47 protein-coding genes, 2 tRNA genes, 1 other RNA gene and 1 pseudogene (2 of these 51 cut by a window edge) are annotated in these 56701 nt (G+C 62.4%); 30 read left to right on the top strand and 21 right to left on the bottom strand.

Annotation, left to right across the window (positions count from 1 at the left end; genetic code table 11):
* A protein-coding gene (locus tag QMK33_RS10710; RefSeq protein WP_283564579.1) for a glutathione peroxidase crosses the window boundary here: on the top strand, window positions 1-157 show its end. The gene continues 416 nt to the left of window position 1, outside the view; only the last 157 of its 573 coding nucleotides appear in the window; its start codon lies beyond the left edge, outside the window; its stop codon occupies window positions 155-157.
* A 162-nt stretch (window positions 158-319) separates the two neighbouring features.
* Window positions 320-1213, top strand: a complete 894-nt coding sequence (locus QMK33_RS10705; protein ID WP_283564578.1) for a 1,4-dihydroxy-2-naphthoate polyprenyltransferase — start codon at window positions 320-322, stop codon at window positions 1211-1213.
* 49 nt (window positions 1214-1262) lie between these two features.
* On the opposite strand, the gene QMK33_RS10700 is transcribed toward QMK33_RS10705, so the two are convergent.
* The 3 genes from QMK33_RS10700 to QMK33_RS10690 form a co-directional block, all read right to left on the bottom strand.
* Window positions 1263-3824 (bottom strand): DUF3160 domain-containing protein, encoded by a 2562-nt coding sequence (locus QMK33_RS10700; RefSeq protein WP_283564577.1) that lies wholly within the window; start codon window positions 3822-3824, stop codon window positions 1263-1265.
* A gap of 121 nt (window positions 3825-3945) precedes the next feature.
* Window positions 3946-5454 (bottom strand): CapA family protein, encoded by a 1509-nt coding sequence (locus QMK33_RS10695; RefSeq protein WP_283564576.1) that lies wholly within the window; start codon window positions 5452-5454, stop codon window positions 3946-3948.
* A 117-nt stretch (window positions 5455-5571) separates the two neighbouring features.
* The gene (locus tag QMK33_RS10690; RefSeq protein WP_283564575.1) at window positions 5572-7605 is read right to left on the bottom strand and encodes a DNA polymerase III subunit gamma/tau; all 2034 of its coding nucleotides are present in this window, start codon (window positions 7603-7605) and stop codon (window positions 5572-5574) included.
* Window positions 7606-7834: 229 nt separating this feature from the next.
* On the opposite strand from QMK33_RS10690, the gene ssrA reads away from it, so the two are divergent.
* Window positions 7835-8206, top strand: a transfer-messenger RNA (tmRNA) gene (gene ssrA / locus QMK33_RS10685).
* A 61-nt stretch (window positions 8207-8267) separates the two neighbouring features.
* Here ssrA and QMK33_RS10680 read toward each other — a convergent pair.
* Window positions 8268-8738 carry a DUF6624 domain-containing protein gene (locus QMK33_RS10680; RefSeq protein WP_283564574.1) on the bottom strand — a complete coding sequence of 157 codons (471 nt, stop codon included), beginning with the start codon at window positions 8736-8738 and terminating at the stop codon, window positions 8268-8270.
* Between the two features lie 248 nt (window positions 8739-8986).
* Here QMK33_RS10680 and QMK33_RS10675 point away from each other — a divergent pair, with 248 nt between their 5' ends.
* On the top strand, window positions 8987-9457 hold the full coding sequence (locus QMK33_RS10675; protein WP_283564573.1) for a helix-turn-helix domain-containing protein: 471 nt from the start codon (window positions 8987-8989) through the stop codon (window positions 9455-9457).
* Window positions 9454-10152, top strand: coding sequence for an IS630 family transposase (locus QMK33_RS10670; protein WP_283564572.1), 699 nt, complete (start codon window positions 9454-9456; stop codon window positions 10150-10152). The genes QMK33_RS10675 and QMK33_RS10670 overlap by 4 nt, the downstream gene beginning before the upstream one ends.
* A 397-nt stretch (window positions 10153-10549) precedes the next feature.
* On the opposite strand, the gene QMK33_RS10665 is transcribed toward QMK33_RS10670, so the two are convergent.
* Entirely contained in the window at window positions 10550-13180 is a 2631-nt protein-coding gene (locus QMK33_RS10665; protein WP_283564571.1) for an ATP-dependent Clp protease ATP-binding subunit, read from the bottom strand.
* A gap of 154 nt (window positions 13181-13334) precedes the next feature.
* A complete protein-coding gene (locus QMK33_RS10660) occupies window positions 13335-13970 on the bottom strand; it encodes a WbqC family protein (protein ID WP_283564570.1) in 636 nt (211 codons plus the stop codon).
* 72 nt (window positions 13971-14042) lie between these two features.
* On the opposite strand from QMK33_RS10660, the gene QMK33_RS10655 reads away from it, so the two are divergent.
* Genes QMK33_RS10655 through QMK33_RS10645 form a run of 3 tightly spaced genes read left to right on the top strand, consistent with a single transcriptional unit; the run spans window position 14043 to window position 16429 of the window.
* A complete protein-coding gene (locus QMK33_RS10655; RefSeq protein WP_283564569.1) occupies window positions 14043-14612 on the top strand; it encodes a DUF6891 domain-containing protein in 570 nt (189 codons plus the stop codon).
* Window positions 14613-14645: 33 nt separating this feature from the next.
* Window positions 14646-15512: a hypothetical protein gene (locus tag QMK33_RS10650; RefSeq protein ID WP_283564568.1), complete on the top strand. Its 867-nt coding sequence runs from the start codon at window positions 14646-14648 to the stop codon at window positions 15510-15512.
* Complete coding sequence (locus QMK33_RS10645; protein ID WP_283564567.1) at window positions 15509-16429, top strand: lysophospholipid acyltransferase family protein; 921 nt, start codon at window positions 15509-15511, stop codon at window positions 16427-16429. The genes QMK33_RS10650 and QMK33_RS10645 overlap by 4 nt, the downstream gene beginning before the upstream one ends.
* Window positions 16430-16569: 140 nt before the next feature.
* Here QMK33_RS10645 and QMK33_RS10640 read toward each other — a convergent pair whose 3' ends face one another.
* Entirely contained in the window at window positions 16570-17202 is a 633-nt protein-coding gene (locus QMK33_RS10640; RefSeq protein ID WP_283564566.1) for an L-threonylcarbamoyladenylate synthase, read from the bottom strand.
* A gap of 203 nt (window positions 17203-17405) precedes the next feature.
* Here QMK33_RS10640 and mltG point away from each other — a divergent pair, with 203 nt between their 5' ends.
* The 6 genes from mltG (at window position 17406) to QMK33_RS10610 (ending at window position 20755) form a co-directional block, all read left to right on the top strand.
* Window positions 17406-18494, top strand: a complete 1089-nt coding sequence (gene mltG, locus QMK33_RS10635; RefSeq protein WP_283564565.1) for an endolytic transglycosylase MltG — start codon at window positions 17406-17408, stop codon at window positions 18492-18494.
* A 23-nt stretch (window positions 18495-18517) separates the two neighbouring features.
* A complete protein-coding gene (locus QMK33_RS10630) occupies window positions 18518-18844 on the top strand; it encodes a hypothetical protein (RefSeq protein ID WP_283564564.1) in 327 nt (108 codons plus the stop codon).
* Between the two features lie 3 nt (window positions 18845-18847).
* Window positions 18848-19336, top strand: a complete 489-nt coding sequence (locus QMK33_RS10625) for an acyl-CoA thioesterase (RefSeq protein WP_283564563.1) — start codon at window positions 18848-18850, stop codon at window positions 19334-19336.
* 96 nt (window positions 19337-19432) lie between these two features.
* Complete coding sequence (locus QMK33_RS10620; protein WP_283564562.1) at window positions 19433-20389, top strand: YihY/virulence factor BrkB family protein; 957 nt, start codon at window positions 19433-19435, stop codon at window positions 20387-20389.
* Between the two features lie 119 nt (window positions 20390-20508).
* Window positions 20509-20595, top strand: a tRNA-Ser gene (locus tag QMK33_RS10615).
* Window positions 20596-20670: 75 nt separating this feature from the next.
* Window positions 20671-20755: transfer RNA gene (locus QMK33_RS10610), tRNA-Ser, on the top strand.
* A gap of 89 nt (window positions 20756-20844) precedes the next feature.
* Here QMK33_RS10610 and QMK33_RS10605 read toward each other — a convergent pair.
* Window positions 20845-24054 carry a M43 family zinc metalloprotease gene (locus tag QMK33_RS10605; protein WP_283564561.1) on the bottom strand — a complete coding sequence of 1070 codons (3210 nt, stop codon included), beginning with the start codon at window positions 24052-24054 and terminating at the stop codon, window positions 20845-20847.
* A 288-nt stretch (window positions 24055-24342) separates the two neighbouring features.
* Window positions 24343-25032 carry a deoxyribonuclease V gene (nfi, locus tag QMK33_RS10600; RefSeq protein ID WP_283564560.1) on the bottom strand — a complete coding sequence of 230 codons (690 nt, stop codon included), beginning with the start codon at window positions 25030-25032 and terminating at the stop codon, window positions 24343-24345.
* 206 nt (window positions 25033-25238) lie between these two features.
* Here nfi and QMK33_RS10595 point away from each other — a divergent pair, with 206 nt between their 5' ends.
* From QMK33_RS10595 to QMK33_RS10580, 4 genes are all read left to right on the top strand, one after another.
* Window positions 25239-25817, top strand: coding sequence for a DUF1990 family protein (locus tag QMK33_RS10595; protein WP_283564559.1), 579 nt, complete (start codon window positions 25239-25241; stop codon window positions 25815-25817).
* Window positions 25810-26502, top strand: a complete 693-nt coding sequence (locus QMK33_RS10590) for a DUF1990 family protein (RefSeq protein ID WP_283564558.1) — start codon at window positions 25810-25812, stop codon at window positions 26500-26502. Before QMK33_RS10595 ends, QMK33_RS10590 begins: the two co-directional genes overlap by 8 nt.
* 94 nt (window positions 26503-26596) lie before the next feature.
* Entirely contained in the window at window positions 26597-27646 is a 1050-nt protein-coding gene (locus QMK33_RS10585) for an NAD(P)-dependent alcohol dehydrogenase (protein WP_283564557.1), read from the top strand.
* 133 nt (window positions 27647-27779) lie between these two features.
* On the top strand, window positions 27780-28370 hold the full coding sequence (locus tag QMK33_RS10580; protein ID WP_283564556.1) for a DUF4468 domain-containing protein: 591 nt from the start codon (window positions 27780-27782) through the stop codon (window positions 28368-28370).
* Window positions 28371-28480: 110 nt separating this feature from the next.
* Here the strand turns inward: QMK33_RS10580 and QMK33_RS10575 are convergent, their stop codons facing one another.
* Window positions 28481-30808, bottom strand: a complete 2328-nt coding sequence (locus QMK33_RS10575; RefSeq protein ID WP_283564555.1) for a M20/M25/M40 family metallo-hydrolase — start codon at window positions 30806-30808, stop codon at window positions 28481-28483.
* Window positions 30809-31105: 297 nt separating this feature from the next.
* The gene (locus tag QMK33_RS10570) at window positions 31106-31957 is read right to left on the bottom strand and encodes a ribonuclease H-like domain-containing protein (RefSeq protein WP_283564554.1); all 852 of its coding nucleotides are present in this window, start codon (window positions 31955-31957) and stop codon (window positions 31106-31108) included.
* 54 nt (window positions 31958-32011) lie between these two features.
* On the opposite strand from QMK33_RS10570, the gene QMK33_RS10565 reads away from it, so the two are divergent.
* The 4 genes from QMK33_RS10565 to QMK33_RS10550 all read left to right on the top strand — a co-directional run bounded on the left by QMK33_RS10565 (window position 32012) and on the right by QMK33_RS10550 (window position 37305).
* Window positions 32012-33328 carry a helix-turn-helix domain-containing protein gene (locus QMK33_RS10565; protein ID WP_283564553.1) on the top strand — a complete coding sequence of 439 codons (1317 nt, stop codon included), beginning with the start codon at window positions 32012-32014 and terminating at the stop codon, window positions 33326-33328.
* Window positions 33329-33579: 251 nt separating this feature from the next.
* Window positions 33580-36096, top strand: coding sequence for a TonB-dependent receptor (locus QMK33_RS10560; RefSeq protein WP_283564552.1), 2517 nt, complete (start codon window positions 33580-33582; stop codon window positions 36094-36096).
* 390 nt (window positions 36097-36486) lie between these two features.
* The gene (locus tag QMK33_RS10555; RefSeq protein ID WP_283564551.1) at window positions 36487-36822 is read left to right on the top strand and encodes a hypothetical protein; all 336 of its coding nucleotides are present in this window, start codon (window positions 36487-36489) and stop codon (window positions 36820-36822) included.
* Window positions 36823-36918: 96 nt separating this feature from the next.
* Window positions 36919-37305, top strand: a complete 387-nt coding sequence (locus tag QMK33_RS10550) for a hypothetical protein (protein ID WP_283564550.1) — start codon at window positions 36919-36921, stop codon at window positions 37303-37305.
* 95 nt (window positions 37306-37400) lie between these two features.
* On the opposite strand, the gene QMK33_RS10545 is transcribed toward QMK33_RS10550, so the two are convergent.
* From QMK33_RS10545 to QMK33_RS10530, 4 genes are all read right to left on the bottom strand, one after another.
* Window positions 37401-37742, bottom strand: coding sequence for a hypothetical protein (locus QMK33_RS10545; RefSeq protein ID WP_283564549.1), 342 nt, complete (start codon window positions 37740-37742; stop codon window positions 37401-37403).
* 42 nt (window positions 37743-37784) lie between these two features.
* Window positions 37785-38774: a UV DNA damage repair endonuclease UvsE gene (uvsE, locus tag QMK33_RS10540; protein WP_283564548.1), complete on the bottom strand. Its 990-nt coding sequence runs from the start codon at window positions 38772-38774 to the stop codon at window positions 37785-37787.
* Window positions 38775-39021: 247 nt separating this feature from the next.
* Window positions 39022-39699 carry a carboxypeptidase-like regulatory domain-containing protein gene (locus QMK33_RS10535; RefSeq protein WP_283564547.1) on the bottom strand — a complete coding sequence of 226 codons (678 nt, stop codon included), beginning with the start codon at window positions 39697-39699 and terminating at the stop codon, window positions 39022-39024.
* A gap of 243 nt (window positions 39700-39942) precedes the next feature.
* Window positions 39943-41190 (bottom strand): metallophosphoesterase, encoded by a 1248-nt coding sequence (locus QMK33_RS10530; protein WP_283564546.1) that lies wholly within the window; start codon window positions 41188-41190, stop codon window positions 39943-39945.
* A 114-nt stretch (window positions 41191-41304) separates the two neighbouring features.
* Here QMK33_RS10530 and radC point away from each other — a divergent pair, with 114 nt between their 5' ends.
* On the top strand, window positions 41305-42060 hold the full coding sequence (gene radC, locus QMK33_RS10525; protein WP_283564545.1) for a RadC family protein: 756 nt from the start codon (window positions 41305-41307) through the stop codon (window positions 42058-42060).
* Between the two features lie 184 nt (window positions 42061-42244).
* Complete coding sequence (locus tag QMK33_RS10520) at window positions 42245-42880, top strand: DUF1684 domain-containing protein (protein ID WP_283564544.1); 636 nt, start codon at window positions 42245-42247, stop codon at window positions 42878-42880.
* Window positions 42881-42919: 39 nt separating this feature from the next.
* On the opposite strand, the gene QMK33_RS10515 is transcribed toward QMK33_RS10520, so the two are convergent.
* Both QMK33_RS10515 and QMK33_RS10510 read right to left on the bottom strand, forming a co-directional pair.
* Window positions 42920-43243 carry a prolyl oligopeptidase family serine peptidase gene (locus QMK33_RS10515; RefSeq protein ID WP_283564543.1) on the bottom strand — a complete coding sequence of 108 codons (324 nt, stop codon included), beginning with the start codon at window positions 43241-43243 and terminating at the stop codon, window positions 42920-42922.
* A gap of 288 nt (window positions 43244-43531) precedes the next feature.
* Window positions 43532-44011, bottom strand: a complete 480-nt coding sequence (locus QMK33_RS10510) for a nuclear transport factor 2 family protein (RefSeq protein ID WP_283564542.1) — start codon at window positions 44009-44011, stop codon at window positions 43532-43534.
* Window positions 44012-44181: 170 nt separating this feature from the next.
* Here QMK33_RS10510 and QMK33_RS10505 point away from each other — a divergent pair, with 170 nt between their 5' ends.
* Window positions 44182-46230, top strand: coding sequence for a HelD family protein (locus QMK33_RS10505; RefSeq protein WP_283564541.1), 2049 nt, complete (start codon window positions 44182-44184; stop codon window positions 46228-46230).
* A gap of 139 nt (window positions 46231-46369) precedes the next feature.
* Window positions 46370-48847 carry a DUF4132 domain-containing protein gene (locus tag QMK33_RS10500; RefSeq protein ID WP_283564540.1) on the top strand — a complete coding sequence of 826 codons (2478 nt, stop codon included), beginning with the start codon at window positions 46370-46372 and terminating at the stop codon, window positions 48845-48847.
* Window positions 48848-49058: 211 nt separating this feature from the next.
* Here the strand turns inward: QMK33_RS10500 and QMK33_RS10495 are convergent, their stop codons facing one another.
* Both QMK33_RS10495 and QMK33_RS10490 read right to left on the bottom strand, forming a co-directional pair.
* The gene (locus QMK33_RS10495; protein WP_283564539.1) at window positions 49059-49283 is read right to left on the bottom strand and encodes a hypothetical protein; all 225 of its coding nucleotides are present in this window, start codon (window positions 49281-49283) and stop codon (window positions 49059-49061) included.
* Entirely contained in the window at window positions 49284-49742 is a 459-nt protein-coding gene (locus QMK33_RS10490) for a DUF6882 domain-containing protein (RefSeq protein WP_283564538.1), read from the bottom strand. It abuts the gene before it with no gap.
* Window positions 49743-49916: 174 nt separating this feature from the next.
* Here QMK33_RS10490 and QMK33_RS10485 point away from each other — a divergent pair, with 174 nt between their 5' ends.
* Window positions 49917-50702 carry a hypothetical protein gene (locus tag QMK33_RS10485; protein WP_283564537.1) on the top strand — a complete coding sequence of 262 codons (786 nt, stop codon included), beginning with the start codon at window positions 49917-49919 and terminating at the stop codon, window positions 50700-50702.
* Between the two features lie 161 nt (window positions 50703-50863).
* Entirely contained in the window at window positions 50864-51421 is a 558-nt protein-coding gene (locus QMK33_RS10480; protein WP_283564536.1) for a hypothetical protein, read from the top strand.
* Between the two features lie 173 nt (window positions 51422-51594).
* On the opposite strand, the gene QMK33_RS10475 is transcribed toward QMK33_RS10480, so the two are convergent.
* Window positions 51595-52437 (bottom strand): helix-turn-helix domain-containing protein, encoded by an 843-nt coding sequence (locus tag QMK33_RS10475; RefSeq protein ID WP_283564535.1) that lies wholly within the window; start codon window positions 52435-52437, stop codon window positions 51595-51597.
* 222 nt (window positions 52438-52659) lie between these two features.
* Between QMK33_RS10475 and pheT the strand changes: the two genes are divergently transcribed.
* Together pheT and QMK33_RS10460 are read left to right on the top strand one after the other, a co-directional pair.
* Window positions 52660-55089 carry a phenylalanine--tRNA ligase subunit beta gene (pheT, locus tag QMK33_RS10470; protein WP_283564534.1) on the top strand — a complete coding sequence of 810 codons (2430 nt, stop codon included), beginning with the start codon at window positions 52660-52662 and terminating at the stop codon, window positions 55087-55089.
* Between the two features lie 114 nt (window positions 55090-55203).
* Window positions 55204-55925: pseudogene (locus QMK33_RS10460) on the top strand (IS5 family transposase); the annotation flags it as partial.
* Between the two features lie 216 nt (window positions 55926-56141).
* Here QMK33_RS10460 and QMK33_RS10455 read toward each other — a convergent pair.
* Window positions 56142-56701, bottom strand: partial view of an SDR family oxidoreductase gene (locus tag QMK33_RS10455; RefSeq protein ID WP_283564533.1) — the 3' portion only. Its footprint extends 184 nt past the window's final position; 560 of the gene's 744 nt are visible here — the last part of the coding sequence; its start codon lies off the right edge, out of view; the stop codon is at window positions 56142-56144.

The following is a 56701-nucleotide window of genomic DNA, read 5'->3' as shown; positions in this document are numbered from 1 at the left end:
GTTTCTGGCCGACAAGGCTAAGAACGGCGCAGTAGCCGAGGCTCCGAGCTGGAATTTCTGCAAATACCTAGTTGATGAGCAGGGCCACGTCGTGGCATTCTACCCCTCGAAAGTGAAGCCCAGCGACCCCGAGCTGGTGTCGGCCATTACGAAGTAATTCACTCGCTGAATCGCCTGTCATTGCGAGCGTAGCAACGCGGAGCGCGGCAATTTTTCCTTCACGCTAGGGTTACTAACCCAACGGAAAGGAAAGATTGCCGCGCTTCACTGCGTTGCGCTCGCAATGAAAGCCGCTTTTTAACTATCACACATCTTTTTTATGTCACCCTGGATTTCGGCGTTTCGTCCTCGCACGCTGCCGTTGGCGTTGGCCAGCATTCTTACGGCGGGCTTTTTGGCCAAGGCGGCCGGGCAATTTAATGGCCCGGTGGTGGCGCTGGCCGCATTTACCACCATTTTGCTGCAAATTCTGAGCAACCTCGCCAACGACTACGGCGACTCGCAGAACGGGGCCGACAGTGTGCACCGCCAGGGCCCGCTGCGCGCCGTACAGAGAGGGGCCATCACGCCGGCCGAGATGAAGCGCGCTATGTGGGGCTTTGGAGTGGCGGCGCTGGTGAGCGGCATCGGGTTGCTGCTGCTGGCCCTGGGGCTGGCGGGTGCATGGGTGCTGCTGGCGTTTTTGGGGCTGGGGCTGGCCGCCATTTGGGCGGCCGTGAACTACACGGCGGGCAGCAACCCGTATGGCTACGCGGGGCTGGGCGACATTTCGGTGTTCCTGTTTTTTGGACTAGTAGGCGTATGCGGCACCTACTTTTTGCAGGCCCGTAGCCTGCCGCTGGCCGTGCTACTGCCCGCCGCCGCGCTGGGCTGCTTTGCCACGGCGGTGCTCAACGTCAACAACATCCGCGACATTGCCTCGGATGAGCTGGCGGGTAAAATCACGGTGCCGGTGCGGCTGGGGCCGCGCCATGCGCGCCGCTACCACTGGCTGCTGCTGCTGCTGGGCATCGGGGGGGCGGTGATATACGTGGCGCTCACCTACCACTCGCCCTGGCAGTGGCTATTCGTGCTCAGTCTGCCGCTATTTGCCTTCAACGGCTATCAGGTGTGGGCGCGCCAAGAGTCGATGCGGCTCGACCCGCTGCTGAAGCAAATGGCGTTGAGCACGCTGGTGTTCACGGTGCTGTTTGGAGTAGGGCAGGTGGTGTAGGCTAGGTAGCGCAGATTTGCAAAGTCCGCGCTACTTACAAAAAATTGATTTACTGATTCTTACCAACGCCCTTATTTAAAGCGGGCACCGGCACAATGAGGTCGCGCAACCAAGTGGGGCGGGGTTGCGGCTGCTTGGTCAGCTGGGCGCGCCACTCCTCGTCGGTGAGGCGGGTTTTGCTGGCAAACTCGTAGTAGCTGAGCGTGGCTCCGCGCGCCAGCACGGGCAGGTCGTTGATTTCAACCACCACGTAGAGCGCGTCGGCCGCGCCGACGGCCTCTTCCAGTACCTCCTCATTGAAGGCATATACGTCGGCTACCAGGCCGATGTGGCGCTCGCGGTCGGGCAGCGGGTCATAGTCAGCCATCTTTAGCGCCCGCAGCGTAAGGCCTTCTACCTCACCGCCCACCGATGATAGACTGTTCATTTCATCGGTGGTCAGCTTTTCGTGGGCTACCTCCTTGCGGGCCAGGCGGTGCAGCTTGGTCACCAGCTGGCGGATGCCGCTATTGAGGCTGTCGAGGTGGGGCGTGCTGGCGTTGAGGCGGTGCAGCGCTTGGTTTTGAAAGGCAAGCAGCGCCAGTGCCCGGTTCCAGAAGGGCAGGTTGGGCTCTACGTAGCCAAGGTGGTCGGGCGGGGGCGGGCCGCCCCCGCCGCCGCCCTCCTCGGCCCCCATGGGCTGCTCGGAGTACAGCAGCAAATCGTGCTTGAGCTCGGCCCAGCCAGCGAGGGCGGTGCTGAGGTTGCGCCGCTGCCAGGCCGGCGTGCGGGCAAAGTAGGGTGGGTTGGTATCGGGGCTGGGCGCGTTCAGGCCCATAAGCACCTGCATGGTTTTGGTGTACAGGTTCTGGTCCCAGCTCTTATAGGTCGAAAACTGTTTTTGCACGGCCCGCAGCGTGTCGGGGTAGGCCGGCCAATGCGTGGCTTCTTTGTAATGATTGAGCAAAATATCCTCGGCCGTGCGGTTGCCGAAGGCAGCAAATGCATCGAGGCCCTTCGGGAAGGGGCGCAGGGGCTTGGGGCTGCGCATGACTTCGGTGAGGCGCGAAAGTATCTCGGCATCAAATGTATAGCGCCCGGCCGTGAACAGCAGCGTGGGCCGCGCCAGGGCTGCCACGGCTTTGTCGGTAGCCCCCTTGGGCCGGATGCGGTCGGTGCCGGCGGCCACTAGCTGCCGGCGCAGGCCGGCCAGCGTGGCGGGCGCGACCAGTTGGTCGAGCGACTGCCCGGCGTAGTTCGTTTTCAGCAGCAGCAGCAGGTTGGTGAGCGAGCGGTTGTCTTCGTCGCCCACCAGCACATTGAGCACGTGGGTAAGATTGGCGAAGCCCTTGGCAGCTTCCGCATTGCTGGCCAAGGCCTTAGCCAGCGCCACGGCGTGCAGCAGCCCGGCATCCGAATCCAGAAAAATGGGGGCCGTATTCAGCCACTTCACCGTACGGAAGTAGCGCCGCGTAGTGTCGTTGCGGGTGTACTGGCCGCGCGGCTTCATGGCCTGATACTCAAAGAGCGAGTCTTGCAGAAAATTGGAACCCTTGGCCTCGGCGCCGGTGCTGCGGCTTACCTCGGTGGCCACTTGAGCGGCGTAGGCCCCGGCAACGGGCGCGTTGCCGCCCATGAGCAGGCGGTGGCCAACGGCGTAGTAGGCGGCGGCCCACTCGGCCGCGTCGCGGGCCTGGGGGTTCTGGCTTTGGGTGGCCAGCGCCTGGGCCTGGGTGCCACCCTGGCGCAGCATCTGGGCCACTACGGGCACGAGGCGGGTTTCCTCTACATCGCTCAAAATACCGTTCAGGTACTTGTGCAACAGCTGGAGAATGAGGTCGGTAGTGACGAAATTTGGCGTGTAGCTATACTCGTTCTGGTCGTAGAGATAAAATAGCTGCTCCTCTTTGGTGGGCACGAGAACGAAGTTGTTGCGGGCCAGCACCGGGCGCATGGCCGGCGTCAGCGGCTCCTCGCGCTGGTTCACCACGAAGTCGAGTCCCAGCATGGGGAAGCCGCCCTGCGGGGCCACGCGGTGCACCAGCAGCTGCACTTCCTGGGTATGAATTTTCTCCACAAATGCCGCTTCCTGCTTGTTGAGCGGCACCGGAATGACGACGGCCTTGGCCACTACCGTGCCTTTATCGTCGTAGGTGTCGCCCATCCACACCGGCCGGTACCATTTTTTGGTATCGAAATACGAGCGGGCCGTGCTGTTCATGAAGCAGTAGCCGTTGCGGGCGTACAGCTCGTTGCGCAGCAGCAGTAGGTCGAGGTACGACTTGCCGGCCAGGGGTTGGTTGAAATCAAACGGCGGCGGCGGGGCGTGGTGCGAGCCTTCCTCCTGCGAAAAGGAGTCGGCCCCTTCGCCGTCTTTATAAAATTCCGCAATATCGGGCCGTTGGTAAAGCTCGTTCAGCTGGGCCTTGTCCTCCGTCAGCACCACGGGCACCACTTCTCCAAAGCCATTGTCTTGGCCGGTGCCCAAATTCTTGGGCGCGGGCGTGGCTGCTAGCCCCGTGGTGGCTGGCACGGCCGCTTTATCAGTCTTGCGCTGCCATTGATACACGCCCAGGCTGACCAGCACAAAGGCCAGCACGCCCAGCACAAGAAGTAAGGGTCTGTTTGTCATGAAGAAAGGAGAACGGTGAGTAAGTAATGAACTACTAGCTTTTAGCTTTCGTGTTGATTGACAGTGGAATGCAGAGAAGGTACTGTTAACCTGACTTCTCCCCAACAAATCAGCAGCCCGGCTAATAAGCCCGCACGAACGCCCGGTAGGCCCCGGCCCGCGCCAGCCCGCGCGCCAAAAACCGGTCGAGCACCAGCCCAAAGCCCTGCCAATGATACAGCGCAATGCAGTAGCGGCCACTCGGCTCCTGCTCAATGGTTTGCACGTAGGTACGGCCTTGTTTAGATAGCGCTTTGAAATACAAGATGTTGAACATCAGGCGTGAGCCGCGCCAGCGCGGCCGTAAGTACCCGCTGCTGTCGAGGCGGTACACAAAAAGCCGCCGCCGCACCACTTTGTCCAGCGGCGTGCGCTTGACGGGCCCCACCAGCAAATCGGGCCGGCCGTCGTTGTCCACGTCGCCCTGCGCCAGCCGATACACCGGAAAGCCCAGCGCCAGCATCGTTTCGCTGCTGCCAGTGCGGGCGCGCACCTGGTACTGGCGCATGTGGGGCAGGTAGCGCAGCCGCACGGTTGTGCGTGCGCCGGCCGGGCCGCTTAGCACGAGGTGCGGCACCAGGTAGGCGGGCAGCGAGTCGGCGGCGGTGGCTGGCGCGGTAGCTCGCAGTAGCCAGCTATTATCATTATTAGTAAGTAGTTGTGTACTGCCATCGCTGGGTTGCAGGCGCTGGGCCAGGGCTGCGCAGGCCACTGCGTCGGCGGCCTGGGGCACGGCTCTCGCCAGGTGCAGCGGGCGCAGGTAGGTGGCGGCCACACGGCCGGCTTCGAGGTCGAAATCTACTTGCGCGGCCAGCGCAGCAGGGCCGCCACGCTGGTCAAACAGGAAATTGCCCAGGCTATACACAATAGGCCGGCCCCGGTAAAATTCCACCGGCTGCACCACGTGCGGATGGGCGCCCACCACGGCCGCCGCGCCTGCCTCCACGAGGTCGTGGGCCTGCTGGCGCTGCTCAGCGCTGGGCTGCGCCGCGTACTCGGTGCCCCAATGCAGGTACACCAGCACGGCCCGCTCAGGGAAAAGGGTTTTGTAGGTCGCCACCCGCTCGCAGAGCGCCGCAAAGTCGCGGCCGCACACGCAGCCTTCACCCATACTGTTTTGAGTAAGAGCTGAATAGGCAAAAATGGCCACGCTGCTATCGGCCCCCAGCACCGTGGACAGGCAGCCGGCCAGCGAGTCGGGCTGGTAGCCCAGCAGGCCCAGCCGGGCGGCGCGCCCCGCGCGGGCGGTGGCGCGCAAGCCGGGCAGGCGCTGGTCGAGGGTATGGTTATTAGCCAGCGAAACGTGCGTGAGCCCCAGGCTACGCAGCCACCCCGCCCAGCGCGGGTTAGCCTGAAAAACAATCGGTTTAGCCGCTGGGTGGGCAGTGTCGGCCAGCGGGCATTCGAGGTTGCCGATTACGTAGCGGCTGCCGGCCCATAGTGCCCGCGTGGTGCGGCGTAGGGCGGCGCTGTCGCGGGCCAGGGCGGCGGGCACGGTGCGGGCCAGCAGCACGTCGCCCACCACGCTCACGCGCAATAGTGGCGGCGGGGTAGGGCGGCAGGCGTTGAAAGCCAGCAAAAAGAACGTCATGCTGAACGCAGAGAAGCATCTCGCTCGCGTCATTCGGGTTTGTTCGACGATGCGAACGTCATGCTGAATGCAGGGAGGCATGACGTTCTATAGTAATACCTGCTTCCTGATGGTTCTCTAAAAATCCGCATCCAGCCCGAGCCGTTGCTTCATTTCCTGCAAGGCAGGATACTTCTCGGCCAGGTAGGCAAACTTATCATTGGAAGTATACAGCTTGCGGCCAGTGGGGGCGGCCGTGGCTACCTCCGCCTGCACCGTGAGGCCAGGGTAGCCGGTGCGCCGCCGCAGCTCAGTCATAAACTCGGCCTTAAAATCATTGAACTGCGTGATTTGCACTGGGTTATCCACTGTAAGCGTAATCACGTGGCCAGCATCGGCCGACACGGCGCGGTTGAGCACCGTGTACTCGCTCATCTTGTCCTGAGCCCGGCGCTCATCGGCCAGTTGCTGCCAGACTTTTTGCAGTAGCTCGGGCGCGATGGGTGGCATGGGGCCGGTGGGCGCGGCGACTGGCTCGGCTACCGTGGCCGCCGGACGGGCTGCTGGGGCGGCGGGCGTACTCACATCGCGCAGGCCGGGCAGGCGGTTGGCCAGGCTGGGTAGCTTGGGCAGGGCCGGGATGCTGGGGGCGGCAACCGTGCCGGGCCGCACATCGGTGGGGCGCTGGGTAGGCTCCAGGCCCTGCATGCTGGGCCGGCCGGTTTCGACGTGCGGTAGGGTATCGCGCACTTGGTAGCGCGTCGTCGGTACGGGCTCGCTGGCTTCGGCCTCTATGCTGGGCGTAGGGTGCAGTTCGGTTACGCCGTTTTCCACGGGCAGCGGCTCGGGGCCATCGGCCGGAGCGGGGGCGTGCACCAAGGCTGGTGCCTGGGGTGGGGTGGGGGCCGGCGCATAAGCTACTGGCTGGTCCTGCGCCGCGGCCGGGGCTTGTGGGGCGGGGGCCGCGTGGCTGGTACTACCCGTAGCCGCCGGGGCCACGGCCAGCTGGCTTAGGCTGTTAGTTTTTTTTTTAGCCTCGCCGTTGGAGCTAGGGGTTAAGTCGCGCACAAACTGCACGGCACCGTTGAGATACGCCAGCTTCATGAGCGTCAGCTCCACGTGCAGGCGCGGGTTCTTGGCCTGCTTGAACTCACGGTCGCACTGGCTCACCAGGTTCAGGGCCGAGAGCAGGAAGGGCAGCGGCGCGGCCTGCGCCTGCCGCACGTACTGCTGCCGAATATTGTCGCTCACCTCCAGTAGCTGCACCGTTACGGGGTCTTTGCACACCAGCAGGCCGCGCAAATGCTCGGCCGTGCCTACCACAAAGTTGTGTAAATCAAATCCTTGCTGCATCACCGAATCGAGCAGCAGCAGCGCGGCCGACAGGTTTTCGCTCAGCAGGGCATCTACCAGCCGGAAATAGTAGTCGTAGTCGAGGATGTGCAGGTTTTGCACTACCTCCTTGTACGTCAGGTTGTTGCCGGCAAACGTCACCTGCTGGTCAAACATGGAGAGCGCGTCGCGTAAGCCGCCGTCGGCCTTTTGGGCCAGCAGGTGCAGGGCGTCGTCGTCGGCGGTTACACCCTCGCTCGTGGCCACGTAGCGCAGGTGCTCCCGAATGTCATCAACCTTAATTCGGTTGAAATCAAAAATCTGGCAGCGCGACAAGATGGTAGGGATAATCTTGTGGCGCTCGGTGGTGGCCAGAATAAAGATGGCGTAGCTCGGCGGCTCCTCCAGCGTCTTCAAAAAGGCGTTGAAGGCCGCATTCGAGAGCATATGCACCTCATCAATAATATAAATCTTGTAGCGCCCCTGCTGCGGCGCGTAGCGCACCTGCTCCACCAGCGAGCGAATGTCCTCCACCGAATTGTTGGAGGCCGCGTCCAACTCGTGCACGTTGAAGGAGGCGTTTTCCTGAAACGCCACGCACGAAGTGCACACGCCGCAAGCCTCCGCCTCGGGCGTGAGGTTAGTGCAGTTGATGGTTTTGGCCAGGATGCGGGCGCAGGTGGTTTTACCCACGCCCCGCGGCCCGCAAAACAGGAACGCCTGCGCTAAGTGCTGGCTCTGAATGGCGTTTTGCAGGGTAGTAGTGACGTGCTGCTGCCCCACCACGCTCCGAAAAGTGGCCGGACGATATTTCCGGGCCGAAACAACGAAATTTTCCATAGTCGATACGCTGGCAAAGATACCCCTGATGCCGATGTAGGGTAAGCTTTAGCTTGCCGGCCGCTAGGTCTTTCGGCGCGGCTGGCGGCAAACTAAAGCTTACCGCACACCAGCAACAAAACCCGCCCACAAAACATTTTCTTGATAATCCCGTATATTTATGCCCCGCTGCACGCGTCGGCAAGCTAACGCTTACCCTACGTGCAGCAGGACTCGTTCTTTCTAAATTGGGGATGACCGGAATTGACAGCTTGCGCAAGTCGCGGGTAAGCGTGTCGGGAGTTGATGGAAGCTCTCCCGCCAAAAAATCTATCAAACAACAATCGGCGACTATTCGTACGCCATGGCTGCCTAGTTTAGAACTAAGCATTGCCATCGTGCCGCCCGGGTAAGTTTTTACACCTGGGAGTTCGGCGCGTCGTAAGTAGAAACTAGCCCTCGAAGAGCTGTGATTCGGAGGCGAAAATCAACTGCAGCTAAGGGAGTTTCAAGGGCCTGATGTGCGCCTGGAACGCTTCGAAAATTCAAGCATAGATACACACGTAGAAAGCACGTTGGCTTCCTTGTCTGGACCAGGGTTCGAATCCCTGCATCTCCACTGAAAACCCGCTTAGAAGCATTCTAGGCGGGTTTTTTCTTTTAGCACCCAAAAATGTACCATCTCAAAAGGGACTATAACCAGACATCGCCCTTACTTGCTCCATCTTCAGCACGCGGTGATTGGTTCCCAAGCCCAAGGCGTTTTGTTCCACCGTTTGGCTGAAACCGGCCTTTTTGCGGCGCTCATTAACGCGGGCTGGGTCTTGAATGGGCCAGATAATATTGTGTTGTTCCGGCTTGCCGGTTTTCGGGTTAATGCCTCCAAAATTGTAGCCCTGTGTTCCGTATACCTGCGCTTTGTTGTGCTGCATGAGGTCGCGGTCAAGCATCATGGCATACAACCGAAAGGATAGTTCATCCTCTGCGTCAGCCTGCTTAATCAGTGGCAGGTATTGCGGAATTTGATTGGAATGCTGGATGACGTAGAATGCCGCCTCGTTTGTGGTCGCGCCTACAAGCTTCTGCCCAGGATATCCGTAGCTTTTAAGGATTACTTGCATCCGCTTGATATTAGCCGAGTCGGTTTGCCTCATCAACCCAAATAATGCTTCTTCCTCTTTCCCTTTTGGGAAGTGATATCTGGCAGCTAGCGAATCTACCAGATAATGTTTTTCAGGCGCTAAAATAGCTTTGCGGTAAAGCTGGTCAACGTGGTAGATGGTATCGATTCGTGTTTGAGGTGCAAGTTGACTGGCTGCTGGGCAGACGCTTTTAATGCTGCTGCTACTGCTGAGTAAGAGAAGTTGACTAACAGAACGGAGTCCGTTTAGGTTAGGCTGTTATGGCCCGACCCCTCACTCCTTTTGCCCTGCCAGCCGCCGACCAGGCTGCCCTGGAAAACTTCACCCACACAGGCTGCCGCCCGGTGCGGGCCGTGCGCCGCGCCCAGGCCCTGCTGGCCTTGGCTACGGGCATCGGCCAACAGGCGGCCGGCAAGGCCGTGGGCCTGAGCCGGCAGACCGTCAGTGAGCTGCGCCGCCGCTACGAAGCGGGCGGCTGGCAGTTCGCCCTGACCGAGGCCCCGCGCAGCGGCACGCCCCCGCGCTTCGACGGCTCCCAGCGAGCGGCCCTGACGGCGCTGGCCTGCACGCCGGCCCCGGTGGGCCACAGCCGCTGGACCCTGCGCCTGCTGGCTGACAAAGCCGTAGAACTGGCGCTGGTAGAAACCATTTCCCACGAAACAGTGGCGCAGGTGCTCAAAAAAACGAACTGCAGCCTCACCGCCAGCAACACTGGTGCCTGGGGGCAGTGAACGCGGCCTTCGTGGCCCGGATGGAAGACGTGCTGGCCGTGTACGAGCGGCCCTACCACCCGCTTTTTCCCGTCGTCTGCTTCGAGGAGCGGCCCTGCGTGCTGCACGGCCAACCCACGGAGCCCCTGCCGCCGGTGCCGGCCCAACCCGCCGTGGGCGCGCAGCCGGCCAAAGCCGGGCGGCCCCGCCGGGAAAGCAGCACCTACGTGCGCCAGGGCACGGCCTGCCTGCTGGCCGCCTTCGAGCCGGGCCTCGGCCAGCGCCTGGTCGAGGTCTCGGCCCGCCGCACCGGGGCCGATTATTGCCGCTTTATGCAGGCCCTGGCCGCTCACTATCCGCAGGCCGAGAAAATCGTGTTGGTGCAGGACAACCTAAATACCCACACCGACGCCGTCTTCTACCAGCACCTGCCCGCTGCCGAAGCCCGGGCGCTGGCCGCCCGCTTTGAGGTGCACTACACGCCCAAAAACGCTTCCTGGCTCAACCTGGTCGAACTCGAGCTCTCGGCCATCGCCCGCCAGTGTTTGCACCAGCGCATCTCCACCCTGGACGAACTCACGGCCCACGTCGCCGCGTGCGTGGCCGAGCGCAATGCGGCGCGGGCCACCGTAAAATGGCAGTTTACCCTCGAAAAAGCGCGCGTCAAACTCGACCGCCACTATCAGAAAATTAAGGCAGTTAATTTGCCTGACTGAGCACTAGTAAGCCGTAAAGTAGCTAGAGCTTCATAAAATTAAGGTATTATATATTATTTGGCTAAGTACGTACTTGTAATTTGCCCGGATAGGGGCGGGTTGCCGGGGTTGAGGTGGATGTTCGCCCATTCATTGGTCTAATAGCTACTTACTGATTTTATTATCTGTGACTTACGCAGAAGCCATTTGCCATTGCGAGCGCAACGCAGTAAAGCGCGGCAATCGCCCCAGCACGATTGGCGAATGACTGGCGCGGGTGTCGTTCTGGGGCGATTGCCGCGCTCCACTGCGTTCCGCTCGCAATGACAAACGATTGTGTGAATCCTGCTATCAATTAAAAGCAAAAAGGCCAGCCCCGCACTGCGGGACCGGCCTTTTTCTTTACAACTAAGCTAACTTACTTCGACTCACCAGCCTCGGGCTCCGAAGGGGCTTCCTCTGGCCGCTCATCGCTGGCCAGGTTGGGCGCTTCGTCGCTTTTGGCGATGGTGAAGCTAAGCTCCTCGGCACCCTCTACATAGTCGGCGGTGATGACGTCGCCGTGCAACAGCTGGGCTTTGAGGATTTCCTCGGCAATTGGGTCTTCGATGTACTTCTGGATGGCTCGGTTCAGCGGGCGGGCGCCGTACTTGGGGTCATAGCCTTTATCGGCTACGAAGTCCTTGGCTTTCTCCGTCAACTCCACTTTGTAGCCCAGCGACAGCACGCGGCTCAGCAGCTTGCCGAGGCTGATGTCGATGATTTTGTGGATATCCTTCTTCTCCAGCGAGTTGAAGACAATCACGTCATCCAAACGGTTGAGGAACTCGGGCGAGAACGTCTTCTTCAGGGCGTTGGTAATCGTGCCCTTCGTCAACTCGTCCATGTTGTCGTTGCGCGACTTCGTGCCGAAGCCAATGCCCGCACCGAAGTCCTGCAAGTCACGCGCCCCAATGTTGGAGGTCATGATGATGATGGTGTTTCGGAAGTCCACCTTGCGGCCGAGGCCGTCGGTCAGGATACCATCGTCCAGCACTTGCAGCAGCAGGTTGTACACGTCGGGGTGCGCCTTCTCAATCTCGTCGAGCAGGATAACCGAGTACGGCTTGCGGCGGATTTTCTCCGTCAGCTGGCCGCCCTCTTCGTAGCCCACGTAGCCGGGAGGCGCGCCCACTAGGCGCGATACGCTGAATTTCTCCATGTACTCCGACATATCCACGCGAATCAGCGCGTCTTCCTTGTCGAAGAGGTAGGTAGCCAGCACCTTGGCCAGCTCCGTCTTACCTACGCCCGTTGGGCCTAGGAATACGAACGAGCCAATCGGCTTCTTGGGGTCTTTCAAGCCCACGCGGGTGCGCTGAATGGCTTTCACCAACTGCTTGATAGCCTTTTCCTGGCCAATAACCTTGCCTTGCAGCTCCTCACCCATGTTGAGCAGCTTCTGGCTTTCGTTCTGGGCCACGCGGTTCACGGGGATGCCGGTCATCATGGCGATTACCTCGGCCACGTTTTCCTCTTTCACCGTGTAGCGCTTCTTCTTGGTCTCATCCTCCCAGCTCTTCTTCGCCGATTCGAGCTGCTCCAAGAGCTTCTTCTCGGTGTCGCGGAGCTTGGCAGCTTCCTCGTATTTTTGCGATTTCACCACGCGGTTCTTCTCGCCTTTGATGTTCTCAATCTGCTCTTCAAGCTTAAGAATATCCTCGGGCACCACGATGTTGTTGATATGCACGCGGGCACCGGCCTCGTCCAAGATGTCGATGGCTTTGTCCGGCAGGAAGCGGTCGCTCATGTAGCGGTCGCTCAGCTTCACGCACTGCTCAATGGCCTTGTCCGTGTACACCACGTGGTGGTGGTCCTGGTACTTATCCTTGATATTGTGCAGAATTTCAATAGTTTCCTCAGGCGTGGTGGGGTCCACCATTACCATCTGAAAACGACGGGCCAGGGCACCATCCTTCTCGATGTACTGGCGGTACTCGTCCAGCGTGGTAGCGCCAATGCACTGAATTTCGCCGCGGGCCAAAGCTGGCTTGAACATATTGCTGGCATCGAGCGAGCCCGAAGCCCCGCCGGCCCCCACAATCGTATGCAGCTCGTCAATGAACAGAATCACGTCGGGCGACTTTTCCAACTCGTTCATCACGGCCTTCATGCGCTCCTCAAACTGGCCGCGGTACTTGGTGCCAGCCACCAGCGAAGCTAAATCGAGGGTCACTACGCGCTTGTTGAACAGCACGCGGCTCACCTTCTTCTGGATGATGCGTAGGGCAAGGCCCTCGGCGATGGCCGTTTTGCCCACGCCTGGCTCGCCAATGAGAATCGGGTTGTTCTTTTTGCGGCGGCTCAGTACCTGGGCCACGCGCTCAATTTCTTTTTCACGGCCTACGATGGGGTCGAGCTTGTCATCTTCTGCCATCTTGGTGAGGTCGCGGCCGAAGTTATCGAGCACTGGAGTGCGCGATTTTTCGCCGGCGCGCTTGGCCCCGGCACCAGCGGCACCGCCCTGGGCACCCTGGCCGCGGCCGCTGGCACCCTGGCCTTGCCCAAAGAGGCGGTCATCATCGTCGTCAGCCTCCGGGCCGGCCTTGGGACCGGTCGTGTTCGGGGCGCCGCCGTGGTAGTCGAGCGAGTCGCGCACGGTTTCGTAGTTCACGTTGAATTTGGAAAGAATTTGAGAAGAAATGTTATCCTCATCGCGTAGAATCGAGAGGAGCAGGTGCTCGGTACCAATGATTTCCGATTTGAAAATCTTGGCTTCGAGATAAGTGATTTTTAGCACCTTCTCGGTCTGCTTGGTCAGCGGAATCGAGCCCGTGATGCTGGTGCCCTGGGTGGAGGCCGTGTTGCGCGTGGCTTGCTCAAGGGCAAACTTCAGCTCATCGGTAGCCACGGCCAGCTTCTTAAGCAGGCTCAGGGCAATGCCTTCGCCTTCGCGAATCATGCCCAGCAGCAAATGCTCGGTGCCGATGTAGTCGTGGCCCAGCCGGATGGCCTCCTCCCGGCTCAAGGAAATAACCTCCTTGACGCGGTTTGAAAATTTAGCTTCCATGCAAGCAAGATAAAAATAAAACGCAGATAGTAGTTCTACCGAAATAGGAACGAATAGTTGCGCGACGCGAATAAGTGAAGGAAAGCGGAATAAGAGAAAAACAAGCGCCTGCGGGCTAAGGTTCGGGCGAAAGTAAATTAGCTAACTGCTTGCCCTACAAAAACTGCCCCGCTGCCGGCCCCTGCATAAATAGCAGGTCCAGCATGCTCATACCTGGTACAAATGCGGTACCAAATACCTGCGGATAGGGCCGGTACGACGGACTGTCAGGCCCAGCCCCATTCGCGTCTCCTTTGGGTGTCAGGAAGTCCCTTTTATCAAGGAGTGAATTGGTGAAGGGGTGACTGAGTGAGGGGGTGAGGTACTCGGTGGTGAGCTCGATGGGCAGGGGCCAGTGCAGGCAGCGCAGCAGCAGGTGCAGCAGGGCCAGGTTGAGGTCCCAGAGGCGGGCGGGTTTCTGGCCGTAGATATCCTGCAAATAATCAACGTAATAGCTAAAGTACGGCGAAGCGCCGTAGGCAGTTTGCATGGTGCGCAGGTGGCGGTGCCGCCAGTTCTGGCGGTAGTCGATTTCGATGTCGCTGGTGCACACTTTGGCAGCGCGCGCCCCGTCGAGCACCGGCACCGTGAGCGGCTGTGGGCCCTGCGCCGTGAGAAGGAGGGCGCGGTTACGATACGTCTGCTTGTGGTAGTGTTCGTGGGCATCGAGCAGGAGCGCATCGGCGGTTAAAAGCTGCTGGAAATAGGCGATGGAAGGCAGGTAGTGCAGTTCAGTAAGGACAACGGACATGCGTGCAAGGTAAATGTAGGACGTTACTTTGCAGCCGTGCCAACAGCGAACAGCCGCGCAACCACCACCCCCATGGACGAAACAACGGAAGAATACGCCGCCGCTATCCACCTGTGGGTGTGGTCGGGATTTTATTTGGCAGAGGAGGTAGTCGATATGCTCTCCGAGCAGTTGAAAGACGAAGAGGAAGCAGCAGATGAACCATTGCTGCAACGTCTTATTGCACAGGAGTTTGCGGCCAAGCAGCAGGCTGAAGCTACCTGGCCCGCCTCAACCGATTGCGACCGGCTCGACCAAGCCTTTGCCACGCTTAAGGACGCCGGCATCGTCTGCCTACATAATGCCGGTTATACCATGTCCGATGGGCTCGATGATGTAGCCGAAGCGTTGGATGAACACCAGTCGGCGGCAACGAAGGGGTACTGCTTTTACCACGCCCAAGACCTGGAGCGGGCAGCAGCAGGCAGTGGGCTATGGCTAGCCTACGGCAGCCTCGACGATGAAGCGGCTACTAAGAAGCTGGTAGGCCAGCATATACAGGCTGCTATGCAGGAAAGTGGATTGGTTGTTGAATGGGATGGTGACTCTAAATCACGGATTCAACTGCCGCATATCGATTGGAAACGCCGATACGCGGAGTAAGTGAGGTCAAAACAGCCTAAATAAAATTGCCCTATGCGTGCTTTACTCTTTCCCCTGGCTTTCACAATAACCGCTGCCCAGGCCGGGCCGCCGCAACTGCTGCTGCGCGTAGCCAGCTTTCGCAGCCTCGACCAGATTAAGAAGGGCGGGGAAATTGAGATTTCCGTTACCGTGCCCACCCAGCCGCTCACCTACCGGCAGCGCGCGCCCAAGTCGTTTCAGTCGTCGGCGGTGGTCGAGTTGACGATTCTGAAGGCCGACGGCACCACTGCCTGGCAGGAAACCGTGACCCTGAAGCCGCCCGTGCTCAGCGACACCACCATTGCCATCAAAAATCCGCTCAGCTTCCTCAAGCGCGTGAGCCTGCCCGACGGCAGCTACACGCTGCGCGGCCACATCCGCGACCAGTACAACAGCGCCAACGGCGAGGCCACCGTGGAGCTGCCCCTGGCGGTGGAAGCGCCCAAAGGCCCGGCGTTCAGCGACATCGTGTTTCTGGCGCGGCCGGCGGCCAAGGCTACCGGCGAAAGCGTATTTAACCGGGGCGGCTACCTGCTTACGCGGGCGGCCAGCGGCTACTACGGCCGCGGGGCCGACAACATTTTCTTTTACACCGAGTTGAACCAGGTGGCGGCCGGCCGGGCCGTGCGCGTGCACTACCACCTGGCCGCCCCCGACGGCACCGCCGCCGATGCCGACGCGCCCGCCGTAACCGTGCAAGGCGGCCGGCCCACCGCCCTTGTGGGCCAGTTGCCGCTGGGCCCCATTCCGGCCGGCTCGTTCACGCTCACCATCGAGGCCCGCGACGCGGCTACCAACAAGGTGCTGGCTACCCAGAGCCAGCACGGCCAGCGCAGCCTCACCGACTACGCCCCCGCCGGGGCCGCCGTGCCCCGATGAGTGCGCCCCCCGCTGCGCCCTGGTACTACCGGCCCCTGGCCTGGCCGCTGCTGGCGCTGGCCCACCTGCCGCTGGTGGTGCTGCACGGGCTGGCCGGGGTTATCTACCTACTGCTGAGCTATGTAGTGCGCTACCGCTGGGGCGTGGTGCTCGAAAACCTGCGTAATTCCTTTCCCGAAAAAAGCGAGGCCGAGGTGCAGCGCATTGGCCGGCAGTTCTACTGGCACTTTGCGCAGGTGGTGGTTGAGATTCTCAAGCTGGGGGCCATTTCGCCAGCCGAATTGCGGCGGCGGATGCGCTTCGTGAACCCCGAATTGATGACGCGCCACTTTGCCGAAAACCGGCTGGTGCTCTCGCTGGGCTCGCACCGCGGCAACTGGGAGTGGATACTCTCGGGCGCGGCGCTGGAGTTTCCGGGCCGGGCGGCGGGCGTGTATAAGCCCCTCACCAACAAGTTTTTCGAGTATTTTATGCGGCGGCTGCGCACCCGCTTGGGGGCTGATGCCGTGCCCATGCTGGCCACCTTGCGCTACCTGGTGCAGCACCGCGGCCAGGGCCGCACCCTCAGCCTGCTCACCGACCAAGCCGCTAGCAAAGACGACCGCCCGTACTGGACCGATTTTCTGCACCAGGATGCGGGCTTTTACACTAGCGCCGACCGCCTGGCCCAGCAACTCGATTGCGCCGTGCTCTACGTGGGCATCCGGCGCGTGCGGCGCGGCTATTACGAGGTGAAATTCACCGAGTTGCCCGACGGGAGGGCCGTGGCCGCCGGAGCCAATTCGCCTGATGAGGCGCAGCGTTTCCCGGTTACGGAGTCTTTTATCCGGCACCTGGAAGCTGATATTCGGGCTACGCCCGAACAGTACTTATGGACGCATCGCCGCTGGAAGCACAAGCGGCCAGCTACTCAATAGTACAAAGCCCGCCTGTCATTGCGAGCGCAACGAAGTGGAGCGCGGCAATCCTTCCTTTACCCTCCGGATTACTACCCCGACGATTAGAAAAGATTGCCGCGCTCCACTTCGTTGCGCTCGCAATGACAGGCGATTACGCTCTACAAGAACTGCTCAATATCGCCCAAGCCTGCGCGCACGAGGTCGAAGTCGTCGTTGGTGCAGTCGATGATGGTGCTGGGCACGTTGCCGCCGAAACCGCCGTCGATAACGAGGTCTACCAACGAGCGGTACTTTTCAAAAATCAGGTCTGGGTCGGTCACGTATTCTTCCAGGGTCTCCTCGCTTACGCGCACCGAAGTGCTCACGATGGGGGTGCCGAACTCCTTCACAATCTGGCGCACAATCTGGTTGTCGGGCACCCGGATGCCCACTGTGCTGCGCTTCACGCCGCCGTAGCGCGGGGCGTTGGGGCTGGCCTCGAAGATGAACGTAAACGGGCCGGGCAGCGCCTTTTTAATAACTTTGAACACCGGCGTGGTAATGCCGTGCGCGTAATCGCTGATGTGCGACAAGTCGTGGCAGATAAAGCTAAGGTTCGCTTTCTCAGGCTTTAGGCCCTTGATACGGCAGAGCTTCTCAACGGCTTTCGCATTGTTGATGTCGCAGCCAATGCCATAAACCGTATCGGTGGGGTAAATAATAAGCCCGCCTTTGCGCAGCACTTCCACAACTTGCAGAATACGGTTTTGGGGTGGGTTATCGGGGTGGATGCGGAGCAGGGTAGCGGCCATAAAGCAGAAAAAGGACTAAATAAATAAGATGGACCAATTGGGGGCGGCCCGTTGGGGCGGGAAAGGTACTACGGCGAGCGGTTTTCGCGCGCCCGCCAGCCTTTGGTGAGGGCTTACTAAGCAAAAGCGGCGTTAGTTGTTTGTAGTAGACGTAGCCGCCTGACCAGCCGGGCGTTAATTTTGAGCGATTATTCCCTTGCTTTATGTCCGAACCTGTCAAAAAGTCTGCCCACGAGTACCGCGCCGACTCCATCAAGCGCCGCAACCGCTTCGCCACCGTGAGCGTGGTGCTGGGCCTGTTTCTGGTCTGCTTCTCGTATTATTTCTTCCAGATTTTTTACACTGCCAACGTCGATACCAAAGACCGGCCGGTCTACGTGTACATCCACAAGGGCGACGACTGGCAGAAAGCCCTGCGCAGCACCGAGAAAACGGGCGCTATCATCGACAAGCTTTCGCTGCACCTGGTGGGCAAGCTCATGGGCTACAACAAGCCCGGGGCCGTGAAGCCCGGCCGCTACGAGCTGGTCAATAATGCCACCAACCGGCAGGTAATCAATCTGTTGAAATCGGGCCGGCAAACGCCGCTCAAGCTCACGTTTACCAACGTGCGCCTGCGCCGCGAACTGGCCAGCAAGCTCAGCAAGCAGATTGACGCCAAGCCCCGGCAGATTGACTCGCTGCTGAGCAGCCCCAACTACACCCGGAGCCTGGGTTTCGACACCACCACGGTGCTCTCCATGTTTATCCCCAACACCTACGAGCTGTACTGGAATACCTCGGCCCAAAACCTCATGCAGCGCATGAAAACGGAGTACGAGAAATTCTGGACGCCCGAGCGCGACGCGGCCCGCGAAAAGCTGGGCCTCACCCGCGTGCAGGTAAGCACCCTGGCCAGCATTGTGGAGGCCGAGCAGCAGCAGCACGCCGACGAGCGCCCCCGCATTGCGGGCGTGTACCTCAACCGCCTTAAGCGTGGCATGAAGCTACAGGCCGACCCCACCGTGGTGTACGCCAACGGCGACTTCGGCATCAAGCGCGTGCTCAATGTGCACCTGCAAAAAGACTCGCCCTACAATACCTATAAGTACGCGGGCCTGCCGCCCGGCCCCATCAACCTGCCCAGCATTGCCAGCATCAACGCCGTGCTGCACCCCGAAGCCAACGACTACCTCTACTTCTGCGCCAAGGAGGACTTCAGCGGCTACCACGCATTCGCCGCCAACGAGCAGCAGCACCTCGTAAATGCCCACCGCTACCAGGCCGCGCTGAGCCGCGCGGGCATTCGGTAATTTACTTGTAACGGGCTGATAATGTGATGGATATCATAAAGCTAAACGCTATTGCTTTCAATCAGACATTTCAGCCACCAATGCAGGATGTTACGAAAACAGCCGAGCAACTGCTCGATATCTGGCATTACGTTGATGCTATTCCGTTCGTAGATTTTGACGGTTTTACGTTGGGAGACGTAGCCTACGTGTATCTCAATCCAACTGGTCTTTATCAACATATTCTTATTGCGACCGAGGACCAAAATGTGTTTTTAGTAGTGGTGATAGACGTGTTGAATAAGGGAATCTATGGACACCATTTACTGAATTTAATTGAGCTTTACGGCTTAGCAGAGGAGTCAGAATAAGTTATGTATCAAGCCGATATCCAAATCCGCGTGCGCTACGCCGAAACCGACCAGATGGGCTACGTGTACCACGGCAACTACGCGGCCTATTTTGAGGTGGCCCGCACCGAGTCGTTTCGGCAGCTCGGCATTCGCTACAAAGACCTGGAAGGGCAGGGGGTAGGCATGCCGGTGGGCGAGCTGCAAACCCGCTTCCGCCGCCCCGCCCGCTACGACGACCTGCTGACTATCAGGGTGATGCTACGCGAGCTGGTTGAGGGCTCGCGGGTGAAATTCGAGTACGAAATCCGCAACGAGGACGAGGAATTGCTCACGGTAGGCCATACGCTGATGGTGTTTGTGAGCACCGCCACCGGCCGCCCCGTGCCCATCCCCGACGGCGTGCGCGACAAGCTGGCCCCGTACTTTGCCGACGGCGATGCCGACCTGCCCCTGGGCACCGGCCGCGCCACGCCCGACGACGCCCCCGCCCCGGCGGCTTTCGGTAAGTGAGCAATTGAGTAAATGAGTAAGGGGCAGGCAGTGCTTGCCCGTGAACTCATTCGTTCAGACCCTCCTTTACGCACTTACTCAATTACTCATTTACCAATGCAAGCTCCTCCCGCCCGCCGCCGCGCCGTGCTTGATGTGCGCCGCCACCGCGCCTACCGTACGCTGCTGGCCTGGGGCAAGCGCCAGCGAATGCGCGGCGGCCGCATCTCGCTTTATGAGGTGGGCGAGCGCATCCTGCACGAGCTGCGCAACGACTCGCTGGAAAAGCGCGCCGCTTACATGGCCTTCAACCTCACGCTGGCGCTGTTTCCGACCATTATTTTCCTGTTTACGCTCATCCCGTACATCCCGGTACCTAACCTGGACATAGATATTCTGCAATTTCTGGCCGACATCATGCCCCACGAGCTGTACTCGGCCACGGCGGGCACTATTGAGGACATTGTGCGCATTCCGCACGGCGGGCTGCTCTCGTTTGGTTTTGTGACGGCGCTGGTGCTGAGCAGCAACGGTATTATGGCGCTGCTCGACGCGTTTGAGAAGAAATACCCGTGGTTCAAGCATCGGGGGTATTTTCATAAGCGATTGATTGCTACGGGTTTAACTTTTATGCTGGCGTTGATTCTAGTTGTTGCCATCGCCGGCATTTTCTTCGGCACCTTCATCATCGACGCGCTGGTGTTCTATGAGATTGTGCCCGAAAGCTCCACCGAATTCATGATTCTGGTGCTGCGCTACGGCTCGCTCATCGGGCTGTTTTTAACCACCACCTGCGTTATCTACTACTTCGTGCCGCCGGTGCACGACAAGTGGCCCTTCGTTTCGAACGGGGCGCTGGTGGCCACGCTGCTCATTTTTCTGGTTTCGTTTCTGTTCACGCTCTACGTGCGCATTTTCAACTCCTACAACACGTTCTACGGCTCCATTGGGGCGCTGGTCGGCTTCATGGTGTGGCTGGAATTTGTGTGCATGACGCTCATTATCGGTTTTGAGGTGAACGTGAGCATCGACGCCGTGACCGGCCGGCTGGGTTTAGGCAAGAAGCAGGAGTAGGGAATTTAGCCTTGATACTGAGCGTAATAGAAGAATTTTGGAGAAAATTTCCACGTTCGTTCTCTGCTCTGCTTAATTCCTGCCTACTTTTGCAGCCCCAACCACTGGTTTGGGACCTTAGAGAGGTGGCAGAGTGGTCGAATGCGACGGTTTCGAAAACCGTTATACCGGCAACGGTATCGGGGGTTCGAATCCCCCCCTCTCTACGAAATGGTGAAATAGTAATCTGCTGAAGTGGCTTCCACTCTTCATCTAATTGCCGTTTTACCATTTCACTTTTTAGAGAAGTGGCAGAGTGGTCGATTGCGGCGGTCTTGAAAACCGCTGACTGTTACAGGTCCGGGGGTTCGAATCCCTCCTTCTCTGCTGAAGCAAAACCCCCGTTTCCTGGTTGGAAACGGGGGTTTTGACTTTTGGGGCTGGTTTGTGCAACGGCGGGCGGGTGCGACCCGCCCCTACTGGCGCACCACGTTGAGGCGGGCGGTTTGGGCAGCTTGCTGCACCAGCAGTACGTACTTGGCGGGCCGCAGCTGGCCCGAGCCGGGCAGGCGCACGGTGCTGGTGCCCACTTCCACCATGGCTATGGAGTGGTTGTAGATGACGCGGCCCAGCACGTCGTAGAGTTGCACGGTGAGCGGCCCGGCGGTGGGCGTGGTCACCTGAATGGAGAGGCCATCATCGCCGAAGGGCACCGGAAACGCGTTGATGGCGTAGGTGAGCGGGGCCGGGGCGAGCGGGGCGGTGGTGCTGGCCAGCGTCCAGCGGCCTTGCAGGTCGGTGACGTAGGCGCGGGCTACGGTGCGGGCGGCGGCCTCGCGCTGGGTGGCGCCCTCGTTGCTCCAGGTAGCGCCGCCATCGGTCGAGCGGAAGGCAGTTAACTGACTTTCAGCTAAGTCATTAAGCTCATGCGGTAAGTATTGCTGCGTGAGCGTGGTGCCCTGTAAGCCCCGGCTGGTAGCCGCCGTAATATCGAAGTAGCGCCCGATGCCGCCCGCGCCGGCCGTGCCCTGGGGCTGGCCGGTGGTGCGCACCACGGTGGTAGCGCCCGGCGCGTAGGCCGGGGCCAGCACCAGGCCCAGCCCGCCAAAACTCTCGGGGTCGGTGCCTAGGGTGCGGGTGGTTTGCACGCGGCCCATTACGTAGCTGGCGTCGGTTTCGCTGATGTTGGCTATTGAGCTTATAGTCAGTGTATTAATACCGGTTGTCAGTATCGGGCCGGCCATAGTGAGGGCCTGCGTGATAGTGGCCGCGCCAATGGTTTTGGGGCCGGTGCCGCCGATGAGCAGGGTTTGGTAGGTGGTGGGGCGCAGGCTTTGGGGGCTAGTACCGCGGGTGGCTACGGTGCCGCCGGTTTGGGTGAGGGGGCCGGTGCCGAGGTAGTCGCCGTAGAGGGCCAGCTCGCCGGCGGCCAGCGTGAGGCCGCCCTGCTGGGTGAGGGTGCGCACCTCGGCCACGCCGCTGCCGATGGTGGGGTAGGGCGTGCTGCGGCCGGCCGGAATGAGGGCATCAGTGAGGCGGGTGGGCACGCAGCCGGCCCAGTTGGCGGCGTCAAACCAGTTGCCGTTGCCGGTGGCGCCAGTCCAGGTGGGCGTGGTAACGCGCACGCCGATGGTGTCGCTGGCGGTGCACGCCAGGCCGGGAGCGCCGAGGGTGAGGCGGTAAACGGATGATTGCGTGGGCGTTACGGTAAGCGTGGGCGTGGTGGTGGCGGCCGGCAGGCCATCGCCGCTCACCAGGCTCCAAGCGTAGGTATAGGTGGCGGGGGTACCGGTAACTACCACATTATCAAGGGCCCAGAAATAGCCCCAGCTGGCGGCGTAGTGCCAGCGCAGCTGCACGCGGGGCTGGTTGAGGTAGGCCCCCAGGTCGAGGGTGGCCAGGGCGGGCGCGGCGGCCGTGCCCTGGTCGGCGAAATAGGTGGCGACAGTGGCCCAGCTGGTGCCGCCGTTGGTCGAAACCTCCACCGTGGCCTGGTCGCCGGGGTCGTTGCGGTAGTAGTGCTGGAAAACCACCTGCAGCGAGCTGTAGCCAGTGGTGCTAAATACCGGCGAAGTGAGCGTGGTATTGGTGCTGGAGCCCACCCCGCCAACATCGGAGTTGGCCAGCGCGAAGCGGCTGCCATCCAGCGAGTAGCTGGTCAGCGCCACGTACTGGCTGGCGTAGGTAAACGGCGCGGGGCGCAGCTGCCAGGCCGTGCTGGCCAGGCCGGTGCTGGCCAATGACCAGCCGGGCGCAGTGCCGTTGAAATCTTCACTGGGCAGCGCGCCCGCCACCGTGAGGTTGGTGGTTGAAAGCGTAACCTGCCCCCCAACGCATACGGCCGCTGGGCGCGGGGCCAGCACGGGCTTGGGCGGCGCGGGGCTCACTGCCACAGTGGTGCGGGCCGTGCCGGGGCAGGCCCCGCTGGTGTTAGATACGGTAACGGTGTAGATGCCGGCGCTGGCGGCCGTGAGGTCCGGGAGGACGGGGTTTTGCTGGGTGCTGGTGTAGCCGTTGGGGCCGTTCCAGAGGTAGGTGGCCCCGGCCGGGCCGGTAGCCAGCAGGCGCGTGGTGCTGCCGGGGCAGGCGGCCCCGCTGTTGGTGGCGATGGCCCTCAATACGCTGGTGCACAGGGCCGGCGAAGCGGTCAGGCTGGCGCGGCGCGCGGTACCCACGGCCATCACGGCCTGCATCCGGGCCTTTTGGTCGGCCGAAAACAGCTGCATGCAGGCATCGTTCACGTAGTCCATGTAGTTCATGAACATGTCGCCGGTGGGCCCGTTGGAGCACGTAACGTGCGGAAAGTTGGGGCAGCCGGTGTTGCCGGTTTGCTGGGTGGGCGTGTCGAGGCAGTAGTCGTCACCGCAATTATCATCGCCCCAAATGTGGCGCAGGCCCAGCCAGTGGCCCAACTCGTGGGTGAGCGTGCGGCCCTTATTATAGGAAGCGCTGAGCGTGCCCACGCGCCCGAAGGCCGAGTACAGAATCACCACGCCGTCGGTTTCGGCGGTGCCGCCGAGGGGGCTCAGGCCGCTCAGGTTGGCGGTATTGTCCGGAAATTGGGCGTAGCCCAGCAGCCGCCCGCCCAGGTCCAGCACCCAGATATTGACGTACTGGCTGGGGTCCCAGTCGGTGCCCGGCTTGATGGTGCCGTCGATGTAGGCCATGGAATAGGGCGGGGCGTCGAAGCCCTTGGCCGTGCGGCTCACGCGGTCGATGCCCGGCTCGGGCATGGTGGCCCCGCGGGGGTCGCGCTGGGCCAGGGCAAACTGAAACTGGGCATCGGCCCGCAGCGGCTGGAAGGGGCTGGGCACCAGCGCGCCATCGGCGTTCAGGTTGCGGTAGTCTTCGTTGAGCACATCGAGCTGCGACTGCACCTGGGCCTGGCTGATGTTGGTGCCCGCGCCCACGGCCTCGCCGTCGGAGATGATGTGCACCACCACCGGCAGCGTGTAGGTAACGGCCGCGGTGCGCAGCGCCAGCGGGGCCGCGCCGCCCGCCAGCTTGGCCGAGCTGTAGCCCGGCCGCTTGCGCCGCAGGGCCGCCTGCTGCCAGTCATCGGCGGCCTGGGTGGCGCAGGTGCGCGGGCCGGGGCTGGGAAGCAGCTTTTGCGCGGCGACGGGCCGGGCTCCCAGCAGCGCCATTGCCAACCAAACTCCAACCAGCACTACGCCGTGATTCCACATAAAAACTCCCTTGATTTAGGACTTCCGCAAAAACGTCTGTCTTTGCGAGCAGCGCGAAGCAGTCGCACCAGAACGTTGTCGTGCGGCTATCGTTTCGGTGCGATTGCCGCGCTCCATCTCTGCTTTAATGCGCAGCATGTTGCGCTCGCAAAGACAGACGTTTTGCGGAAGTCCTACTTAATGCTGTACTAGTAAAGGCCGCACCAGACGAAAGCAGCCCTCAGTAAAGCTAAGGCCAGATTTTGGGATATACAGATGAAGCCGGCCGCCGGGCCGCCTGCCCCCAGCTCAGCGCACTTCTTTTTTGAATTGCTCGGCCCAGTAATCGGCCAGGCGAGTGGGCTCGGGGAGCTTGTAGCCGCGCAGGCAGGCCAGGGTGAGGCGGGTGGCGGTGGCTTGGTCGCAGCGGTGGCCGGGGCTCACGAAGAGCGGCAATATCTTGTCTTTGCTGCGGATAACCTCGCCAATCAGCTCGCCCGTTTTGGCGTCGGTGAGCGGGGTGATGCTGCCCTTTTCGGGGGCCGGCTCCTGGAAGGTGCCCGTGAGCTTTTGCTTGGCCACGCCGAAGGTGGGCAGGTCGAGCAGCACGCCCAGGTGCGCGCCAATGCCCACCCGGCGCGGGTGCGCAATGCCGTGGCCATCTACCATAACCACGTCGGGCCGGTGCGTGAGCTTGGCGAAGGCCTGAATGACGTTGGGCGCTTCGCGGAAGGAGAGGAAACCCGACACGTAGGGCATGGTGACGGGGCCGTAGCTGTAGACCTTCTCCACCAGCTCCAGCGATGGGAATTTCAGCACCACGAATACCGACAGAATGGTATCGGGCGTGGGAAACGACGAGTCGCAGCCCGCAATCAGGTGCGGCTCGTGGGGGAGGGGCTCGGTGCGCACGCGCTGGCGCAGCTCGTTTTGCTGCGCCGTGAGGCTGCGTACCAGCTCGGGGTCGGGCGGCGGGCCGGGGGGGCGGTAGTAGGCCATGCTCTTTAATAAGGAGGAAGGAGGAGTTATGAATGAAGTGGGCGGGGTTCGCGCAGGCGTTTCTTTTTACGCTACGCTACGTAAACGCAATGCGAAGTAGGTGAAACCAGGTGCTAAATCGCCCAACTCATACTTCACCATTCTTACAAGGCTTACGCAATGGCAACTTCCTCTTGCGTAAAGCCTAAATTCATAATTCCAACAAAATGGTATCTTCTGATGAGCAGCCCGTTGCCAAGGGCACTGGCCCCGAGCTGGCGCGCCGCTACTACCTCGATGTGGAGCGCCCGCGCCTGACGCCCGCCCAGCTGATGGCGGCGGTGCAGGCCGACCTGCCCAGTTTTTCGCCCGGCTTGCTGGCTGATTTTGAGCGCACGCAGGGCACGGAGGGCGAGCTGCACGTGGGCGACGAGTTTCACATCAAAATACTGGGCCCTTGGAATGGCAGCGTGCGCGTGACCCAGGTGAGCGCCAGCAGCTTCGAGCTGGTGACGCTGGCGGGCCACCCCGAGGCCGGTACCATCTGCTTCGAAGCCCACGCGCTCGACAGCCGGCCCGATGCGCTGCGCTTCGAAATCCGGTCGCTGGCCCGCTCGCGCGACGGGCTGGTGGCTTTCGCCTACGACACCATTGGCGGTGGCAAGCTGATGCAGGAGGCCACCTGGGTCGAGTTTTGCGAGCGCGTGGGACAGGCCAGCGGTGGCCAGGCGCTGGGCCCGGTGGTGGTCGAAACCACGCGCCACGCGCCCGATGGTACTGCCAGCCAAACTGTTACCCATGAGTAGCCTCACTGCCCAGCCCGGCGCGCCGCCCGCCGCCCCGGCCGCCTGGGAAAAATACCGCGACCTGCTCGCCACCTACGCCCACGCCAAGGTCAACTACAACTACGAGGCCCAGCAGGCGTACACCCCGGCCACCGGCTGGCGGCTCGACGACTACGCCACCGACCTGCCCGCCGAGGACCCCGGCCCACCCGCCGCCGCCGGCTCGTTTGCCGCCGCCCAGGATGTGCTGCGCCGCTACGCCTTCCCGCCACCCAACCTGATTACCGGCTACTTCGACCCGCAACAGCCGTTGGATGAGCGCATTATGGTGCTGCGGGCGCACTTCCTGGTATTCAACTTCTACTTTGGGGTGCGGATAGTCGATGTGGTTGACGAAGCCGCGCAGCCCGGCCCCGACGGCCCCGAGCGGGTGTGGGGCTACGGCTACCGCACGCTGGAAGGCCACTTCGAGAAAGGCCAGATTAACTTTTCGATTCACAAAAACCTGATGACCGGCGCGGTGCAGTTCCGTGTTCACGCCGTGTCGCGGAAGGGGCACATCGGCAACCCCTTTTACTGGCTGGGATTCAAGCTGTTCGGGCGCACGTTGCAGCGGCGGTTTGCCCGGCAGTCGCTGGTGCGGATGCGCGGGCTGGTAGCGGCGGCATTGGCCCGGCCCCAAACAAAGGCCGGGGTGCCGGGTTAAGCCCCTACTCTACGCAAAAGCGCCGCCGTGGCCCCTTCGGGCTCCTGCGGCGTTTTTGTAAGGAATTATTAGCTATCTCTAAACCAAGCGATTAATGTCGACTACCAAAGCTTACGCGGCTCCTGCCGCCAGCATTCCCCTTGAGCCTTTCCAGCTGGAGCGCCGCGCCCCCGGTGCCCACGATGTGCAAATTGATATCCTGTTCTGCGGCGTGTGCCACTCCGACCTGCACCAAATCCGCGATGAGTGGGGCGGCTCGATTTTCCCGATGGTACCCGGCCACGAAATCGTGGGCCGCGTGTCGGCCGTGGGCGACCACGTAAAGAACTTCAAAGTGGGCGACCTCGCCGGCGTGGGCTGCATGGTGGACTCGTGCCGCGAGTGCTCATCGTGCAAAGAAGGCCTGGAGCAGTACTGCGAAACCACCGGCATGGTGGGCACCTACAACGGCCGCGAAATTGCCACCGGCCAGCCTACCTACGGCGGCTACTCGCAAAGCATCGTGGTTGATGAGAAGTACACCCTGCGGGTGAGCGAGAAGCTCGACCTGGCCCGCGTGGCCCCGCTGCTGTGCGCAGGCATCACCACCTACTCGCCCCTGCGCCAGTGGAAAGTGGGTGCCGGCCACCGCGTGGCCGTAATGGGCCTGGGCGGCCTCGGCCACATGGCCGTGAAGTTTGCCGTAGCCCTCGGGGCCGAAGTAACGGTGCTCAGCACTTCGCCCGAAAAAGAGGCCGATGCCAAAGCCCTGGGTGCCCACAAGTTTGTGGTAACCAAGGACAAGGACCAGTTTAAGTCGGTAAATAACTACTTCGACTTTATCATCAACACCATCTCGGCCCAGATTGACCTTGGCTCGTACGTGAACCTGTTGCGCCTCGACGGCACGATGATTTTGCTGGGCGTGCCCACCGAAGCCCCGCAGCTGCACGCCTTCAACCTCATTGCCAAGCGCCGCCGCGTGGCCGGCTCGCTCATCGGCGGCATCGCCGAAACGCAGGAAATGCTGGATTTCTGCGCCGAACACAATATTATGTCGGATATTGAAATGATTGATATTCAGCACATTAATGAGGCATACGAGCGTATGCTGAAAGGCGACGTGAAGTACCGCTTCGTGATTGACGTGGCTTCGCTAAACTAAGCAGCCGCGGCGTAGCCGTTAAAGCTCGCCTAGTAGAAGGCCGTGCCACCCGTGGTGCGGCCTTTTTGCGTGCGGGGGCCCGCTGCCCGGCCCGGCCACCAACTATTGGCAGGGGCTTTGCGTAGCCAAGGGTATGAGAATTCTTCTGCTACTGCTTTGCTTAGGCACGGCGCTGGGCGCGGTGCCCGCGCAGGCACAGGTAAAACTGCCCAAGCTGCGCGGCTGGGTGAGCCCGCTGCCCACCGACTCGGCCACCGGCAAGGTGTCGTACAAAGCGGTGGTGCAGGTGCCCGGCGCGTCCTCGGCCGAGCTGTATAAGCGCGCCAAGCAATGGTTTGCCGACGCGCCCAGCACCACCAAAATGTCCCTGCAAACTGACGATGCCGCCGGCGGCCGCTTGGTGGGCCAAACCGGCGAGCTGGTAATGCAAAACTTTTTCGGGGCCAACGTGCAGGTGCCGCTCTGGCGCACCATCACCATTGAGGTGAAGCCCGGCCGCTTCCGCTACCAGATTACCGATTTTGCCTTCGACAGTGGCAAGGGCCTGGGCGCGGTGACACCCATTGAGAACTACCTGACCCCCAACGCCCTCACCTTCGACGCCAACGGCTACCCGCAGCCGGTGCTGCAATCCACCATCGACGCCATTCAGCGCAGCGGCCGCCAGCAGGTGAGCGCCATCCGGCAGCGCGTGAGCGGTAAATCGACGGACGATAACTGGTAGTATATGAAGTAGTTATTGAGCAAATAGGAGCTAGGGTACTTACTCAAAACACGCCTGTCATTGCGAACGCAATGACAGGCGTGTTTTATATGAGCCCGCCCATTACGTATTTAAAGAGCAAATTCCTGCCGCACTTGGGTGGTGAAGCTGTTGTAGCCCGGCGCGGGCACCACCGTGGCCGGCAGCGGGGGCAGGCCCGGCGCGGCCGGCAGCCCCAGGCGGCGCGTGGTAACGGCCAGCTGCAACGGCCCTTTGCCTGCCAGGCGCACCACGAGGATTTCGCCGGCCGGGCGCGGGGCGAAGAAGGAAACGGTGAGCGGGCCGGTGGCCGGGTGCAGGCTGGCGGCGGGCAGCGGGTGGCCGGCCACCCGCAGGCCCCGCAGCTGGGCCGCATTGCTGATAACGATGCTCAGGCTGCTGACCTCGGGCTGGCCGGGCCGCAGGCGAAGCGTTAGCTGGCGCCGGCCGGCTACTATGCTGTCGGCCAGCACAGTAAGGGTAGGGGCGGCCAGCGCCAGCCGGGGCGCGGCCTGGTAGAGGATGGGCGCGGCCGACTGCGGGAAGAGCGCCGGCAGCGGGCCGTAGTGCGGCTGCGTAAGCACCCGCCGGGTCCAGGCACTGGGCTGCGGGGCGGCCGATAACCAGTAGGCCTGGCCGCGGGCCGCATCGAGGGCGTAGAAGAGGTGGGCTTGCTGGGGCTGGTCGGCGGTGGGCTGGCGGGTGGCGTGGCCTACCGCCAGCGCCGCGGCCATCACCCCCAGCGCTACGCCCGGCAAGCCCCAGCCGATAGCGGGCTGCCGGCCGCCAGCCGTGGGAAAGCTCACCAAGGGTAGTACCAGCGGCAGCAGCAGTCCCAGTAGCACAGCCAGTAGCGCCAGCGCCAGCAGCACCAGTGGGCTCAAGCCGAAGAGTATCAGCAACAAATACAGTACCTGGCCCAGCAGCGCCACGGCCGGCAGCGCCAGCAGCCACCCCACCAGATTCGGGGCCTGGGGCCGGGCCTGGCTAACCGTTTGGCACAGCCGCAGAGCCCAGGCCAGCGTAGCCGCCAGCAGCGGTAAGCTCAGCAAAAAAGCCGACGAGGCGGCCCGCCATTGCAGCAGGCCTAGTAGCAGCGCCACCACCAGCAGGGCCCCACCCGCCTGCGCGCCGGGCCGCAGGTAGCGACTCAGCCAGCCGTAGTAGGCGGTAAAAATGGCCCCGCCCAGCGCCAGCAGCGCCACCTGGTAGGCCGGCGCGTTGTAGGCCGCCCGGTCGTAGAACGCGCCGTACTGCGGGTAGGCGGCGGCTACCAGCGCCAGCAGGCCCCAGCCCGCCGCCAGCAGCAGCAGCAGCCCGCCCAGCCAGGCCAGCGCCCCGCCCAGCAAGCTGCCCCAGCCCAGGCTACTCCGAAAGTTAGCCAATGCTAAAACGCTGATTAGCAACAGGATGGTGAAGGCCGAAATGCCCAGGTTCCAGCTGGCCGGGTAGTGCACCAACCAGGTGCCCAGGGGGTTGAAAAATGTTTCGTCGGGGCCCTTGGTGTGAGCCAGCGAAATGCTGCTGAAGTGCCGCACCAGGCTTAGCATGGCGGAGCCGTGGTGTTGCAGCGAGCCCAGGCTGAGGTGGCCGGGCGTGTCGGCCGGGCTGTGGTAAAAGGGGTAGCCGGCCACAAAGGCGAAGTTGAGCCCCGTGAGGCCGGCCTGGCGCAGCGGCGTGAAGTCGGTATTATTGGGCAAGTGCCGGTAGGCTTCGTAAAACAGCGACGACGCGATGGGCGCGGGCGCGGCCTGGGCGTATTCGCGCATCACCCAGCCATTATTGGGGCTTACCTCGAAGGTGAGGCTGGGCCCGGCGTTGCCCCGGCCCTCGAAGTTGAGGGCTACGCCCACCGCGCGGCGCAGGCGGGCCGTGTCGGCGGCGAAGGCGCGGGCCCCCAGCAAGCCGGCCTCCTCGCCATCGCTGAACAGCCAGATAACGTCGTTGGCCAGTGGTGGGCCGGCCCGCAGCGCCCGCAGGGTTTCGAGCATGGCCGCCACGCCCGCGCCATCGTCGCCGGCCCCGGGCGTGTGGGGCTGCGAGTCGTAGTGGGCCAGCACCAGCACGGCCTTGCCGCCCGGCTGCCGGCCCGGCAAGCGGGCCACCACATTCTGGATGCGGGCGGCCGTAACCTGGCCGTGGTCAGCTACTAAAAGACTGGTATCCTGCACGGTAGCGGCTACGCCCAGCGCCCGGCAGCGGCGCAGCAGGTAGTCGCGCACGGCCGCCTGGGCCGGCGAGCCGAGCGGGTGGGGCTGGCGGGCCACCACGGCCACATCGGCCAGGGCGCGGGCGGCCGAAAACTCGGTGGCTGGCGCAGTGGCCGGCACCGGGCGCGGCGGCCGCACCAGCCCCACCACCAGCCCGGCAAAGAGCAGCAGTCCCAGCAGCGGCAGCCAACGAAAAAAAGGCGTATTCATGCTCCCTGTGGTTGGCTTTCCCTGTGAAATGCCTAAGCAAAGCAACTGCTTTTCAGGCATTATCGCAAGTTATGCACCATAAGACGCTGGTTAAGTGCCTATAGCAGAGCTTGTAGGCAAGCCGGGGGCAGCGGCGTGGCAGTTGGGGTTACCCCGCCGCCGCGCCGCCGCCCCCGGCTTATTTAATGCAGCAAATGCTGCCTTGTAGGCTCACCGCGCCACGCAGTGGGCGTGGCGCACGGCCCCTCTTCCTGGCTCAGGCGGTAGTAGGCCAGCGGGCTGGTGGATAAGCAGCCGTTAGACTGGTGCAACAGTGCTTTGGGTGTTTAGCCAGGGCGTTTGCGTGAGCTGCACTTCGGGCCACAGCTCCTTTAGCCCAGCGTAGTGCAAGTACACGCGGGCCGTGGCGATAACGTCTTTTTCGCAGTACGTAACGATTCGCTGCAAATTTTTCTCGACCCAGTAGGTGTGCCCCACCTGCGAGCCGTCGATATCGTCCTTCGGCGATGGGATGCCGAAAACGCCGGCTAGCAGCGGCAGCGAGATGTGGCCCTTGTTATCGCCAAATTTCCAGAGGTCCATGGTGTCGAGCAGGTGGGGCAGGTCCCAGGGCTTGTGGCCGGCCACGTCGAGCATGGGCGGAATGGGCTGCCCGCAAATGAGCAGGCGCCGGCCCAGGTAGCCGTAGTCGAACTCGCGGCCGTTGTGGGCGCACAGAAAGCTGCCGTCGGGGGTGGCCGTGTCGAGCTTGGCGTAGCGGGCGGGGCCGTAGGGTGCGTAGCGCGCCAAAAACTGCCCGAAGCTGCGCAGCACCTCGCACTCGTCGTCGGCGGCAAACGACTTGGTGCGGAATTCCAGCGTCTCGTCCTTCAGCGGCCGGAAGTAGCCCACCGAAATGCACACCACCTTGCCAAACTCGGCGTAGAGGCCGCCGTTGCGGAACAGCTCGGCGTGCGTCTGGCCCTCGGCCAGCTCCTTGGCGTGGCGCTTATCGCAGAATTTTTGCCACAGCGGCTGGTGGGTTTCGGGCAGCTCGGCGTGGGTAGCGTGGCCGGGCACGGTCTCAATATCGACGAAGAAAATGCGGGTGAGGTCAACGTGGCGCAGGATGTGCATGGGGGCCAGAAAAAGCGGGGCGGGGTAGCCCAAAGCTAAGCGAATATAGTCGGAAAGCCTGGGTAGGCGCGGCGTACTTTTGTGGCCATGTTGTTCCAGTTTGGTCCCCGTAGCGCCCTGCTGTTGCCGTTTGTGGTGCCGGGTATAGTAGCCACGGCCTGGCTGCTGGCGCGGGCAGCCAGGCGCGGCACCTGGCCCGATGCCCTGCTGGCGCTGCTCATTGTGCTGCCCACGCTCACCATTGTGCAGTGGATGCTGGGCTTTGCGGGCTGGTACGACAGCCACGACGGCTACTCCACGGCCATGTTCTACGTGCCCTGGCAGCTCAACCTGCTGCTGGGCCCGGCCTATTACTTCTACTTCCGCAGCCTCACCAGCCAGGAGTTTCGGCTGGGGCCCCGCGCCTGGTGGCACCTGGGGCCGGGCCTGCTGAAGGTGGCCTTTTTTGGGGTGGCCCTGGCCTACGACCTGGGTTGGTGGCGGGGCCTGCGCGGGCGGGCGCTGCCCTACCACTTTGGTACCAAGGGGCCCGTGGCCGAGCTGCTCGACGGCCTCAACCGGCCGGTGGGCTACGTGCTCTACGTGCTGCTGCCCGTGTACTGCTGGTGGGTGCTGGTAGATTATCGCCGCTACACCCGCTACCTCGACGATAACTTCTCTGACCCCGAGCGCCTGCGCTTTGCCGGGTTTCGGCAGCTGCTGCTGTTGCAGGTGGGCAGCCTGGGCCTGAGCCTGTTGTTTGAAGTGCTGGACCAGGTGTTTGATTTCGGCTACACGGAGGCCTGGAATTACTTTGCCCTGCGCGGCCTGTTCATCTACGGCCTCATTGCCGTGGGCATTCAGGCCAACTACGCGGCGGCCAGCAGCCCCCTGCGCTTCGACCCCGATGCCCAGCCCGACGGGCCCAGCGCGGCGCTGGTGCCGTTGGAAACCACCGCCGGCCCGGCCCAACTTGAGGCGCCCCCCGCGGTAATAAGGAACGGTATAGTAGCAGCCGAGCCCGCGGAAACGCCAGCTGGTGCTGCGCCGCCCACGCCGCCCGGCTTGCCCAGCCTGCCACCCGAGCTGCTGGCCTGGCGTAATAAGCTGCTGGCCCTCATGGCCGCCGAGCAGCCCTGGCTGGAGCCCGAGCTCACCCTTACTGAGCTGGCCCAGCGCCTGCGCACCAACCCCGGGCTGCTCTCCAAGGTCATTAATGCGGGCTGCGGGCAGAACTTCAACGACTTCGTGAATACCTACCGGGTGCAGGAGGCGCGCCGTAAGCTGGCCGATGCGCGCTTTGCCCACTACTCGCTGGTAGGCGTGGCCCTGGAAAGCGGATTCAACTCTAAATCAACGTTTAACCGCGTGTTCAAGAAGCTCACCGGCCAGGCCCCCGGCGAGGTAGTGCGTCCCAAATCATAAGTTGGGGCGGGCCAACGCATAGTCTGGAGCGCCGGGCCCAGGGTAGGCAGGCACCTTTGTGCTCCTTCTAATTAGTGCCCCAGGCCATGCAACACAATAAGGTAATGCCCCGCGCCGCCCGGCGCGGTAACGTTTGGGGCCGACGCGCGGTAGCTGGGCTGCGCGGGCTCAAAACTATTGGCCGGGCAAGCAACCAATCAGCCCTTAGCGGCATCTCTGGCAGCATACCCGTGCTGCCGAATTATTTATTTATGAAAACAAGTACTCAACTGCTACTCTCTTTTCTGCTGTTGCTAGTAGCGGCCCGGCCCGCAGCGGCGCAAGCGCCGGCTACGGCGGCCCCCGCCGCCACGGGCGCGCTCACCGGCACGGTGCTCGACTCGCTAAGCCGCCAGCCGGTGGCCTACGCCACGGTGGTGCTGCTGCCGGCTACCGGCGACAAAGCCCTTACCGGCGTGGCCGCCGACGACCAGGGCAAGTTCAGCCTTACCAAGCTGGCGGCCGGCACCTTCCGGCTGCGGGCCAGCTACGTGGGCTACGGCACCCGCACCCGCACCGTAGTGGTGGGCACGGGCACCACGGCGGTGAGCAATTTTCAGCTGCCCACCACGGCCCAGGCGCTGGGCGAGGCCATCATTATCGGCAGCAAGCCGGTGGTGGAGGTGCGCGCCGACCGCCTCGTGTACAATGCCGACCAGGACGTGAGCAACGCCGGCGGCACCGCCCAGGACGTGCTGCGCAAGGCCCCGCTGCTGGCCGTGGATGGCGACGGCAACGTGAAAATGCGGGGCTCCAGCAATTTCAAGGTATTGGTCAACAATAAGCCCTCGCCCACGCTGGCCCGCAACCTGGCCGAAGCCCTCAAGAGTATTCCGGCCGAGCAGATTCAGAGCGTGGAGATAATCACCACGCCATCAGCCAAATACGATGGTGAAGGCACGGCCGGCATCATCAATATCGTGCTTAAGAAAGGGGTAGACCAGGGCCTGAACGGCCGCGTGGGAGCCAGCAGCGGCAACCGCAACAGCAACTTCAACTCGTCGCTCAATTTTAAGAAGGGCAAGGTGGGCTTCACCTCCTCGGCCAGCGCGGGGGCCTGGTACCGGCCCGGCGACTTTAGCCGCGACCGGCGGGGCTTCAGCGCGTTGGGGACCGACACGCTGCGCCAGCGCGGTAACACTTACGATAAGGGCGCCTGGTACTACGGCACGGTGGGCCTCGACTACGACCCCGCCGAGCACCACACGCTTTCGCTGGCCGGCTCGGTGAACGGCTACGGCGGCAACAGCACCCAGAACCTGCTCAACCGCTACACCTCGTTCAACCCGGCCGCCAACCAGCTCTTTTTGCGCGACACCAAGAACCTGTTTAGCGGGCTCAACGTGGAGGCCACCGGCACCTACACCCGCACCTTCGCCACGGCCCGCAAGGAGTGGAGCACGCTGGCCCAGTACGCGCTCAACAACGGCACCTACGGCTACGATTTCGACCAGTACAACAACTCGCTGGTGGCCCTCGAAACCAACCAGGCCAGCTACCGCGAGCGCAGCCGCGGCCGCACCCCCGGCCACGAGGTCACGTTCCAAACCGATTTCACCCAGCCCTTCGGCGATAAAAACGCCCTGGAAGTGGGCCTCAAAGCCATTTTTCGGCGCACGGGCTCCGTGGCTACCGTCGATGGCCTCACGCCGGCCCTGGCCCCCGACTTTGCGCCGCTGGCCGGGCGCGCCACCGATTTCAGCTACTCGCAGGATGTGCAGGCGGCCTACGGCATCTACTCGCTGGGCGTGGGCAAGAAGTTTACCGCCAACCTCGGCACCCGCCTGGAGCGCACGGCCATCGCGGCCGAGTTTCGGGCCACGCCCACGCCGTTTGAGCCGCGCAGCTACCTCACGCTGCTGCCCAACGGCAGCGCCCGCTACGCCTTCACCGACGCCAACAGCCTGCGCTTTGCCTACAGCCGCCGCATCACCCGGCCGTTTATCGACTACCTCAACCCCTTCGTGGACCGCTCCGATGCCAAGAACATCACCTACGGCAACCCCAACCTCGACCCCGAGCTAACCGACTCGTACGAGCTGAGTTACAGCACGGCCATCAAGACTACCACTATTAATGCCGCGGCCTCGGTGCGCCACACCGGCAACGCCATTGAGCAAATTCGCTTTGCCACCACTAACCCCAGCGTGCCGCTGCCCGCCGGCGTGCCCAGCGACCCCAGCATTACGGCCCAAACCTTCGCCAACGTGGCGGCCAATACCTTCTACCAGTTCAACGTGTTCCTCTCGGCCAAGCCGCTGGCCAAAATGGACCTCAGCGCCGGCCCCGATGTGCAGTACATCGTGCGCCGCAGCCCGTTTCTCAACGTCGAGCGCCGGGGCTTCACGGCGGGCATCAACGTCAACGCCTCCTATAAGTTCGACAAGGGCCTCACGCTGCAAGGCTTCACGTACGCCTCGCTGCCCACGCCCGAAATCCAGGGCACCGGCTCGGCCAACCTTTACTACCAGATGGGCGTGAAAAAGACCTTCCTCAAGGAAAAGGCCGACCTCAGCCTCAACATCGCCAGCCCCTTCAACGCCTACTGGCCCTACCGCTCCACCACCACCACGCTGGCCTTCGACGAGCGCACCGAAAACCGCTCCTACCAGCGCGCCTTCCGCTTCAATTTCAGCTACCGCTTTGGCCAGGGCAGCCAAACCAAGCAGCGCAAGAGCATCAACAATGACGATACCAAGGGCGGCGGCGGCAGTAAGCAGGGCGGTTAGCAACTGGGTGGTTATATGGGCCATCCGCGCTCCACTGCGTTGCGCTCAGAAAGACCACCTGCCGTTGGTGGCGCGCCGCCAACGGCAGGTGATTGCAAAATGCAGCAAACTGATTGTGAGAAGATTAGCTAACCAGTAGGCCTGATGGGATGCTGTTTACTAGCTGAGCGCTTGGTAGTTGGCGTAATAGCAGTAATTTTTTAAAAATTATAACTTCTGACTTATGTGCTAGTAAGTCATTAAGGGTTAGTGAGTAACTGATGAATATGGTTGGGATTGGGCGCCGCGTTTGTGTAAATCTCTTGATAATCAGGCAACAACTAGGGGCGGGTGTTGCGTACAAGGCCAGGCTATCCAGCTATTTAGTCTAAACCTTACTATCCCCTGACCATGAAAGCCACCTCCCTTTTCCTTGCCGCCGCCTTCGCCCTTTGTGCTACCGCTGCTTCGGCCCAGACTGTACCTACCACCACGCCTTCGACCACGGGTACCGGCACCATGACCACCCCCGCTACGGGTACCATGGCCCCCGGCACCATGAATAACGGTACCATGACCCCCGGTACCAGCACCGGTACGATGGATAACGGTACCATGACCCCCGGTACCATGACCCCCGGTACCATGAACGACAAAGGTACCATGCGCAGCAACCGCCGCATGAACAAGGGTTCGAAAATGAAGACCAAATCGGCCGATGGCACGATGAACAAAACCACGATGTAGTAGCCTTTTGGCAACCACTATCGTAAGGCTTAAAGCTGGCTGTTCCCTGGGAGCGGCCAGCTTTTTTTCTTGTCATCATTTATTTTTATCTTCGCCATGAAACGCTTACTTATACTCGTAGTCAGTGCGTTATCGGCCACCGCGCTGCACGCCCAAACGGTGCCCTTCGATGCCACCGCACCCATGCGCGGCGGCAGCCAAAACCAAACCTCGGTGCCGCCCCTCAACCCGGCGCTTAACCAGAGCACCATCCAGGGGCCATCGCAGGTGCAGCGTACCACCAGCAGCTACGATGCCCTGCCCAGCCGCATGTCCGACGGCCGGGTGCCCGTGGCGGCCACGCCCGAGCAGTCGCCCACGGCGGTGCCCGACGTGCGCGAGCAAGGTCTCATTCCGCAGCAGCGCCGGCGACAGTCGAGCGATATAGTACCTACGCGGGCCTCTAGCTCCAGCAACGTTAACCAGCGCCGCCCGCAGCCGTAAGCTTAGCTAACTAATTGTATAATAAATAGTTAGTAAAAAGGCCGGCCTTCTCTTAAAGAAGGCCGGCCTTTTTAGGTTGGTGCTTGGTGGGGCGCTTACTTGGCAGCGTGGGCCAGCAGCTCGTGGCCGTGGCGGCGCAGGGTGTCGGCCAGCTTCAGCAGGTCGTCCTTGATATCGGCGGGGGCGTGCTGGCTGGCCTGGCTGGTTTGGTCGCCCAGCATGGCCAGCGAGTTGCCGATGGCCGTAGCGCTCAGGCTGCCGCTGGTAAGCAGCGATTGCAGGTTGCCCATTTCGCGGGCAATGTCCTGAAACTCGGGCTGGCCGCTTTGCAGAAACTGCTGCTGCCAGGTTTCGGTGTTATCCATGGCCGAGCCAAGGGGCAGGCTGGTCAGGCCGTTTTGCAACCCCGAGAGGGTCGCGTGCAGAAGGTCATTCATCGGAAAAAAGAAAGGGTAAGAAAAGAAAAACTAAGCAGCCGGTTAGGCTTTAGGTTTGGTAATGCGCTTTTTGGGCGGCGTGACCGGGCTAGCTGGGCGGGGCTCAAATGCCGGGGGCGCGTAGCCGGCCGGCATGGGCGGCAGCAGGCCGCGGCCGCGCAGCAGCTGGGCGGCGCGCACGGCGCTGGCCTCCTTGTCCTTGATTTCGAGCATCATATCCACGTCCAGCCCGTCGAGGTCGGTGAGGAAGCTTTCGAATAATTCGGGTATCAGGGTGTCGGTATGCTTGCCTTTGCGCTCGTCGGGGGCCTGCGAACTGTAGTCCATCATCAGCACGCCGTCGCGGGTGGGGTGCCAGGTGGCGGCGGCCAGGCGCAGGGCCTCGCGCATGGGCTCGCCGTGGTTGAGGCACTCGTGGTGGAAGTTGTCGAACAGGATGGGCACGCCCGTTACCTCGTGCAGGCCCAGGCACTCGCGCAGGCTGTAGAGGCGGTCGTCGTTCTCCACCACCAAGCGGGTTTTCACGGCTTCGGGCACCAGCGTGCGGAAGGTTTCAGCCCAGCGGGCCAGGGCCGCGGGCTTGTCGCCGTAGGCTCCGCCGGCGTGGATTTGCAACTTAGCCGTCGAGTCGAGCCCCATCAAATCGAGCATTGCGCCTTGGTACACCAGCTCCTCCACGCTGCGACGCACAATGGCGGGGTCGGGCGAGTTGAGCACCACAAACTGGTCGGGGTGAAACGAGATGCGCAGCCCGTGCTGCCGCACGTACGCGCCAATAGCCTCAAAATCAGCCGCGAAGCGCTCCTGCCACGGAAACGTATTGACCTCGTGCGAGCCAAACGGCACCACGTCCGAGCCAATGCGGAAAAATAGTAGCCCGTGGGCCACGTTCCACTCCAGTATCTGCCGCAGGCAAGCCAGGTTGGCGGCCACCGTCGCCTCCAGACGCTCGGGCGAGTAGGAGGCCAGTCGAAACGTGCTGGCCGCACTGCACGGCAGCGTTTCATTCACGCAGGGATATCCAATTTTCATTCCCTAATGCTTACGCCGGAATGAGGCTGCGCGTTTACAGCAATGAATAATTAACAGGGCGCAATGAGCAAAAATGCAAGGAGAAATATGCAAAAGGAGCGTCGTGCTGAACGCAGGAAAGCATTTCGCGTGGGGTGCTAACTCAACTGTTCAACGGGTTTGATTACTGTCCCGCACGAGATGATTCCCTGCGTTCAGCACGACGCTCTTTTACTCATCACCCATCACCCCATTATCCAAACAAAGCCTACTCATAGCCGCGGTTGTCGCGGAAGGCCTTGTTGTACTCGGCGCGTTTTTGCCGGGCTTTTTCGGCGGCATCGCGGGCTTCCAGCTCCTGCACTTTGCGGCGCTCCTTGCCCTGGCGCGAAAACTGGTCGTAGAGCCAGTCCACATTGGAGCCGCTGATGGTGGGGGCCTCAGCCTTGGGGGCGGTGGAGTCCACGGCGAAGAGGGGTTTGGGCTTGGGGCCTTTCTTGGGGATTTTGGCTACCGGCTGCACGGGGCGTTTCATGTTGCGCAGCGCCCGGTTGATGGCCGCGCGGTCGGGCCGGTCGGCCGTGACGCGCACCTCGCCCAGCTGCACCGAATCGCGGTCGAGCTTCACCTGCACCACCAGCTGCGAGAGCGTGGTGCCGCCCAGCACCACGCGGTGCGGCTTGTAGCCCACCGCCCGGAAGAGCAGCGTGTCGGTGGGCAGGGCGATGATGAAAAAATCGCCTTCAACCCCCGCCGCCACCCCGCGGCGCGTGCGCTCTACCAGTACCGTAGCCCCTGCAATGCCCTGCTTGCTCGCCGCCGCCGAAACCGTGCCGCTCACCCGCACCGTGGGCGAGGGGCTGCCGGCCTGCGCCCACGCCCGCGTAGTCGCCAGGGCAAACAGGAATAAGAGGCTGACAAACAGCAGAATGCGTTTAAAAAACAAAGGGGCTACCGGTAAAAACACAACTCATTTAACGCAACTTCCCTACAAAGCTGCCACCAAATGAGGCAAAAAAAACCCGCGCCGTTGCAGACGCGGGTTTTTTGCAGACTAACGGCGAGTTTTTGCCGCCTGGTGGGCGGGCGGGCGGCCCTGCTGCCGGCGGCGCCCTGCGCTGGCCCGGGCCCTTGGTGAGCGGTGGTTTGGGGGCTGGGCCCGCCTTGTTTTGCCCGCGCCCCGCCCGGCCTACGCCCGGCGCAGCTCCAGCAGCGTTATCTCGGGCAAAAAGCCCACCCGGCCGGGGAAGCCGAGGTAGCCCAGGCCCACGTTCACGTACAGCTTTTGGCGACCTTGCTCATACAGGCCGGCCCACTGCGGGTAGGAGTACTGCACGGGGCTCCACTTGAGGCCCGGCAGGTTCACGCCGAATTGCATGCCGTGGGTGTGGCCACTGAGTGTAAGGTCAACATCTTGGTAATCAAGCACCTGCGCTTCCCAGTGCGAAGGGTCGTGCGAGAGTAGCAGCTTGAACGGGGCTTGGCCGCTGGCGGCGTGGGCCCGGGCCAGGTTGCCGTGCTTGGGAAAGTTGCGGTGGGCGCTCCAGTTTTGCACGCCCAGCACGGCCAGCTCGTCGGTGCCGCGCCGGATGGTGTGGCTTTCATCGAGCAGCAGCCGCCAGCCTATTTTGGCGTGGTTGCGGGCCAGGCGTTGCAGGTTTTCGCGCTTGGCCTCCGGGCTGGGCCACTGCACGTAGTCGCCGTAGTCGTGGTTGCCGAGGATGGAGAAAATGGGCAGCTCCGATACGATGCCCGCCAGCGCCTCGATGTGCGGCTCCACTTCGGGGGCGCGGTCGTTCACGAGGTCGCCGGTCATCACGATGAGGTCGGCTTTCTGGGCATTGATAATGGCCACGGCGCGGCGCATGGGCTCGGTGTTGCCGTTGAAGGAGCCCGTGTGCAAGTCAGAGATTTGCAGAATTTTAAACCCATCGAACGAGGCCGGCAAATTGGGGTAGCGCAGTACTACGCGGCGCACCTGGTAGTCGGTTTTCCCCTTCACCATGCCCCAGATGAGCGCCAGTAGTGGCACCGCGCCCAGCCCCAGCGCCAGCCGGCTGATAAACTGGCTGCGCGTGAGCGGCGTGGCCCCCGGCCCGGCCGCCGCATCGCTGGCAAAGCCCCGCGCCGCCCAGCGCGCCAGCCGGGTCAGGTCTTCGAATAGCATCGGAAAAACGACTATCAGCTTGGCAGCCAGCAGCACCAGCGGCACGCCCAGCAGGTAGCTCTTGAGCTCGATGGCGCCATCGTGGCGGGTAGCGGCCGCCCAGAAGCACAGCGCCCACAGCCCCAGCGTGAGGGCCCAGTAGCTGAGCGCAAAGCCGCGCCGGGCGGCTAGCGAAGTGAGGTTGAGGGCCGTGCGCACGGCCACGAAGCCGTAGGCCTCGGCCGCGATTATCAGCAAGAATATTGCCCAGAAAACAAGTCGGTTCTGCATACGAAAAGCCAAACGGCCGGCCCTCGCTTTAGGTTTGGCGAGGCGCGGCGGCCGGCCGGGCTGACGGGCAGCCGACGGTTTTATTTTACATTGCCGCTATAATTCAGCCCCCTAATGCTTTCTGCTGCCCCGCTGCCCCCCGATAACGACGACGACTTGCCCGCCGCCGCGCCCTACACCCCGCCCGCCAGCTTCGGCATCAAAAGCTGGGCCGAGGAAGACCGCCCCCGCGAAAAAATGGTGCAGAAGGGCCGCGCCGCCCTCTCCGACGCCGAGCTGATTGCCATTCTGCTGGGCTCGGGCACCACCAAGCTCACGGCCGTCGATGTGGGCATGCTGATGCTGCAAGCCGTTGATAATGACCTCAATGAGCTGGCGCGCCTCAGCATCAAGCAATTGTGTCGCCACCCCGGCGTGGGGCCGGCCAAGGCCATTGCCGTGGTGGCGGCCCTGGAGCTGGGCCGCCGCCGCAAGGAGCAGGGCGCGGGCCGGCGCACCACCATCGCCAGCTCGCGCGATATTTACCAGCTGGTGCGGCCGGCGCTGCAAGACCTTCCCCACGAGGAGTTTTGGGTGATTTTGCTCAACCGGGCCAACGTGGTGATGCGGCAGGAAAAAATCAGCAGCGGCGGCGTGGCCGGCACCGTGGCCGACCCCAAGCTCATTTTCAAGCACGCCCTCGAAAACCTGGCCAGTAGCATTATTCTGGTGCACAACCACCCCAGCGGCAACCGCCAGCCCAGCGGCGCCGATATCTCCCTCACCAAAAAGCTCAAGGAAGCCGGTAATTTTCTCGACCTGCCCATCCTCGACCACCTCATTTATACCGACAATGGCTACTACAGCTTCGCCGACGAGGGTATGCTGTAGCGTAAGCTTTAGCTTGCGAGCGAGCGCCAGCGAGCAGCTTGCGGTTGGGCCGGTTGGCGCAGTTATGCCTGCTCGCTGGCGCTCGCTCGCAAGCTGAAGCTTACGCTACATTACTGCCAATCGGCGCGGTTATGCCTGCTCGCTGGCGCTCGCTCGCAAGCTGAAGCTTACGCTACATTGCACTATGCGTAAAATTTTGTTGCCTTTGGGCTTGCTGGCGGTGTTGGCCCTGCTCTTCTATAGTTGGTCAGATACCCAGCCCGCGGCCCAACCCGCCAGCGCCCCCGACCCGGCCTATCTGGCCCAGGTGCGCCAGGCGCGGCAGCAGAAGGACGCCGCTTTTCGCACGGCCGATACCTCGCCCATTCTGGCGGGGCAGCGGGCGGCGTTTGCGGGGCTGCGCTACTACGGGCCCGATGCCGCCTACCGCGTGGTGGCGCGCCTGGCGCGGGCGGCCGTGCTGGCCCCGCTGCCGCTGGCCCTCACCCGCGGCTCGGCCGATGCCTACGTGCGCTGGGGCACCGCCGAGTTTGAGCTGGGCGGCCAGGTCCAAAAGCTGGTGCTGCTGCAAAAGCAGGGCAGCACGAACGAGCTGTTTCTGCCCTTCACCGACCCCACCAACGGCCAGCAGACCTACGCCGGCGGCCGCTATATCGACCTGCCGCTGCCCGCGCCCGATGCCACCGAAATCACCCTCGATTTTAACACAGCCTACAGCCCTTTTTGCGCTTATAACCACGAGTATAGCTGCCCCAAGCCGCCCGCCGACAACCGCCTCACGGTGGCCGTGCGGGCCGGCGAGCAGTTGGCGCAGCCCTGAGCCGGCTGGAACTCCGCCCGGCAGCAGGACCGGTAAGCCCTATTTCATGGCTTGCGTAGCGGGCTGAAAATCAGGGTGTCCGGCTTGCCACAGGGCGAAGGCGTACATGGTGGCGAAGTTGCGGAAAGCCACCTGCTTGTCTTCGGTAAAGTGGCCGTTGCCGTAGTTGGCTTGCAGCAGCACGGGCTTGCCCGAGGTGCTGGCGGCTTGCAGCGCGGCGGCAAACTTGCCGGGCGGCCACACAATCAAGCGCGGGTCGTTCATGCCGCCTACGCAGAGCACGGCCGGGTAGTTGGTGCCCGCCCGCACGTGCTGGAAGGCGTCCATTTCGTAGAGGCCGGCGCATTGGGCCGAGCCCTTCACGGTGCCAAACTCGAGGCGTTGACGGGGCCTTGAGCCAGGCCAGCGTTCCGGGGATTTTGGTGTCTGCCAGCCAGCGGTAGTTATCCACCACGGGCCGGCCAAAATAGGTGTCCGTAACGGGCCGCACTGGCGTGGCCGGCACGCCCTGGGCCTGCGCGGGGCACGCGGTTGCCGGCCCCGCCAGGGCCAGCAGTGTCAACCAAGTAGTTTTCATAAGGTAGAGCGAGTAGGTAGGTAAAATATTGACGCACAGTATTTTATCTACATACTGTGTGTCAAAGAGCCTGGTTAAGCGGGCAGCATTTTCGACTGCACCACGGCCATCTGCCACTTGCCATCGCGCAGCACCCAGGCTATCATCATCTGCATGGTGTTGCTGAAGGCCTTGCCGTTTTCCACGCCGCTAAAGTTGCTGGTCGATACCGTCACGGCCGCGTTGCCGTAGCGGTTCACCTTCACGGGGCCTACCAGCTTCACGGTAGTGGGGCCCCATTTATCGAGGTAAGCCAGCTCTTCGGTGCGGTTGCCGCTGCTGTTGCTGGGGTTGTAGTGCACGTATTCGGGGGCCATGTAACCGGCCATGGCCGCCATGTCGTGCTTTTGAATAGCGGTGCCCAGCTGCTCAACGAGGCCGGTAAACAGCTGCTCGTCGGCGGTGGGGGTGCTGCTGGCTACCACGGCTGGGCGCTTGGCAGTGGTGGCCAGCTGCGCGGCCGCGGGGGTGGTTAGCAGCGCTAAGGCGCTGAAAGTAAGCAAGAAAGCTTTCATGAGAATAGCAGAGAGGAGTGAGCGAACTATGGCCCAAAAGTATCGGCACGGAGTCTTGGCGGATAGTATAAATGCGACATTGTTCGGGGTGCCCGCGAAGGGCGGCCGTACGTCCCAGACCAGTATTTGCCCGCACCTTTGCGGCCCACTACCCAAACCCTACCCCCGGGATGAGCACACTGGAACAAGCCGAAAGAGCCTACCTAGAAGAAATTAAGGAGAAGCTGACCCTCGCCATCCGGCGCGGCGACGACGCCGTGAAGCAGTTTTCCAACGAGCTGCGCGAGAAAAAGCAGTACATCCACGAGAACCAGTCGGGCATGGACGATGCCGACATGGTGGCCGCCGACCAGTCCATCAACCGCATGGCCTTCACGGGCGAGGCCGCCGTGGCCCGCAAGCGCCGGCTGCTTAAGCTGGGGCAGTCGCCCTACTTTGGCCGCCTCGATTTTGCTGCCCAGGGCCAGGCCAGCCTGCCGATATACATCGGCGTGTACTCGTTTATGGACGAGCAGCAGCGCCAGAATTTAATCTACGATTGGCGGGCGCCCATCTCGTCCATGTTCTACGACTATGAGCTGGGCGAGGCCGCCTACACCACCCCGGCCGGCCGCGTGGAGGGCACCATCGGCCTCAAGCGGCAGTACCGCATCCGCGATGGCCAGCTGGAATTTGTGCTCGAAAACGACGTCAACATCCACGACGACGTGTTGCAGCGCGAGCTGGCCAAGTCGTCGGACGATAAGATGAAGAACATCGTGGCCACCATTCAGCGCGACCAGAACGCGGTGATTCGCAACGAAACTGCCTCCGTGATGGTGATTCAGGGCGTGGCCGGCTCGGGCAAAACGTCGATTGCCCTGCACCGCATCGCGTTTCTGCTCTACCGCTACCGCGACACGATTACGGCCAAGGACGTCCTCATCATCTCGCCCAACAAGGTCTTTGCCGACTACATCTCCAACGTGCTGCCCGAGCTGGGCGAGGAGCACATTCCGGAGCTGGGCATGGAGGAGCTGGCCGCCGATTTGCTCGGCTCCCAGCAACCGTTCCAAACCTTTTTCGAGCAGGTGGCCGCGCTGCTCGAAACCCCCGACCCCGCGTTTATCGAGCGCATCCGGTTCAAGTCGTCGGGCGAGTTTCTGCGCCAGCTGAATCAGTACCTGCTGCACGTGGAGAATAACTACTTCATTAGTAAGGACTTGCGTTTAGGCCGGCTGGTCTTGCCCCAGGCGTTTATCCTGGGTCGGTTTAAGGCCTACCACCGGGTGCCGCTGCTAAAGCGCGCGCCGCTGGTGGCCCAGGATGTGCGCACCTACGTGCGCGATGCCACCCAGCGCAAGCTTACCGGCGAAGAGAAATCTATCATTGGCGAGGCCATTCCGCGCATGTTCAAGTTTACGCAGGTACTGGACCTCTACCGCGATTTTTACCGCTGGCAGGGCCGGCCCGAGCTGTTTCAGTACGACCCGCAGAGTCGGAACCTGGAATACGCCGACGTTTTTGCCCTCATTTACCTGCGCCTGCGCCTGGAGGGCCTCAGCGCCTACGAGCACGTGAAGCACCTGGTGGTGGACGAAATGCAGGACTATACCCCCGTGCACTACGCCGTGCTGGCCCGCCTGTTTTCGTGCCGCAAAACGATTTTGGGCGATGTCAACCAGACGGTTAACCCCTACAGCGCGTCCTCGGCCGAAACCATCGAGCGCGTTTTTCCGCAGGCCGAAATCGTGCAGCTGCACCGCAGCTACCGCTCCACGGTCGAAATCACGACCTTCGCCCAGCGCATCACCCCCAACCCCGACCTGCTGCCCCTCGAACGGCACGGCCGCGCGCCCTTGGTGCTGCATTGCGCCAGCCCGGCCGAGGAGCTAGCGGCTATCCAGCAGCTGGTTACGGCCTTTCCCAGCACTGGGCAGCACGCGCTGGGCATCATCTGCAAAACCCAGCGGCAGGCCGCGGCGCTGCACCGGGCGCTGCAAGCCCCCGGCGCGCAGCTGCTCACAGCCGAGTCCAGCACATTCAAGGAGGGCGTGCTCATCACCACGGCCTACCTGGCAAAGGGCCTCGAATTTGACGAAGTTATCGTGCCCTTTGCCGATGCTGCTACCTACAATACGGTGGTTGACAGGGGCTTGCTTTACGTGGCGTGCACCCGGGCCATGCACCAGCTCACGCTCACGCACGTGGGGGCGCTCACGCCCTTCGTGGCGGGCTGAAGCGCGGGGTAGCCGGCCGACCGGGGCACGTACCCCAACTTAGAGACCACATTAATCTGACCCCCCCGCCGCCATGGCCACTGCCAAAGCCTCGTATCCGCTTGACGTATTGGATGATACCAGTTCCGAAGCACTAGAAATGCGCCCTATTCTGGCTGAATTGCTGCCGCAGCTGCTGGCCAAAGGCTACAAGGCCAAGCTCACCGACCTGCCGGCCTACCAGGCGGTGCGCAGCCAGAGCGCGGCCTACCAAAGCCGGCTGGTGCTGGCCCTGCCGGCAGTTATCAACCGCTTGAGCGCGCATGGCGAGCACCGCCTTAGCTACGACCTGGCAGAAGTGATGGCCGCCCTGCTGCGCACGACGCTCACCCTCACGGAAGCCGATTACCTGCGCCTGCTGGTCAGCTACGGCCTTGATGCCACGCAGGGAATTCCGACGGATTTTTACGGCTTCCCCGCCCTGGCCACGCTCAGCCAGATAGCCAAGGTTGCCAGGCGCGCGCCGCTGAGCCAACCCCTGCTGGCCCTGCTCGCGCACCTGCATACCTGCACCACTATCAAAGGGGTTAGAACAGGTATCCCGGTTAAAATTCACCTCAAAACCCAGGAAATACTGGGCCAGGTGGCGGGCACCGACGACCTGCCAGTGGTGGTATTTGCCGATGGCGACCCGCTGGGCCAGGCGCTCAGCCAGTTTGTGGCGGGCCTCGACCGCACCCACCCGCGCGCCGCTGCCTGGCTGGGCCTGCTGCAACGCTGGCCCAAAGCCACCGCCGGCCAGCCCACCGCCCGGCTGCGCCAGGAGTTGAACGCGGCCACTACCGCCATCGGCCCCGGTGCCGTGCGCGAGCAAGGTCGCGCCTGGCTCCAGCTGGTGGCCGATATCCTGGTGGTGGAGCGGCCACAGGTGTACGACTACGGCGACGGCATATTGTACAACTATTCGACCTGGGACTTCGTGCTGGAGGCCAATGCCACCGTGGCGAAAGGCCTCATCTGGACCCTGCAACCGCTGGCCGACCCGCCGCTGCTGGACCTGCTGACTACGCTGGCCGCCAAGTGCTTCCGCAATATTTCGGGTAAGGGGCCGCTGGCCGCTGGCGTGGGCAATGCCTGCCTGCTGGCGCTGGCCCACAACGGCCTGCCCGGCGTGGCTGCGCTGGCGCGGGTGCGCCGTAAAATCCGCCAGGCCAACGTGCAGGAAGCCATTGCCCGGCACATCACCCAGGCGGCGGCAGCGCTGGGCGTGAGCCCGGCCGAAATAGAAGACATGGCCACCCCGGATTTCGGGCTCGAAAACGGCCAGCTAACGGAGGATTTTGGCGACTACCTGGCTACCCTTATCCTAAGCGGGGGCAAGGCCGAAGTGCGGTGGCAGCAGGCCGGCACGCTCCTCAAAAGCGCCCCCGCCGCCCTCAAAGCTACCCACGCCGATGAGCTAAGGGAGCTGAAAACCGCCCAAGCCCAGGCTCAGCAAACCTATGCCGCCCAGCGCAATCGCCTCAACCGCAGCTTTGTAGAGGAGCGTCGCATTGCCTGGTCGTGGTTCGCGCAGTACTACGTCGCCCACGGGCTGCTGAGCGAGCTGGCCCGCCCGCTCATCTGGCGGCTGCACCGGCCCGGTGGTACGTTTCAGGATGCCCTGTGCCTGGGCCAGGGCTGGCAGAATGCCCACGGCCAGCCCGTGCCCCCGCCCGCGGCCGATACCCAGCTCCAGCTTTGGCACCCCGTGCTGGTGCCGGCCGCTGAGGTGCTGGCCTGGCGCAAGCTGCTCGAAGCGCAGCAGCTGCGGCAGCCCATCAAGCAGGCCTTTCGGGAAGTGTACCTGCTCACACCGCCTGAGGAGCGCACCCGCACTTACTCCAACCGCATGGCGGCGCACGTGCTTAAACAACAGCAATTCAATGCTTTAGCCAAGCTGCGCGGCTGGCGCTACCAAGCGCTGAAGGTGCAGAGCGCGGGCCACGACGCCGAAGCGGCCCGCCTGCCCCTGCCCGCCCATGGCCTCGCGGCCGAGTACTGGGTGAGCGCCGTGAACGCCGAAGACGAGTGGAGCGACGCCGGCATCTACCACTACGTGCGCACCGACCAGGTGCGCTTCGTGCGCGCAGGCGAACCGGTGCCGCTGCCCGAGGTGCCGCCGCTGGTTTTTTCGGAGGTGATGCGCGATGTGGACCTGTTTGTGGGCGTGGCCAGCGTGGGCAACGACCCGCAGTGGCGCGACAACGGCGGCCTGGCTCAGTTTCACCACTACTGGGAAAACTACAGCTTCGGCGACCTGAGCGAGGTGGCCAAAACCCGCCGGCTGGCCCTGGCGCGCCTGGTACCCCGCCTCAAAATCGGCAAAGCCAGCACCCTTACCGACAAGTTTTTGGTGGTGCAGGGTAAGCTGCGCACTTATAAAATCCACCTCGGCAGCGGCAATATTTTGATGGAGCCCAACGACCAGTACCTCTGCATTGTGCCCGACAACTCGGCCAAGGCTGTGGACGAGAGCGGCGTATTTCTGCCCTTCGAAGGCGATGCCGTGCTGTCCATCATCCTCAGTAAAGCCCTGCTGCTGCTGGACGATGATAAGATTACCGACCAAACCATCCTGCGGCAGCTGGCCCGCTGAACCCCCGCACAACTCCTTTTTGGTGGGGGCGGTCGGAATATATTCTTCGGCTAACGCAGTGGCTGTGAGTAGCTCCGAAAGCTATGTGCAGCTGGGCCGCACCTCGCCAGTATTGCTACTCCGGGCGGCGGGACTGGGCCGCCATCCGGGGCGCAAGCTTTAGTGCAACTAGCCGCGGTAATAGATAGTTAATTAATTGTAATTCAACAAATTAACTATTATTGTTACCTTTTAGACTGGTCATCCGGCCGAGGTCATTGAAGGTAGCGGTGAGCGTGCCGGAGTCCACGGCCGCGCTTACCGTGTCGGCGGTTTCGGTGGCCGAATAGCCCTTCTGGGTGAGGTAATGGAGGAAGGCCGGCCGGTGGCGCATCTCATACACGGAAATGACTTGAGAGAATGTGGACGTAGTGCGGGCGAAGTCATTTTTGGACACCTAGTCAATCTGCTCGCTTTTGATGGTCACCACCAGCGTGCCCTGGCCGTAGTTGGCCAGATAGTAGCCGCTGGCCCCAAACATGCCCGAGGCAATGGAGCCGATAACATGCAAATCCTGCGTGGTCGCATCAAAATCAGGGGCCGTGAGCAGCTCAATGCCGTGCTGCTCCCCATATTCCCGCAGCTGCTGAGCCTGGCTCAGCAGCTGCGGCGGCAGGTTGGATTGCGCATCGGCCCAGGCCCACAGCCACGTTTCAGCTACGTGCGAGAACGTGCCCAGCACCTGGATTGGAAAAACCAGCTGAGGACCAAAGGAGATGGTACCGAGGTTCATATCGGCGTTCCAGTCATTGTCGCCAATGACTTCGTGCAGGTCGGTTTGCCGGTCGTAGGCCAGGGCGGCGTAGCGCTCCAGCAGCTCTTGCTCAGTGTGGGCGGGTGTGGGGTCAACGGGCATAGCCAGGGAGGAAACAGCTGGGCCGCTGGCGACCCTGAGCCCGTACGAAAATACGAAAAGCGGTGGATGCTTCCTGCGGCTTTACCCCGCAGCGGCCGGCAAGGTCACTGGCCCGCCAACGCGGGCTGGCCCGCGCGCGTACCAGGCGGGGCAACTAGTTATTTCCCCGCGCTTATGCTCCTCGGTGTCTATTGGTACTACGGCTTTCCGGAAGGCCTGTATCAGTTTGACTTCTTTGCCTTCCGGCCGGGTTTGGGCGGGCACGCCGACGGCCCCGCCGAGCTAACGGCCACCGTGCGCTCCCCCGCCCCCGCCGCCCTGCTGGCCGAAGTGCGCGCCGTGGCCGCCCGCTACCCCGGCGGGTACCTCTTCGGGAAGGTGCACGGCCCCCTGCTACGCCTCGCCCTGGGCGACTACGCCCTGCCCGACTACGCCTTTCACGTGGCTGGCGAGCTGGAAAAGGTACTGCGCCAGCAGCAAGCCACGCCCACCACCGAGCTGCTGCCCGCCGATACGCCGCTGCTGCGCCTAGCCGTGCCGCACGACCCCACGCCGCCCTATCGCTCCGGCTGCGGCCTGCTGCAAGCCGTGAGCACCGCGCCGCGGCTGCACAGGGCCGGGGTAGCGCTGCTGCGCCTCGACTGCCACCTGCCGCTGGCCCGCCAAGCTGATTTTCTGACCGCGCTCGATGCGCTATGCGGGCAATTTGCCCTCAATGCGCTGTATTATTTCGACCATAGAATATCGTTCCAAACCAACCTGATAGTGTTTTTTGGTAATGGCCGCCAGGGCGTGGGGGGCCAGCCCCTGCGCTATACCAACACTGCTGCCCTCACCCCGGCCGTACTTGCGTGCCTGGCCGCTCACGGTGGCCAGGCCAGGCACCTGGGCTCCTCCCACCACTACCCCGAGCGCGGCTCCCACAGCATTCGGATGGTTGATGCCGATTTTGTCTTGTAAGGGCCAGTGCGCTTTGTTTTGTCCTTCATCGGCTGGAGCCCACGGCGGCGGTGCCAGCATGCAGCCCTCATGCAGCCAGAGCGGTTTCCAGGTTGGTCGGCCGCACGGTTTTAGCTTTAATCACACGCGTATTACCTCTTGTGGAACTGATTTTCTGCTGTTTGAGCTGGCTGCTGCTTGCCAGCCCTTCCCAAGCGCCGCGCGCCCCGGTGCCACCGCTGCCCGCCGCCATTCGCCGCGCGCTGCCGGCCGGCTACGCCGTGCTCGATGCCGCGCAGGGCGACCTGAACCGCGACGCACTGCCCGACTGGCTGGTGGTGCTGAACAAGCCCAATGAGCAAAAGACCTCCGATGTGGCAGACCACCCCACCAAGCGGCCGCTACTGGTGTTTGTGGGCGGCACGGGCGGCACCTACACCCTGGCTGCCCGCACCGACAATGCCGTGTACTGCATCGACTGCGGCGGCATGATGGGCGACCCGTTTGTGGGCCTGACCATCAAAAAAGGCTACTTCACGGTGGAGCACTACGGCGGCAGCGCCCAGCGCTGGACGCGCTACGTGACGTTCAGGTACGACCCGGCCGGCCGTACCTGGCTGCTGCACCGCGACGGCAGCGAGCGGTTCCAGGCCCTCGACCCCGCGCACGGCACCACCGCGGCCACCACTGCCAAAAGCTTCGGCCGGGTGCCGCTCACGCGCTTCGATATTTACAAGTAAGGCCGTTTCGCGCAAGTCCTAGCCTTGATTGAGGTAGGAAAGACAGGGTACTCAACGTGTTTACTTGCAAATATATGTGCAGGCAATGGTGGCGCTTTATTAGCCACTTTGCCAGGAGTGCTTGGAGTACCGGGTAAGCTAGAGCCGGCGGCGGCCGCTGCTGTCGGTACCGCTCAGAACGAAATCGCCAAGTCTTCCATCTTGCGAAAAAGTACCGAATGTTCAATTTCGGCCTCCTTCAGCAGGCCCGGCGCAAAGCCGGCGAAGGCCTTGAAATCGCGGATAAAGTGCATCTGGTCGAAGTAGCCGCAGCGGTGGGCAATTTCCGTCCAGGAGGTATGCGGCGCGCTTTCCTTGTATTTATAAGCGTGCGAAAACCGAATCATGCGGCTATATACCTTGGGCGAGAGGCCCAGCCGCTCATATGACTTGCGCTCGAACTGCCGCACGCTCAGGCAGGCGTCGGCGGCTACGCGCTCGATGGGCAGGTTGCCGCTGGCCCGCACCTGGCGCAGCATGGCCAGGTCGAAGGGCAGCAGCGGCTTGAGTTGCGCCAGCTTGCCCAGCAGGTAGCGCTGGGTAGTGGCGTTGCGCTCGGCGGGGGTGCGGCCGTCGTGCAGGCGGTCGAGCAGCTCGTCAATCTCGGGGCCCATTACCAGGCGCGCATCATAATCACAATCAACTAGTTCGGTCATCGGAATGCCCAGCAGCCGGTACATGCCGGCGGGCTTCAGGTTCACTACTACGGCCTGGTGATGCTGGCCCAGGTTAAGGGTTACGGGCGTGAGCTGCGGCCCGATGATGATGGACCGGGCGCGGGTGGTAAAATCGCTATCCCATTGCTTTTTTACCTGCACCTGGTCTTGCAGGTAAAAACATAAAAACCGATTGTGCGTGGGCATAAACGGGTAGATGGGCGATAAGCCACTACCCGCTGTGAAGTCAAAATCGAGCACAAAAACGCTGTCGATGTACTCCAGCAGCGCCGGGTGGGGCGCAAAATAGGTAGGCAGCATCGGGCAGAGGGGGCTTAGGTGAACCGGCAGTCTCGGGCGGCTTAATAAACTCAATGTACTTGATGGTCAAGGCTTATTCAGGAAGTAATGTGGCGTTAGTAAGCTGGCGTAGCTGGCTGGCCGCTTCCAGCTAGCGAAAGCCCACGCGCTTAGGGGAGCACCCAGCCAGCCCGTACCTTTGCCGCCCGCGCCCGGCCCCTCCAGCGCCGACGTTTTTTAAGCATGACTATCTCCTTCGACTGGCTCAAAACCCTATTCCCCACCGCGCTGCCCGCCAATGAAGTGGCCGCCCTGCTCACCGGCTCCGGCCTCGAGGTGGAGGGCCTGGAAGACTTTGAAAGCATCCCTGGCGGCCTGCGCGGCCTGGTGCTGGGCACCGTGCTCACCTGCGAGCGCCACCCCGACGCCGACAAGCTGAGTCTCACCACCGTGGCCGTGGGCGACGAAACGCCCCGCCAAATCGTGTGCGGCGCCCCCAACGTGGCCGCCGGCCAGCGCGTGGTAGTGGCCCTGGAAGGCGCCACGCTGTACCCCAGCACCGGCGAGCCCTTCAAAATCAAGAAATCGAAAATCCGGGGGGCGGCCTCCGAAGGTATGATTTGCGCCGAGGATGAAATTGGCCTGGGTGAGTCGCACGCCGGCATACTGGTGCTCACCACCGACCTGCCCGACGGCACGCCCGCCGCCGACTACTTCGGCCTGGGCACCGACACGATATTCGAAATCGGCCTCACGCCCAACCGCGCCGATGCCGCCTCGCACTACGGCGTGGCCCGCGAGCTGCGCGCCCTGCTGGGCCAGCCCGCCCACCTGCCCAGCGTGCGCGAATTTGCCGCACCCACCAGCGGCGACAACATCACGGTAGTTATTGAAGACGACCAGGCTTGCCCGCGCTACGCTGGCTTGTTGCTTGATAATGTGCGGGTTGGTCCCTCGCCCGAGTGGCTCCAGCGCCGCCTGCGCAGCATTGGCCTCTCGCCGATTAATAACGTGGTGGACGTGACCAATTTCGTGCTGCACGAGTTGGGCCAGCCCCTGCACGCCTTCGACGCGGCGGCCATCACGGGCAATAAAATTCGGGTGAAGCGCGCCGAAGCCGGCGAGTATTTCGTGACCCTCGACAATGTGGCGCGCACCCTCAGCGCCGACGACCTCGTGATTGCCGACACCAACGGCGCGCCCATGGCCCTGGCCGGCGTGTTCGGCGGCAAAACCTCGGGCGTGGGCGAGGGCACCACCCGCGTATTTCTGGAAAGCGCCTACTTCGCGCCCGCCGTGGTGCGCCGTACCAGCCAGGCCCACGGCCTCAAAACTGATGCTTCGTTCCGCTTTGAGCGCGGCACCGACCCGTACATGGTGCCCACGGCCCTCAAGCGCGCCGCCCTGCTGCTGCAAGAAGTAGCCGGGGCCCGCATCGCCGCGCCGGTGGTGGACGAGTTTCCGCACCTCATCCCCAACAACCAGGTGCGCCTGCGCCTCGACCGCGTGGCCAAGCTCATCGGCCAGGAAATAGGGGAGGAGCGCATCCGCGAAATCCTGGAAGGGCTGGGTATCACGATTGAAGAGGAAACGACTCAAAACGGCACCACGGAGTGGCTGCTGCAAGTGCCTCCTTATAAGGTAGATGTGACGCGTGAGGCCGATATTATCGAAGAAATCCTGCGCATCTACGGCTTCAATAACGTGGCCCTGAAGCCTTATAACTCGGCCTCGTTCCTGTCGCCCTTCCCCAACCCCGACCCCGAGGTGGTGCGCCAGAAAGTGGCCAGCCTGCTCAGCGGCCAGGGCTTTTCGGAAATCATCACCAACTCGCTCACCAACTCGCAGTACTTCGAGCAAGCCGACGCGCCCGACGAAACGCTGGTGCGTATCCTGAATTATAACAGCCAGGACCTCAACGTGATGCGGCCCGCGCTGCTGCACTCGGGCCTGGAGGTGGTGCGCCACAACCTCAACCGCCGCCAGCGCGACCTCAAGCTCTACGAGTTTGGCAAAACCTACCAGCGCACCGCCGCCGGCAAGTACCAGGAAAAAACCGTGCTCGGCATCTGGCTCACTGGGGCCGCCACCGCCGAAACCTGGCAGCACCCCACCCAAAAAGCCACGTTCCACGACGCGGCCGGGGCCGCGCAGCAGGTGCTGGCGGCGCTGGGCCACCCGCAGGCCGCGCCGCAGCCCACGCAACACCCGTACCTGGCCGGTGGCCTCGCGCTACTGGTTCAAAATCAGCCTATTGGCAACGTGGGGGCCGTATCGCCGGCCGTGCTCAAGCGCCTCGACGTGAGCCAGCCCGTGTGGTATGCCGAGCTGGACTGGGAGTGGCTGCTCAAAAAGTACAAGGCCACCCTCACCGCCCGCGAGCTGCCCAAGTTCCCAGAGGTGCGCCGCGACCTGTCGCTGGTAGTGGATAAGGCCGTGACCTTCGAGCAGTTGCGCACCATTGCGCAGCGCACCGAGAAGAAACTGCTGCAAGGCCTCAACGTGTTCGACACCTACGAAGGCGACCGCCTCGAAGCAGGCAAGAAGTCGTACTCGGTCAGCTTCCTGCTGCAAGACGCTACGCAAACCCTTACTGAACAGGCCATTGACCAGGTGATGCAGCGCCTTATTCAGCAGTTCGAGAAGCAGGCGGGCGCGCTCATTCGGAAGTAAACCTCCAAAAAATGAAGCGCTAGAGCGTGAGGACAATTACCTTTGCCTAGCTTCAGGTTATATCAAATAAGTTAAGCATTAAATTATATGCGCCGTCATGAAATAACCGACCGCCAATGGGAGGCCGTATCCCCGCTCTTATCCGGTAAAGCCACCGATTGCGGCGTAACGGCCAAAGATAACCGCCTGTTTTTCAACGCTATCATTTGGATAATGCGGACCGGCTGCCCCTGGGCCGACCTGCCCGAGCGTTTCGGCAAGGCTAATTCGGTCTGCCGCCGCTTCCGCCGGCTGGCCCAAAAAGGTGTGTGGGAACGCGCCTTTTTGGCCTTGCAAGCGCCGGAATTGGAATGGGTCATGCTCGATTCGACCGTCGTGCGGGCGCACCAGCATTCGGCCGGCCAAAAAAAAGTGACCCCGAAACCGAGTGCCTTGGCCGCAGCCGCGGGGGTATCGGCACCAAGATTCACGCCTGCACCGAGGCTTTAGGCAACGCCGTGCGCCTGATTGCCACCGGCGGACAGGCCGGCGACTGCCCGCAAACCCAGCTCCTGCTGGCTGGCCTGCAACCGGGCAAGGTGGTGGCCGATACCGCCTATGACAGCGATGAAAACCGCGCTTACTGTGCCCAGCACCACATCGAAGCCGTTATTCCCAGCCACCCCAATCGGGTGAAACCCCTCGATATGGACGCGGAAACCTATCGGGACCGCAACAAAATCGAGCGCTTTTTCGGCCGCCTTAAGCAGTACCGGCGCTTAGCCACACGCTACGAAAAAACCGTCGTTTCTTTCCTGGCCTTCTGGCACATTGGGGCAATGTTAGATTGGCTTAGATAAATAAACTTGACTCTAATTGTCCTCACGCTCTAGTAGCAGCGCACACCGGCCGGCAGTGAGTTGGCGAAGCATGAAAGAGTGGCGGGTAATTAGGATGGGGCCGCAAGCTAGCCCGCAGCTTTTTGCCCCACCTATCGGCTGCGTTTGCGCAGGGTGAAGGGTTGGGCTAAGCAGCAGTTTTCATCACCAACTTATTGATAACAGCCCAGTTAACTACCCATTCATTTGCGCGAAGCGGGCATCCAGCTCGGCGCGCGTGGCCTGCCGGATGCTCTCCGACGTGCCAAAACCTACTTCTTCTTCGCCGGCCGCGAGGCGGGCCACGATGCTATCGGCAAACTCATCGACGGGCACGGCCCAGGTGTGTAGGCCCGGCCCGCCGAGGTCGGTATTAACGGCGGGCGGCACTATTTCGAGCACCCGCACGCTGGTACCGGCCAGCTGCCGCCGCAGCGACAGCGTGAACGAATGCAGCGCTGCCTTGGTGGCGCTGTAGATGGGTGCGGCCGCCATCGGCGCAAACGCCAGGCCCGACGACACGTTGATGATGGCCGCCGCCGCCCGCTGGCGCAGGTGCGGCAGCAACAGCGCCGCCAGGTGCACGGGGGCCTCCAGGTTGATGGCGATTTCCTGGCGCTGCTGCTCCCAGGCGGCGAGGTCGGCGGGCAGGTCGGCCACCTGGAAGCGGTTTTGGATGCCCGCGTTGTTGAGCAACACGTTGAGGGCCGGAAAATCGGCAACTACGCGCCGGGCCAGCTCGGCGCGGTCGGCGG

This window comes from Hymenobacter sp. H14-R3, from assembly GCF_030063445.1.
In the GTDB taxonomy this organism is placed as follows: domain Bacteria; phylum Bacteroidota; class Bacteroidia; order Cytophagales; family Hymenobacteraceae; genus Hymenobacter.
This window is presented reverse-complemented; position numbering and strand designations above follow the sequence as displayed.

Bases quoted from the DNA above. Each gene is read 5' to 3' on its own strand.
- QMK33_RS10605 (WP_283564561.1), bottom strand. From the start codon at position 24,054: ATGTGGAATCACGGCGTAGTGCTGGTTGGAGTTTGGTTGGCAATGGCG.
- mltG (WP_283564565.1), top strand. From the start codon at position 17,406: ATGTCCGAACCTGTCAAAAAGTCTGCCCACGAGTACCGCGCCGACTCC.
- QMK33_RS10590 (WP_283564558.1), top strand. From the start codon at position 25,810: ATGAGTAGCCTCACTGCCCAGCCCGGCGCGCCGCCCGCCGCCCCGGCC.
- QMK33_RS10530 (WP_283564546.1), bottom strand. From the start codon at position 41,190: ATGCAGAACCGACTTGTTTTCTGGGCAATATTCTTGCTGATAATCGCG.
- QMK33_RS10475 (WP_283564535.1), bottom strand. From the start codon at position 52,437: ATGCTGCCTACCTATTTTGCGCCCCACCCGGCGCTGCTGGAGTACATC.
- QMK33_RS10660 (WP_283564570.1), bottom strand. From the start codon at position 13,970: ATGTCCGTTGTCCTTACTGAACTGCACTACCTGCCTTCCATCGCCTAT.
- QMK33_RS10500 (WP_283564540.1), top strand. From the start codon at position 46,370: ATGCGCCCTATTCTGGCTGAATTGCTGCCGCAGCTGCTGGCCAAAGGC.
- nfi (WP_283564560.1), bottom strand. From the start codon at position 25,032: ATGGCCTACTACCGCCCCCCCGGCCCGCCGCCCGACCCCGAGCTGGTA.
- QMK33_RS10555 (WP_283564551.1), top strand. From the start codon at position 36,487: ATGAAAGCCACCTCCCTTTTCCTTGCCGCCGCCTTCGCCCTTTGTGCT.
- radC (WP_283564545.1), top strand. From the start codon at position 41,305: ATGCTTTCTGCTGCCCCGCTGCCCCCCGATAACGACGACGACTTGCCC.
- QMK33_RS10645 (WP_283564567.1), top strand. From the start codon at position 15,509: ATGAGTGCGCCCCCCGCTGCGCCCTGGTACTACCGGCCCCTGGCCTGG.
- QMK33_RS10520 (WP_283564544.1), top strand. From the start codon at position 42,245: ATGCGTAAAATTTTGTTGCCTTTGGGCTTGCTGGCGGTGTTGGCCCTG.
- QMK33_RS10585 (WP_283564557.1), top strand. From the start codon at position 26,597: ATGTCGACTACCAAAGCTTACGCGGCTCCTGCCGCCAGCATTCCCCTT.
- QMK33_RS10625 (WP_283564563.1), top strand. From the start codon at position 18,848: ATGTATCAAGCCGATATCCAAATCCGCGTGCGCTACGCCGAAACCGAC.
- QMK33_RS10595 (WP_283564559.1), top strand. From the start codon at position 25,239: ATGGTATCTTCTGATGAGCAGCCCGTTGCCAAGGGCACTGGCCCCGAG.
- uvsE (WP_283564548.1), bottom strand. From the start codon at position 38,774: ATGAAAATTGGATATCCCTGCGTGAATGAAACGCTGCCGTGCAGTGCG.
- QMK33_RS10510 (WP_283564542.1), bottom strand. From the start codon at position 44,011: ATGAAAGCTTTCTTGCTTACTTTCAGCGCCTTAGCGCTGCTAACCACC.
- QMK33_RS10665 (WP_283564571.1), bottom strand. From the start codon at position 13,180: ATGGAAGCTAAATTTTCAAACCGCGTCAAGGAGGTTATTTCCTTGAGC.
- QMK33_RS10675 (WP_283564573.1), top strand. From the start codon at position 8,987: ATGGCCCGACCCCTCACTCCTTTTGCCCTGCCAGCCGCCGACCAGGCT.
- QMK33_RS10560 (WP_283564552.1), top strand. From the start codon at position 33,580: ATGAAAACAAGTACTCAACTGCTACTCTCTTTTCTGCTGTTGCTAGTA.
- QMK33_RS10545 (WP_283564549.1), bottom strand. From the start codon at position 37,742: ATGAATGACCTTCTGCACGCGACCCTCTCGGGGTTGCAAAACGGCCTG.
- QMK33_RS10640 (WP_283564566.1), bottom strand. From the start codon at position 17,202: ATGGCCGCTACCCTGCTCCGCATCCACCCCGATAACCCACCCCAAAAC.
- pheT (WP_283564534.1), top strand. From the start codon at position 52,660: ATGACTATCTCCTTCGACTGGCTCAAAACCCTATTCCCCACCGCGCTG.
- QMK33_RS10550 (WP_283564550.1), top strand. From the start codon at position 36,919: ATGAAACGCTTACTTATACTCGTAGTCAGTGCGTTATCGGCCACCGCG.
- QMK33_RS10565 (WP_283564553.1), top strand. From the start codon at position 32,012: ATGTTGTTCCAGTTTGGTCCCCGTAGCGCCCTGCTGTTGCCGTTTGTG.
- QMK33_RS10690 (WP_283564575.1), bottom strand. From the start codon at position 7,605: ATGGAAAATTTCGTTGTTTCGGCCCGGAAATATCGTCCGGCCACTTTT.
- QMK33_RS10650 (WP_283564568.1), top strand. From the start codon at position 14,646: ATGCGTGCTTTACTCTTTCCCCTGGCTTTCACAATAACCGCTGCCCAG.
- QMK33_RS10705 (WP_283564578.1), top strand. From the start codon at position 320: ATGTCACCCTGGATTTCGGCGTTTCGTCCTCGCACGCTGCCGTTGGCG.
- QMK33_RS10490 (WP_283564538.1), bottom strand. From the start codon at position 49,742: ATGCCCGTTGACCCCACACCCGCCCACACTGAGCAAGAGCTGCTGGAG.
- QMK33_RS10485 (WP_283564537.1), top strand. From the start codon at position 49,917: ATGCTCCTCGGTGTCTATTGGTACTACGGCTTTCCGGAAGGCCTGTAT.
- QMK33_RS10695 (WP_283564576.1), bottom strand. From the start codon at position 5,454: ATGACGTTCTTTTTGCTGGCTTTCAACGCCTGCCGCCCTACCCCGCCG.
- QMK33_RS10680 (WP_283564574.1), bottom strand. From the start codon at position 8,738: ATGAGGCAAACCGACTCGGCTAATATCAAGCGGATGCAAGTAATCCTT.
- QMK33_RS10700 (WP_283564577.1), bottom strand. From the start codon at position 3,824: ATGACAAACAGACCCTTACTTCTTGTGCTGGGCGTGCTGGCCTTTGTG.
- QMK33_RS10580 (WP_283564556.1), top strand. From the start codon at position 27,780: ATGAGAATTCTTCTGCTACTGCTTTGCTTAGGCACGGCGCTGGGCGCG.
- QMK33_RS10575 (WP_283564555.1), bottom strand. From the start codon at position 30,808: ATGAATACGCCTTTTTTTCGTTGGCTGCCGCTGCTGGGACTGCTGCTC.
- QMK33_RS10505 (WP_283564541.1), top strand. From the start codon at position 44,182: ATGAGCACACTGGAACAAGCCGAAAGAGCCTACCTAGAAGAAATTAAG.
- QMK33_RS10655 (WP_283564569.1), top strand. From the start codon at position 14,043: ATGGACGAAACAACGGAAGAATACGCCGCCGCTATCCACCTGTGGGTG.
- QMK33_RS10620 (WP_283564562.1), top strand. From the start codon at position 19,433: ATGCAAGCTCCTCCCGCCCGCCGCCGCGCCGTGCTTGATGTGCGCCGC.